Source organism: Gleimia hominis (assembly GCF_002871945.2).
In the GTDB taxonomy this organism is placed as follows: Bacteria; Actinomycetota; Actinomycetes; order Actinomycetales; family Actinomycetaceae; genus Gleimia; species Gleimia hominis_A.
The window spans coordinates 1,210,802-1,268,472 of the sequence record NZ_CP126963.1 but is presented as its reverse complement, the minus strand read 5'-3'; the positions used below and the strand labels follow the sequence as shown (position 1 = coordinate 1,268,472).

The window sequence follows — 57,671 nt, the reverse complement described above, 5'->3', positions numbered from 1 at the left end:
TGAAACGTACCTGGATGAGGGTGATCACCAGCAGGATGAGGAACAGGATTGACGCTACGGTTGCGCCGTAACCGGCGCGGGCGTTCACGAAGGTTTCTTGGTACACCTGGTACACCATGGTGGTTGTGCCTGTCCCTTGAGGTCCGCCGCGGGTCATCACGTTAATAATGTCGAACACCTGCATTGAGTTGAGAAGCACGGTGATTGACAGGAAGAAAGTGGTGGGCCGCAGTTGGGGCAGTAGTACTTTGGTGAAACGGCGCCAACCGGGGGTGCCGTCGATTTCCGCGGCTTCGTCGAGGTCTGTGCGCCGGCCTTGCAATGCGGCGAGGTAGATGACGAATGTGTACCCGAGGTTTTTCCAAATGTACGTGGTGGTGATCATCAGCAGGGCCCAGCCGGGCCGCTGGTAGAAGTCGGGGGCGGTGTAGCCCAGGCGCACCATGATGTCTGAAATCAGGCCGACTGCCGGGTCGAATACGAACTGGAATGCAATCCCGATTGCGGCTCCAGAAATGATGTAGGGGGCGAACACGACGGAGCGGACGAACCCGCGGCCACGCAGTTTCTGGTCGAGGATGAGCGCGAGGAAGAGGCCGAGTGCGAGCGATCCGAGCACGGCGGCGAGCGTGAAGATAACGGTGTTAGAAACGATTTGCCACGTGGTGGGGGAGCGGAACCATTCCACGTAGTTGTTGAAACCGATCCAGTCGAACGAATCTGAAGAGATGTTCCAGTTAGTGAACGACAGTCTGAAGTTGTCGATCAAAGGCCGGTAAGTGAAGATCGCGAGCAGCACTAAGTTGGGTGCTAAAAGTATGATCGCGAGCCACATTTCGGATCGGTCTGGCCGGTCCGATCGTGGGGGTTTACGAGTTTTAGTTTCCGAAGACGCCGATGCTGTTGGCGTGCCCGCAGGTGACTGCGTGGAAGTGTGTGTTGGTGTTGATGAAGTCTTTTCCATAGTTCTACTTGCTGTAACAAGAGGCCCTATCAAGTTCTACTGTGAAACTATAGGGCCGGTGTGTTAATGCAAGGTTAACGGATGGAAAGGAAGAAAGTCCTAGGTTTAGTGATTTAAGTTACCGTTTCTCAGCTTATTTTGCGCAATACTTTCCGCAAACCCGGTCGCAGCAGCCGGAATCGCCCTAGGAACCGCGGGCGTTCTAGCGGCCGCGGACAATTAGGTCTGCGCGCCCGATTGTTTCGCGCACGCGCGCGGCGTTCACCTGGTCTACGTGTTCTACCCAGTCGTGGGCTGCGGCACTGGTTTTCCCGGAAGCGATGTGGCGCGCGAGTAGACGTTCGCGGCGGACGTCGTCGTCGAGTTGCAGGTACCAGATTTCGTCGAAGATATCGCGCAGTTCCGCCCACGGGTCCGTGTCGAGCAGCAGGTAGTTCCCTTCGGATAGGACTACGCGGTGCTCGGGGGTGATCGCGGTGCCGGCGGCGATGGCGGCGCTTGCCGCGCGGTCGTAAACCGGGGCGTAAACCGGGAACTGCGTTTCGTGCCGCAGGCGCCGCAGCAGCGCCGCGTACCCGTGGGCGTCAAATGTTTCAGGTGCTCCCTTGCGCGCCCGCAACCCCAGCTGTTCTAAAACATTGTTGGAAAGGTGGAACCCATCCATCGGAACCCACCCCACCGCGGGCCCCAGCAGGGACTCAGCGAGCGTTGTTTTCCCCACGCCCGGTTCCCCCGTAATGCCCACGAGCACGCGTTCCGACGTCGCTGCCTCCAGGGTACGCAGCCGCCCGTGGAGGTCCTCAATGTTCAAAATCTGCATGTGTATTCCTACCCTGTTGCCGCTAGTTTTCGAGCGCGTCCTCAATCTCTTTTTCGCTGATCCCACCCAGGTGCTGCATCTGCACAGACCCGTCTTTTCCGATGAGCACATGGCTGGGAACAGACACTATGCCAAAAGACGCAGTGATCTTCCCATCCGGGTCGGGAATCTGCCGGTACGTCAGCCCTAACCGCTGCGCGTACGGCGCCACGATTGACTGGTCTTCGTTCAAGTAGATCGCAAGCATTTCCACGTCGTTGCGTTCCGCCAGTCGCTGCACCTCCGGGATTTCCGCACGGCAAGACGAACACCAGGTGGCGTTGAATACGATCCACGTGCGTTTGCCCGCCAGAGATTTCGAGTCGAACGTTTGCCCATCTAAGTCTTTCGCAGTGAACTGCGGTAGGTGCGTAACTTGTGTTTCTTCTTGCGCCTGAGGCGTAACTTGCGTGTCCTTATTGCGGCCGGTTTGCGTAAAGATCACGGCTGCCACAACCGCGACAATAATGATCGCGAGGACACCGAAGTTCACGGCCGTGGTCGGTTTCCCACTTTTAGGGGTGGGATTCTCCGCAGGGTTGTGCACCATGTGCCCTCCTCACGCGTATGAATGTAGGGAATCGAAGAAGTGGTTCCCGAAGTATGTAAACAATACTGCCACGAAACCCAGAATTAGGAGCACTGCCGAACGCGTGCCTTTCCATTTGAGCGTGACGCGGGCATGTAGGTACGCGCCGTAAATGAGCCAGGTGACGAACGAAGCGGTTTCTTTCGGATCCCACCCCCAGTAGCGGCCCCACGCGACGTTCGCCCAAATGGACCCCAGGATGATCATAATCGTCAACAGGGGGAACGTAAAGGCTGCGGCGCGGTAACCGACTTCGTCAAGCACTTCGGGGCGGGGAAGGCGTTTGAACGGTAGGTAGGGCAGCGCCAGGTAGACCACTGCCGCGCCGAACGACACGCACGCCGCCCCGTAGGCAACTACCGCGAACCCCACGTGGAACGTTAGCAGCAGGTTGTTTTTCAACGCGGGTACTAGCGGGCGGATTTCCGTGTCCAGCTGCGTAGCGTAAATCAACATGAGGGCGACTACGGGCAGAACGAACAGGGCGATCGTACGGACCTTGTAACGCCACATGAAGAACAGGAGCGCCAGGAGGATGCCCCAGCCGAACGCGACGGAGAACTCATGCTGGTTCGCGAACGGGCCGTGCCCAGTGTGGATCATCCGCAGCACCAGGTAGGCGGTGAGGAGCACGAATGCGACCGCGGTGAACGCAACGGCGTAGAAATAGTACTTGCGTTCTTTAGCACTGCCGGGGGCTTCACTGCTGACGTATTCGGCGGGGCCGTCCCCCACGCTCACGGTGGCACGGGAAGTTTGCGCGGCGGTTTGCTGCTGACGGGTAGTAACCACCAGGATCTGCGCCCCCAGGGCGAGGACCGTAAAGATAATGGCCACTACCAGCGCGTATTGTGCGATGAGCATTGAAATCATTGGTTTTCAGCCTTTCTTGCGGCAGCTTGGTCAATGTCGTGGACGAGTTGGCGGAACTGACGTTCGTAAACCGTGTCCAAAGTGTCAACGGATGCGAGGTGGATGACTGCTCCGTCGGCGCGGTCACTCACGCGCCCCCACAGGCGGCGGTGGCGCATCCCAAATGTCATGAGCATCCCAATAATGAGGAGTGCGGACCCCACCCACATCCAAGTTGTCCCCGGGTCTTCACGCACCAGGATTCCCGTGTACGTTTGTTCGCGGTCAAACGTTACGTCGTACCCTTCTAATTTCGCGGTTTTCCCCTGCGTAATTACTTCGTGTGCGAGCGGTTCGCCGGTGGATAGCCGGTACAGTTCCACCAGAGCAGTGCCGGGCGCGATTTCCGGTGACGGCCGGCCCGACGCCGCGGTCACGGGAATGATCTGCAGATCCTCTTTTTCAAGGTCGACCCGGCCAATCGCTTTCGTCTGCTCATCGTCGGAGTACTTGAGGGGAATGGCGCCAGCAAAGACCTCATGACCATCTTTTTTCACGTTAACCACGGCGGCGATACCGAAGGAAGACTGGTGAAAACGCACGCCGTCCACCACGAGGGGGGAGTTAACCCGCACGTCCTGCTGGCCCCGCACTCGGTCGCCTTCGGACACCACCAGGTGGCTGACGTAGTCGAGGGGGTGCCCATCCTTGTCGTAACTGTCTTTGAAGGAGGTGGCGGTGAGGGTGAGCCCCGTGTTCCCACCCACCGGCTTGGGGGTGTTGACGGGGGCTTCAATGGTTTCCTCAAAACCCGTGTTCCCCGAAACGGCGAACGCGAGGAGGATGATTACGAAACTGGCGTGCGCAATCGCGGTGCCGAATGGGCCGAAGCGGTTCTTGTCCGCGTACACGCGACGCTCCTTTGCGGGCAGCACCCGGAAGTGGCGTTTACGCATGGCCGAACGCATAATTTCTTCCGCGGTCGCCGGGTCTACACTGACGGGAATCTGCGCGCGGTACTGTGCGTGTTCAAAAAACCGGTCTGACACGTTTATGCGCGGACGCATGGACTTACGCCAAATCACGGGCATGCGATGCAGCGTGCAGGCAATAATTGACAGGCCTAGCAGGAACGTGACCGCAAGGAATAAGGGGGAGGTCCACAGGTTGTAAAACCCCAGGACGTCGAACAGTTTCGACCAGATCCCGTATTTTTGATCTGCCGTCTGCAGCCACTGCGCGTACCCCTCTGGGTCGTGCCGCTTCGACATCGGAGCTTGCATCAACATGGTGCCCACCAGCGCCAATGCCGCCATCGCGAGGATCACGACGATCCCAAGGACTTTGGAATAAAGCATGCGGTACACGCTCTTGAACACGTTGCGCACGCTCACGGTTGGTTCGGTGCGTGAAGGTTGCTCCACAGCTTCTTCCCTTCCTTCTATTGCGGTTATTTGTCTTCCGGTTTCTGTTTTACGTTTTCTGTCTTGCGTTTTTTGTCTTGCACGTGGCCTGTATTTTCGGGGAATCCTGTTTTGCTGCCCCGGCCGGTTAGCCCGAGTGCCTCGTCGGTAGGATCTGGCTGGTTACCTTGCGGGGTCGGTTTGTTTAAGCGTTGGTTTGGTTCAGTTTGCACCTACCCCAGAGTCGGAATGAATGCGGATAGTTTAGTGAAAAAGTCGAGGATAATGAGGATTCCGGTGACGATCAGTAATACCGCTGAGGTCAGTTGGATTCCCCGTTGGTGCCGGCGCATGAACGCGAGTTGATCACTCATCCACCCCACGCCGGTGGCGACGAGGATGAAGGGGATTCCAAGGCCCAGGCAGAAAACCACCATCAAAAGCGTGCCCTTCCACATGGATTCGCTGGAGGATGCGAGCATGATGATCGACCCCAGCACCGGGGAGATGCACGGCGTCCACCCCGCGCCGAACGCGAGCCCTAAGAGTGTGGAGCGGCGCAGTGTGGGAGCTTCGTCGGGGTCGAGGTTCACGGTGGCGCGGCGGGTTTGTGACAGCGCGGGAATGCGGATAAAACCGCCGATTATGGTGCCCATAATGACGACAAGGATGCCGGCGAGGATCCGGATTAGGTCTTTGTACTGGGCGATTAAACTGCCGGCTGCTCCCACAATGAGCCAAAACCCAATAAACACTGCGGAAAACGCGAGTGTGAACACCACCGCCTGCTTCAGGGCCGTGCGGGTTCGCTGCTGCTCAGTGCCCGCCACGTAGGCTGCGAAAACAGGTACGACTGGAAGGAAGCACGGGGAGGCGAACGCCAGTAATCCGGCGAGCAGGGCGATGGGGAGGGTGACGGGAGAGGTCATTGGTCTTTCGTTTCTGCTGGGGCAGATGGTTCCTTTTCTTGCTTCTTCTGTGCTTCTTGCTGCGCTTTTTCAAGCATAGGCAAGTGGTTTTGAATGGTCTTTGCTTTATCAGACTTGGGGTCTAGTTCAACTACTTTTTGCCACACTTCGCGGGCTCGATCGAGCTGCTGCGGAGTGGAAGACATGTAGAGGAACCCGAGGTTGTACAGCACCGTCGTGTTCTTCGGTTCCAGCTGCAGAGCGCGTTCTAAGTTGTCTTGTGCGGAGGACACATCTTTCGCATCTAGGTAGCTGATGCCCAACTGGTTCAAGATCTCGACGTTGTCTGGGTCAGCGGCTTTCTTGCGTTCCAACTCCTGGATGTTTTCAAACAGCTGCGCGGAATCTTGTTCCATTTGGCTCGTCATGTTCCCGTGGGCAGCTTCGAACGACTGCTTCCCATGCGTGGTTCCCAGCCAGTAAACACCCCCCACGACCGCAAGGATCAGTAGGGTTCCCACTGTTAAACGCGCACCTTTCGACAGGGGAGAGCGCGTCGGCATTCGCCTTGCGGGCCGTGAATGAGGCGTGGAAATCTGCGGCTGCGCATCTTCCTCGTCCTCACCCAGTTCCGCGAGCGCCGCCTCCTGATCTGCCCCACTGCCCGTAACGACGTACGCGGCCTCTTGCGGGTGCGTATCGTCCTTGGGGTTCGGGTCCGTGTTCTTACCCTTTGGGTCCTGAGGCTGTGGCACCGTTTGCGCTGCATCCTGCCCATCGGGAGCGTCCGATCCGGTCGCCTGCGCCAGTTCGGTCTGTTGCCCCGATTCGGTTGCGGTCTGTAGCGTTTGCAGCGCGGGGTCGGTTCCGGATTTGATGGCTTCGAGGTGCGCGTCCACCCAAGGCTGTAAATGCTCGGGGGCGGTGTTTAGGAAGTCGACGAGTTCGTGCGCGTAGTTCGGATGGCCGGAGCCGGGGTTGTGGTTACCTTCCCCGGCTCCGCGCTGTGCATAGTGCTTAGTGCCCACGCTGTTTGATTTCTTTCGTGTTGTTGTTCGTAATGTCGGACGGGCCCAACTGGTCTGGTTTCGCACCGTCTAGCACCAGCATGCCCTTGCGGGACGCATCCAGGGAATCTTGAATGATCCGGTGGATGTAGGCGGGGGCGTGGAACCCGTAGGAGTTTTCTGAGTACACGTAGTCGAGGTAGAAGCTCGCTTTGTTCTGGTATTCGCGGGCCTGCTCAATCTGCTCCTGTGTAGCGGTGCCATCCTTGATGGCGGCCTCCAGCTTGTGAACAAACTGGGTGAGGGAGTCGAACGCCTGGTCGCGCGAGTGGATGAACCGGTCTTGAATGTTCACCACGCGGTTCTTCATCTCTTCTTCTGTCGACTTGTGGCAAGTCATGCAAGAAGCATTGATGTTCAGCAGCGGGCTTTGCAACTGGTGGTTAGAAGTCTTCTTCGCCCCATTGCGTTCGTACGGCATGTGGCAGTCCGAACAGCTTACCCCATTGTCCGCGTGGATTGAGTTGGACCAAATGTCGAACTCGGGGTGTTGGGCCTTGAGGATCTTCGCGCCCGTCCCAGCGTGAACGAAGTCTACGTGTGGGTTCTCCTTGTAGTATTGCCAGATGTCGTCAATGTTCAAACCGTTATTCCACGGGAAGGTGAGGGTCTTTTCTTCTTTCCCTTTAAAGTAGTACTCCACGTGGCACTGGCCGCACACGAACGAGCGCATCTCTTGGCGGGTCGCGTCCCGGTTCGGATCGTAGTCTTTAACCCCTTCGCCAGCCTTGAGGGCCTTGATTCCGTTAATGAACGCCGGGCGGGTGACCCGCAGGTTCATGGTCTTAGGATCGTGGCAGTCCAAGCAGCTCACGGGGTGTTCAGCTAGTTTCGTCACTTCGTTGTAGGGCATCTTGTTCATTTTCGCGAAGCCCTTATTCACGTCCCCGTCACCAAGCTTGCGCATGATCGTTGGGGTAGAGGCGTGGCAGTTCAAGCACGCACCAGGCTGTTCAAATTCCGTGACGCGGCGAGTCAGACGCTGATCTTCCAGCATGTACTCGTGGCCGCGGGCGTGCCGGTAGTCAACTGCGAACGGGTAGCCATCCCACATCACTTTGAGCCGTGGATCTTCTTCGACCCGGGAGGACGACACGAACGTGCGGGGGTCCTTGTCAGTGGGTTTGTGCGCAACTTTTGTGGAACCACCGTACACGGTGGGCGTCATTTCTTTGGTTTTCAGAGTCTGTTCGTACTGGATGGGGAAGTTCTGGCCCCACACGGCGGGGTCCACGGTGTCTTCCGTTAACTCCACCACTTTAGTGAACTTGTCTGAACCTTCGTTCTTGCGCTCCAAAATATTGATGAGGAGCGCGGTGATGCTCATAGTTATGAGTGCGGTCACTACAATCGCCACGGATAATACAAGTATCCGTCGGTGCGGTAGCTTGTTGGTGTTGCTCATGGCATTCCTCATCTCTTATGGCCCACTTCGGCGTGGCAGTGGGTGCATTGGATTTGTTCTTTCCCGGCCGTCAGATGCATTTCGTCCGTTAGGTCTGCGTGGCAGTGCAGGCACGCGTCGTTAGTTATGCGCCGGCTAACTTCCCGCGCCTGAATGTGCTCGGGGTACCAGCCCGTGGTGAACTTCAGTGCGTGCCAGAACCCGTTTTCGGCTTTCACATAGTATTTGTGAACTAGATTGTCGTGAGGCGTGTGGCAATCACCGCATGTGGCGACGTTCGCGTGACTACCAGCAATCCACCCGTCGTATTCGTGATTCATAGCGTGACAGTTGTTGCACGCGTTGGGGTCGTTAGTTAAATACGAGTAGCCTTTGGCGTAAACAAACGTGAACAGACCAACGCCGATGAGGGAGCCGATCACAAATACAGCTAGAAATTGCACGATGAATGAAGGCGTTAGTAAACGCTTGAAGCGATTGGGCTCACCCATGAGTCCCGGACCTCCTCTTCATTGCGGCCGCCAGTGAAGGCGGGTGCGTAACCAGATAAATGCAGGTAACGGGCCGTTGCCTGATACCTCAAGAGTACTTTATGACACAGTGTCAAGGGGTGACTTAAGGCCTTCGGCAACCCGTTTTCACCAGCAAATACGGGAAAAAAGATCCCGCCTGCAACTCACGTGCGGTAGGCGGGGTCATGCTTTAATTACGCTAATTATTTTTGCGTATTTGCGAATCCTCTCGGCTGAGGGTTTGGAACACGGTGGGGAACACCTCGCAGCGGGCTGGTGTTCCCGTGGTGACCAACTCTGCTTTCACGGTGCGGCTGTGTCCGGCTGCGATCACCCCCGGATGCGTGACGTCCCCTCCTACGATCAGGTTCTTTTCGTTGTAACAAATCACGTTCGCCAGAGTTTTGGTGGCGTCCAATGCGCCCGCGTTTCGCACCTTGAACCTACCGGTCGTCTGAACCTCGTCGGTGTCTTCCGTGTCCAGGCGCGCGGCAATGTCCATAGACGGCGCGGGCTTGTCATCTGGTTCAACTGTGAACTGCACGTCCGCGCTACTGGCGTCAATGTCCTCCGGGAGTTTCATCAACACGGACATGATGACCGTTGCTTGATCCCAGAACCGCTGGGTCTGCACCGCCCGCGACAGTTCTTGCCCCTTCGCGTCGTAGAGTGCGAACCGCGCAGTCATCACGTCACCGGTATTGAATACTGGCTCGTCGATAACACTGAAAAGCCGCACCGAACGGCCGTTCACTCCCGCTCCGAACTGCAGGCCCGGCGTAGCATCCACACTCATGTCCGCCTGTCCCACGTGCGCGGCCCGAGCCCGCAGCGTGGTGGCGTAATGCGACTGCGTTGCCGGTTGAGACGGCTCACTGGTGGGCGTATTTGAATCACTTGGAACGGGTTTAGGTGACGCCGCGTTCGAACACGCACTAACCGAGACCGTAGACGATAATGCCAGCGCCAGTGCAGTAGAAAAAACCCGTCGTGAAAACATCCGCCCTCCCTGTCTGTCATATATTACCCGTTTGCACGCCCGTGGCGAACGTCGCCGCGCCTCACGCGAAACCCGGGCGCGTTTCGATAGTGTAACCATGTGGTATCTTTCTTTTCGTCGCGTTCAAAACCTGTTTCGAACCCCCCTCAGGAAGTCGAGGACAATCCGCCTGAGGGCGCGGCAAAGCACGCTGACATGCGCCATCACCTAGAGCAGTGGCGACGCAGCCTAGAACAGCAGTCACAGGTAAAAAGGAACAGCGCGAGCTACTTGAACCTCACGGGCGCACACCCGGGAGGGATGGCGCAACTATACAGTCTGCGCCCCACCCGCCTGTCGTCCCTCGTGCGAGAAAAAGAAGCGTACGAAAACGCAGTCAGAATCGTGCACGCGCAACGGGCGGACATCGCCCAATCAATGCGGATTCACGGCGGCGCGACCCTACACATGGGAATCGGATCCGTGCGGTGGAACGGGGCGGAAGATACCCAAACCAGCCCCCTGCTTCTCCACCCCGTGCTGCTGAGCGCAGACGAGGCGGGAGAACCACTCCTAACTTTGCACGGGGAGATTGAAGTGGCGCCAGCCGTGCTGCGCGCGGTTCGCGCTGTGGGCCGCAACATCGACACCGAGCAAGTGAGGGCCCTAACGCTGCAAGAACACGGCTTCACCCCCACGCCAGCTCTGGCGCAGCTACGCAACCAACTCGGCGCGTGCCTACCGGGGTTTGAAATGCGCGAGGAACTCGTGGTCGGCATGTTCCTGTCCGCCACCTACGCGCTCGAACAAGAACTAACAACTAAAGGGGATCAAATCAGCGCTTCCCCACTGGTGCAAGCACTGGCGGGTGACGCGCACGCGCGGGCGCAGATCCCCAGCACCCTGCCCGAATCGAACCCGAACGACCGCGACCCGTGGCACGAACTCGGGGTGGGTGACCAGCTGCCAGAAACCCTAGACCAAGTTGAAGCCGCTGCCGCGGGCGTGAACCTCATGCTAGAAACCGCGTCCACAACCGGAGCGAGCCCAGTCGTTGCCTCGATGCTTGCTGCGGGTGCTAAGGCAGGTAAACGCGTGATGTACGTAAGTGGTGACCAACCGCGTTCCACTGCGCTTATGCACGAACTAGACCAAGCGGGGCTCGACCACGCGTATGCTCGCTTGACCGCCACCTTAGAAGCAGACGAACACATGACCTCCGCGCTGGGAAAAATCATGTCCGGCAACGTGGCGCTCGCGGATGCGAACGCGATCGAATCCACCCGTGAGCAGCTTAAACAGGTGCGGGACCGGCTTTCCTCACACACCTACCACCTGCATAAACCATTCCCCCAGTGGGGAATCAGTGCCTACGACGCCCTGCAGGTGCTGACCGACCTTACGGGCGCCCGCCCCGGGCCACGCACAAAAGTACGATTTAACGCCCAGGTGCTAACTAAACTCGCCCAAGGGGGCGCGGAAACCGCTAAAGAAGCGTTGATTGACGCCACGCGCCAACGTATCTTCACCAACGGTGATTCAGACCCGTGGTTTGGGATCATCATCTCTTCGCCAGAACAGGTGAGGCCCGTAGTCGATAGCGTGGCGTACCTGTCGCGCGAACTCCTGCCGGACCTGCGGGTCAACATGTCCGCAGCCGCGGGGCAAACCGGTCTGCTGCCCGCCACCACGGTTGCGCAGTGGGAAGAGCAACTGGACATGCTAGATGGGGTCCGCGATTGCCTCGACGTGTTCCAACCCGCGATCTTCGAATCCTCAGTTGCAGACATGGTGATCGCAACGGCCTCAAGAAACTGGCGGCGCGAAAACGGGGTAGAGATGAAACGCTCACTGCGTAAACGCCTCACCAAACAAGCCAAAGACTTGCTGCGCCCCGGCCGCTACGTTGAAGACCTGCACGAAGAACTACGCAAAGTGCAAAAACAGCGCGACGTGTGGCGCCGATACTGCGAAGCTGGGGGATGGCCAAAACTGCCCACCGGCCTAACCCAAATGAATGAACACGCGCAAACGGTGCGGGGGCAACTGGAGAAACTCAGCCCTTACCTCGGCAGCGCGTACGGTGACCTAACGCAGATGGACATAAACGAACTCTCCCTGCTGCTCGACAGTCTGAACCGCGATCGCGCGGGAGCGAGCGCACTGCCGGAGAGGATCCGCACCCTCAAGACCTTGCACAACTTGGGGTTGGACGCGCTCGTGAAAGACCTGAGGGCCCGCAAAGTACCCGACTCGATGGTGGAAAAAGAACTGGACTTGGCTTGGTGGGCGTCTGCGCTCGGGGTGATGCTCGCCGCGGAATCTTCGCTCGGCGGGTTCGACCCGTCCAAACTAACGCAGTGGATTGAGCAGTTCCGAGCATTGGATGAAGCGCAGGTGAAGTCGCTCGCGGTAGAGACCTCCGACGCGATCCAAAAGCAGCGGGGCCGGGCGATGGCACGCTGGGCGAACCAGGACGCGCAGTTGCGTGAGGAGCTGGCAGCGGGGGCGCTGACTATGCCGGCGGTGGACCAGTTCCGCGAGCTAGAACTGGTGCGCGACCTGTTCCCAATTTTGATTACCACACCGGTGCTGGTGCCGCTCGTAACTGATTTGGACGAGCCGTTGGACCTGGTGGTGATCGACGCGGTAGAGAAACTTCCGGTAGCGGAACTGGTGCCGATTGTGGCGCGGGCTAAACAGCTGGTGGTTGTGGTGGCCGGCGGGGCGCAGTCTGAATCCGTTGAAGCGCTGCAACCACTGTTAGCGCGCACGCAAGTGTATCCGCGTCCGCAGCACGTGAACGAGCACGTGGCGAAACTACTGGGGGCCTACAGCGTGCCTAACGCGGGGGCAATGGTGCCGGTGCCACGCGCCGGGTCGGCCCTGTCGATCACGTTCGTGGATGGGCGGGGAATGCCGGCACCTGGCGCGACCGCCGTGGAGTCTTCGAAAGAAGAAGTGGATGCAGTGGTTGACCTGGTGGTGGAGCACGCGTTAATGCATCCAGAGGAGTCTTTGGCCGTCGCCACACTTTCTAGTGTGCATGCCGACCGGGTGCGCGCGGCGGTTATGGACACCGTACAGACTTCCCCGGCGTTAGCGACCTTCTTTGACCAGTCGAATCCGGAACCATTTTGCGTGATCACCCCGGAAGACGCCACGGGAGTGCGGCGCGACCGCGTGATTTTGTCGGTTGGGTTCGCCAAAACCCCTCACGGGCGCGTACTACACAATTTTGGGCGGATTTCTTCTTCTGAGGGACTGGAGTTGCTCGCCCGCGTTCTGATGGCCGCGGGGGAGAAACTGCACATCGTGTCCGCGGTACATCCGGAGGACTTTGACCGCGACCGGTTCGGCAGTGACGGACCGCGCATGCTGCTGGACCTGTTAAGTATGGCGCAGGGCACTCAGGTGCAGAACACGGATTGGCCAACCACGCAGGCGGCGCCCGATCAGTTGCTGATTGATCTGGCTGACCGGTTGTACAACGTGGGGGTCACGGTGATTCCAAACTTGGGTGTGGAAGGGAGCTTCCGGATTCCGCTTGCGCTTGGCCACCCGCAGTTACCAGGGGAGTTACTGGTGGCGGTACTGACCGACGACGCGCATTATGTGAACGAGCCTTCGCTGCGTCGCCGCGACCGGTTCTGGCCTGCACTGCTTGAGGAGTACGGGTGGTCTGTGCGCACCGAGTTAGCGATGGTGGTGTTCATTGACCCTCAAAAAGAGGCGGACACGATTTTGAACATGGTGATGGACGCGCTGGAACGCCGCGTGGGCACGGATGTGGATGCGGCGGCGGACGCGCCGGGTTCGAACGCCGAGTCAGACGCGTATTCGCAGGTGCCAGAACCCATTGTGGTTGATGATGACGATGAGGAACTGGTGGAACCGGGCATGGAAACGGCGGCCATGCGGCGGGTGCGCATGAAGGCGGATGCGCAGATCCACGGTGGGGAACACGTGTGGGAAGCACCGAATCGGGGTCGGGAGCAAGAACTGAAAGTGGCGCGCGGATTACCGTTAGCGGCCTACAGCGACGACCAGTTAGATGACGTGGCCCGTTGGGTGCGTTCCGATGGTAAGCGGCGCACAACCGCGCAAATGGTGGAGGAACTCACCTCCGCAATTGGGCTTACGCGGCGGGGCGCGCCAATCACTGCGGTGCTCACGAACGTGGTTATGCGCACGAACCCCGGTGGTAATAAAGGTGATTTGGAACAGGGGCAGGCGAGTGAGCCAGTGGGTAACGCACAGTCAGTTGAATCTGAACTGAACCCGCAGGTGCCGGCTTCCGAGTCGACCCCGACGGCGCCCGAAGACGCGCGGGCTGAGGAAGCAGCCGGAACTTCGAAAGGTTCTTCTGAAGCGCAAACACCTGTGGAGCCGCCGGAGGAACCCATGTTGGAGTTTGAGGCGCTTTCGGATTCAGAGTGGCTTAGCGCGCAGTCAGAAGACGCGTTGGATGAGGCCGTGGATAACGACGAGCTGCAGGGAACGGACCCGAGCGCAGATTCTGCGTGGGATTCAGATGACTAAAAGCGGTAAGAAACGCCGCCGCGTCGTGCAGTTATCTAAAGTTGATGAGCAGGCACTTGCGCAGGGACGGACTCCATCTTGGGAACAGATTCGGCCCACCCGCGTATCCCATGAGGTGCAGCGCGAGGCGGGGTTAACGCCGCGAGATAAGCAGATTCTCGCGGACGTTCCACCCCACTGGCAGGTGCACTAGTCGCGGGTGCGCGCGTCAGCCACCGGTTCGGCGCTGTGTTTTCCTCGGGCCCGCGGGTGCGTCTGGTTTGCGTGGACCGCGTTTTCTTTCAGCAGGTCCCGAATCTCGGTTAGCAAAGCAATGTCCGCATCCGGAGTTTCTTCCACAGGGTCTTCTTGCGCATCTTTACGGGCTTTCGCGTGTTCATTCCACTTGTTCATAGGCAGCACAATGAACAGGTAGAGGGCAAACGCGATAATCAGGAAGTTCACGAGCGCCGTCAAAATCGCGCCCGGCAGGACGACCGCGTCACCGATGTGGAACTCCAAAAAGTTATCGAAGTTTGGTTTACCAATTAATCCACCGATGAGGGGGTTGATGAACTTCTCCACCAGCGCGTTCACAATCGCGGAGAACGCTGCGCCGATAACCACGCCGACCGCCAGATCGATTGCATTCCCACGGGAAATGAACTCTTTGAAACCTTTAAACAACTTAACCTCCAGCGCATCCATCATTCTTGGAACTAACATTCGTCCGGGTGCTAGTTTACCTGCCGCCATGCGCCCCGCGGGGGCTGTGCGGCTGGGCGGCAATGTGCCTGCGGGACTGTATCAGTTGTCTTTTACTGCACCCCACTCGAATGGGGTTACGAAGTGCGTGAGGGGGATGTCGTGGGCTTCGCGTAAAAGCGTGTGTGCGGGCAAGAGCGCGTAAGAGGGCACGCACCCAATTAAAGGTACCTCGGGGTTTCGACTGATCAGCCCCAGCAGGGCACGGTCGTACCAGCCACCACCTTGTCCCAGGCGGGTGCCGGTACGGTCAACCGCGAGCGCGGGCAGCAACACGGCGTCCACTCGCGGGGCGCCGCCCAGACCTTCGGCCGACGCATTCGGCGTAACACATAACTCGGTACCCGCGTGTTCGAGTGCGGCATCAACGGGTTTAAAACCCACCGGCAGTTCCGCAATCTTCCGCCCTTGCGCTTGCCAAACCACGGGTTCGTAAAGGCTCACGTGGGCGGCGTGCCAGGCCTCAAGGGCAATAAAAAAAGTGGCCTCGTGCTTTAACGGCCGAAAAATAACTAACTGGCGAAGGCGCTCAACGCAGTGAGTCAAGCAGTCGAGCAGCATCTTCGACACGTCGCGCTGCTCGCCTAGGTGCGCTGCGTGCAGCCCCCGCATCTGGTTTCGCCACGCGCGTTTAGTGGGTTCCATGACCTCATTATCCCACGTGGATGAACTGCGAACTGGCGGGCACACAATGGTAAACTAACGTACTTGAAGCGTTAGTTTCACTGCGCGCAGTACTAAAGAATCCACGCTGCCCACAGGTGAAACCACAGCAACTAGATTTGCAGGGCAGCTATACGCGGTTACCCAGCAAAGTTGCACCATAGGTAGGGAACAGAAGAGGAACTGGAGCTGTAGATGCGCACCGTTGCCGGGTTTTACCGCGATTGTCAAGAAGCGGTGGGGCCGCAACCACCTTTGGAAGTGCTTTTAGCGGACGCGATCGGATGCGTCCTCGCAGAAGACGTGCAAGCCCCCTTCGATCTGCCGGTAGCGGACCTGGCGGGGTGTGACGGTTACGCGGTGCGCACCGGAGACCTCGAAGGAGCAAGCGCAGACAACCCCATCGAACTGAACGTCACCGCGGAACTGCACGCAGGTGATGTGGACCCGATGGCGACCATTAAAAACGGGGCGGTGCGCATCGCCTCAGGCGCCCCGATTCCAACGGGAGCGAACGCGGTTGTGGCCTTGGAACACACGGACCTTGGGGAAGCGAAGGTGCAGGTGACGCGCGAGGTAGTGGAAGCGGAGAATATTCGCCCCCGCGCGCAAGATGTACGGGCCGGGGACGTGGTGATCAAACGGGGCACGCGCGTGTCATCGCGGCAGATCGCACTGATCGCAGGGGTTGGGCGCAACCGGGTGCTGGTGCACCCCAGGCCGCGCGTAGTGATCATTTCTATTGGCGACGAAATCGTGGAACCGGGCCAGCCGGCGCGCCCGGGTTCTGTGTTTGACGCGAACGGACACGCGCTCGCCACAGCGGTTGCGGACGCGGGCGCGCAAACGTTCCGGGTGGCAGCGGTACCCGATGAGCGCGCTACGCTGCGGCAAACAATCGAAGACCAGTTGGTGCGTGCAGACCTGATTGTGACGACCGGGGGGATTTCGTACGGTTCCGGGGACACCGTCCGGGAGGTACTGGGGTTGCTCGGCACCGTCCGGTTCGACTCCGTGGCGGCGTGGCCCGGTCACGTGCTCGGCGTGGGGAAGGTGGGGGATGGCACCCCGATTTTCTGCTTGCCGGGCGACCCGGTTTCGGCCCAGGTGGGGTTTGAGGTGTATGTCCGCCCCGCGGTGCGGGCTATGCAGGGGTGGAGTCAGCTGAACCGCCCCACTGTGCACGCGCGAGTGGATAGTGGCTGGTATTCACCTAAAGGGCGGCGCGAGTTTGTGCGGGTCCGCCTGTCGGGCGAACCCCGCGGGGGCTATAGGGCAACGGTGCAGGGCACACCGACGGCCCTGCTGCTGTCGGCGTTGGCGAACTCGAATGCGCTCGCGGTTGTGCCGGAGGATGTGACTGATGTGCAGCCGGGCGACACGTTGGCGTGCATGATTTTGGATTGAGTATGCGCGGTTTGTTGCACTGGTTTTCGCACGGTTCGGCACGCGTGTGGGGAGTGCCGTACAACCAGTGCCTGTTGGTGTTTGAGGATCCGGTTGGGCGTGGGTACGTTAAGGGTCCGCTGGGGGTTGAGGCGATAGTTTTGCGCCCTGCGCTGGGTGATGATCATCGTCGGTTGGAGGATGTGCGTGCCCAAAACCGGCGTTTCTTGTCGCCGTGGGAGGCGAGTTTGCCACCAAAATCTACTGAGCAGTTGCCCACGCTTGCGCAGTATCAGGAGCGGTGCGACCGGGAGGTGCGTGAGGGCACTACGCTGCCGATGATGGTGGAGGTAGATGGGGAAGTTGCGGGTTTGGTGACGGCGTCCGACATGGTGCGGGGCGCGTTATGTTCCACTTCGCTGGGGTATTGGTTGGCAGAGAAGTATGCGGGACAGGGGATTGGCACGTTTGTTGTGGCCGCGTGTATTGATTTGTTAATTGGTGAGCTTGGGGTGCACCGGGTAGAGATCAATATTCGCCCCGAGAACGGACCTTCAATTGGTCTTGTGCGTCGTTTGGGTTTGCGGTATGAGGGCGTGCGTGAGCGCTACATGTGCATTGCTGGCCGGTGGCGTGATCACGCTTCTTTTGCGATTGATGAGCAGACGTTGCCTGAGGGGGGTTTGGTGGCTGCGCTGTATGGTTCGAGCCCGAGCGTCTAGAGGACACGCCGAGGGGGCACTAAAAAACGAATCACAAGCATGTAATTATAGGGGAGTGAGTTTTGTTGGGTGGCTGGTGGTGGTGTTCGCACTACTGCTGGGCGGTTACGCAATGCCTAACTTGATTCGTGCTCGTGAATACAAGGTGAATCTACCGGTTGAATCGCGTTTCTCTTCGGGGTTAACGGTGTTGGATTGGAATGTTCACCGAATGCAAGTGTGCGGGGAGGTGCGCCGTGAGCAACCACGGTTGTTGGCGTCATCCCCGGGCGGCCAGTGGCCTCGGGCTGGTCGCGAGCGTGATGGTTTCGGGGTGCAGAGTAGGGAAGTCGGTGTTATGAGCAGGCTGAGTGATACGTCTCGTGAGGTTCCTGCCACGTCGCGGCAGTTGGCGCGGTTGCGGTCCGCGCGTGCGGCACGGATTGCACGTGAGAACGCGGCTGGGCAGCGGCGTCTTTTTGCGGCGGGCTTTTCTTTGATGCTCCTGGTGGCGTTTGTGGTGGCTGCCGTATTTGGGTCGTTTTCGCCCGCATGGGTGGTTGTTCCCTCTTTGATGCTGGTCGGCGTGGTTGTGGAGGGACGGTGGGCATACCGCCGTTCCGCATCTGCCGCTTCTGAAGAGGATGCTGTGCTGCAGCGTTTGCGCTCTAACATTGAACGCGAACAGGGGCGGTGGGATTCTTTGCGTACGCGGATTGATAGGCGAGTTTCTGAAGCGTCTGAGCGCTCTGGTGAAGCGTCCGTGGCTGAGGAGGCGTCAGCTGATGCGGATGCTGCGGCCGATTCGCAAACCCCCACGGCTTCCCACGGTGACACTGGTGGTGAGCGTGCGGAGATGAATGATTTGCCTGAGGAGGTGGCTGAGCCTGAGGGGACGCCCGCCGGTGGGTGGGTGCCACGTCCCGTGCCAGCGCCGCTGTACCAGAAGACTCCGAAGGCACCGCGTAGGCAGTGGGAGATCGATGTCGTGTCTGAGGGGGATCAGGTTGTAGCGAAGGTACCTGCCCGGCCGGTTGCTGCAACACCGATGGGTGCGGATGCGGTTTCGTCTGATGAGGCTGCGCAGAACGCGCCGGTTGCGTTTGACCTCGAGGAGGTTTTACAGCAGCGCCGTGCCCAGTGATTTTGCGCTGCGATAAGCACGTTCTTGGGCGTGCGGGAAAACACACTGGGTGAATGTGCTTTTGATGTGGTGAGAGTGTAAGATTATTTATGCTTTAAGGGGCTATGGCGCAGTTGGTAGCGCGTCTCGTTCGCAATGAGAAGGTCGGGGGTTCGAATCCCCCTAGCTCCACAATTAGGACACTCATTTGTATACAAAGATTACGAGCATTTGTTACGGATGATATTGTCGTGGTGCGGCGCGTCAACGGAAAACAGTTTTTGTGTCCCTTCTCGCGACCGCTGGGAATTAGAAGTAACACGGCCAAGAGATTCAAAACACGGTTTTCTTCACAGCAAATGAGTAGAAGATTTCACACGCGGTACGGATTTAGCTATCCAGTTCATATTAACGACCTGCCGTATAAAAAGTGTCAAGATTTGATTGAATGGAAATGGACCTTGATGCTCAATAAGGATAAATACCAAAAATCTGTTGAACTTGGGCCTCGGACGCTATCGCTAAGTTTTCCCGACCCCATAGAGAGCCTTGATTGGATGACATACACGGTTCAATCGTGGTTAGAGACAGGGAAATCTGATGTCTAAGACTTTCCAAATCGAAGTTAATGATTTTGTTGTCGAGGTTGATGTACGTATACAAGACTTAGATCATGCTGATTTTTTTATGGTCACCTAGAAACGTCGTATCAACGGGCTCCTAATGCTGTGGTCGCTCTTCGGCATCACGATAAAAACGAGTCATTTTTTTACTCATTCCTAGCCAATGATGGAGCCGAAAAATATTGGATCTATGAGAATCTATCATCTGGTTTTACGAAGAAAGTTATGTTTCGCGACTGGGACCCATCGCCGTCTTATATCCCGCCTTTTGTTGATAGACAGTTCACTTCGTTGATTGCGGCTTATTCTGGAGCTGTGGTCGTAAAGGGCGACAGAAGTGTTCTGATTCTGGGCGAAAATTATGTAGGTAAGACCTCTTTGATGCGCTTCATGGTTGATAATTTGGGATGGTCCCTACTGACGGATAGTTTGGTCATGATAAATCGAGAAATGGGAACGTGTGTTCCATACCACGCTCCAATCGGATTGCGAGGCGAGGAAAGAATCAAGAGTGAACGAATTGTACTTTCCAAGAACCTTGATACTCGGTACACATGGTCCACAGAAACAGGTCCTGTCTTGCTGGTTAAACCGGAAGATATCTTGAGAAGCGTATCCAAAGTGCCTACTAGAATAACCGAGTCTGTGGTCTTAATAAAAACCCCAAAATTGGACGGGGAGCCGTATGCTCACCTTAATATCCCATGGTACGGCGGACCAACAGAGTTTTATCCTAATCCTTTGGCTGCCCAGGTGTTTTCCACCGCAAATCTCACAATAGAACGGATTGCTGAGGTGATAGACCATGAGTAAACTCTTGCTTTCTGCATCGGACCTTTTTAAGACTTATAACAGGAGCAGCCCGTATGCGTTAGAGAACTTTGATGGTGATTTTTCTGAAGGTGAGCTGGTTGCGGTAATAGGCCCAAACGGTGCAGGTAAGTCGACATTGTTTGACATTCTAGGTGGTTTAATCAAGCCAACTAAGGGCGTGCTCAAAACGTACGTTGATAACACTCAAATTGGGTGGTGTCCACAGCGTGAGATCATCGATTGGTCTTTAACTGTTCGTCAAAATATTGCTATGGGTTTTCAGTTGAGAACTGCTACTTTTCGGTTGACTGATCAAGTTGAACAAGTGGCTTCTCTGCTGGGACTGAAGGGATATCTAGACCGGACTGCAGAGACCCTATCGGGCGGTGAGCTTCGCAGAACACAGATCGCTCGAGCCATTATCGGCAACCCTAAGTTAATGATTTTGGATGAGCCGACTACGGGGCTGGATCCGTCTGCGATAGATGCGGTGTTCGAATACTTGAAATCGCAAACTTCGCAGGGTATGACAGCGTTGGTGAGCACCCATGAGACGTCAAAGTTCGCAAACTATTGCACCAGAGTAATTGCGCTTAACCATGGGCGAGTAATTAAAGATAGCGAAGCGGTCAGGTTTATGGAATATGCACCGAATAGTAATGATCTCTGGGACGCGTTTAAAGCCTGCGTAGAGGATAGAGGTTAAGTAATGGTTAGATCAGTTATCCTGACGAAATACCACCTTGCTTCATTATGGAATTGGCGTAGCGTTTACTTGAGTAGGCTCGTAGAGCCTGTGGCATATTTCGTGTTCTTAGTAGCTGGTATTTCTGGCATGGTTTCGAATGTGCTGTTTGCAGACTATGCTTTGTACGCATTAACAGGGATTTTTTGTTTACTAGCGTTTAGGACATTCACCTTTACTGTGTCCGACGTCTCAAATGACAGAAAATGGGGCGTGTATGCGATATTCAATATGCAGGGAGGGAGCCCAAAGGCGTATCTCCTGACGATAATTACTGTGAGCGAATTAGTGTTTTCGGTGCAAGTGGCAATTCTAATGCTGGCCTGGGGCGTGACAGACAGCGTGAATGTCTCAGGAAACTCATTCATAATGACGCTGAGGAGCGTGGGGATCGCATTTTTCATTGTCGGAGGGTGGTCCGGAATAGGAGCAGCCATAGGCGCACTGGTTGATAGCTATTCGACGAGGGACATGATATCCACGCTGACATCCTTACCGATTGTCCTTTCCGCACCTTTGTTTTACACATTGGACTCTGCGCCTGAGTATTTGGTTTATATAGCGCAGATTAATCCGCTTACATACCACGTTCAGTGGGTGCGCGATGCAGACACTAATACCCTTATATTTGCAATTGTCTGGGCGCTTGTGTGCTTTTTGATTGGAACTTTTGCTTTGCAAAGAGCCGATCGAGTTAGCACAGAAAGATAACGAAAATTATTCGGGCAGTTGTGCATGTAGTCGAATTGCTGTTCAAGAATACGTCTATAAATATTCTACGAGATACTGGCTACTGAGTTACTCAGGTCAATGCGGCAGTGTGTCGGTTGTTTTGGAGGAAACGGTTGTGCCACCTGCGGCAGGATTGGTAGTTGCTGAGGTGAACCTGCAGTAAGCCCATATTCTGCTTTCGTAATTAGGGATAAGTAAAGCGCGTGGATTAGTTTACAAGGGACATTGATGGTGAGTTATGCCGTAGGGTTGAAGAGTTGTAACTAACTGTTAACTGACGTTGCCAAAGTTGCGGAATCGAGCCTACTATTGAAAGCGCGCGTAGCGGTGGCTGTTTACGTTCAGGTCGTTATTTGCGTCATTATGATGGTATTCTATTCGCGGTTGCACTGTTCCAAGACAAAGTTTCGCCCGTGATGCGCTAGGTCATTTTCTCCCAGAAAGAATTGCTCGAAACAAATGTTTGATCTCTGCGCGTATCGTGTTTACAGCAAACGATGGCTCTAGGCTGTTTGTACATCTGAGAGCTTTTGTCCGGTAGCCAGACGGAAATATTTCATCAGGGGCGTCCAGCCAATCAACGTCGTAACCTGCTGAAGTGGTGGTTACCCGGAAGTGGTAATTGAATCTGATGCTGTGATGTCTTTGCCCCGGAGTGCGTTCTAGCGGGTAGTGCGTTTGCACGGGGAAGCACTCCGGCTCTTCGTGTTTGGGCACAGGTGGGTGTAACTGTCGTGAGGTAAATGATGCGTTTGGTGTTTGAGTGGATCATGAGAAGGCGCCTGTGTCGAGGCTGAATTATTCCGTGGTCGGGTTCTTGGTATTAATGGCGCCATTGTGTAGTTGTCGCTAGCAGACCTCGACAATCAGTGTGGCAAGCAAGGAGTCAATTACCGCATGGTCTTAACAGGTACCAATTACGAATTGGCGCGCTTGTGCTGGGGGATGGGTGAGATGGGGGGTTAACACAGCGGGCATTCTTGTGTTAAATTAGGCAAGGCTTACCTGAATATATGTGAAATGGAATCGACCTTAGAATCCACGCGTTTATTCAGGTAACTCGCTTATGTAGGCACGTCTTGAACGGACTTTCGTGCACTTAGGCATTTCAATAACTGAAAGGAAACAGTAAACGTGTCAACCAGACGGAGTTTAACGCGGAAAAGCTCTTCCATTATCGCGTTAGCAGCCCTTGTGACCAGCATGGGAGTGTTGCCCGCATACGCGGTAAACACAGCTGCATCTAATGGCGGAGCAGTTGTGACGACAAGCAGTGCGCAGGAGCGTGCAGCCTCAGATAAGAAGACCGTAACGGGCGACCTCAACTGGGCTGTGCGTGACAGTTTCCTGAAATACATTCAGGGCCCCATTGCCCGCGGCAAGGTTGAGGTTTCCGACGGTGCCTCCGCGCTTAAAGGCAGCGACGGTAAGATTAATAACTTCAACTTCAAAGTTGAAGATGGGCAAGAACTTGATATTACGAAGCCGGCTGGCGAAATCAGATTCCACGGTACAGTCCAGATGACTGGGCACGGTGGGATCCTAGAAATGACCATCGCGAACCCAACCATCAAACTAACTGGCGGCGATAAAGCAACTGGCGGCACGCAAAGTGGTGTGCTTTCCGCTGAGGTGAAATCCCGCAAGTTCGTAGACACAACCACCAAGGGGGAAATGGTTGACTACAAACGCGTAGACATCGCGAGCATCCCTCAAATTGACGTTAACACTGAAGGTAATCAGATTACGCTCAAGAGTAAACCGGCTACGCTACTAGAATCTGGGGTTGCAGCCTTCGGGGGGTTCTACGAAGCCGGTAAAGACATGGCGGAAATCGCCGTGACCCTGCAGCAAAATAAGGAAGCTGAAGAAACGCCGGAACCAGAAAACCCGGGTGCAAACAATCCTGGGAAAGACGATCCTGAGGAGCCGAAACCAACTGAGGAGCCAGGGGCAAACAACAACTCCGAGGAAAAGCCCGGCAACAATACCACCGAAAAACCCGGTAACACTTCCACTGAGAAACCTAAGCAGGATAAGCCATCTCCTTCCACGCCGAACAAGAAACCAGCTAAGCAAAACACCTCCAAAGGATCCGAGAAAAAAGAATGCAAGGTTGATGGGAATCGAGTGCGGGTAACGGCTGGGAGCATGAGTTGGCCACTGCGTTCCTCCTTCACGTCTTACATTCGTGGTTCTATCGCTAAAGGTGGTTGGGACCTAAGCAACGGCGCTACCTGGTCTGGTTCCGCATTCGGATTCCAAACGGGCGGCGGCCTGTATGACAAAGCCAAAAAGCAAGGCACCCTCCACTTTAAAGGCACCGTGCACTTTACGGGCCACAAAGGTATCTTGAACACCACGATCTCAAATCCATCGGTACAGATTAACGGCAACAGCGGTGCCATCTACCTCAACATCAGTTCAGCGGGAATGGACGGCAAAGTTGTGAACTACGGGCGGATCCACTTCGCAAACGTAGCACTTTCGAACGTTACAGCAAGTGGGAATCAGTTGAGCGTGTCAGCTTCCTCAGTGAACCTGACGGCAAAGGGAGCTGCTGGATTCGCCGGCTTCTACGAAGTGGGAGAGAAGATGGATAATTTCTCACTTACCGTATCGACCACGCCCGCTTCCGCGTGTGACCCCGAAACTGGAGAGCTCATTGAATACGACGCGTACGGCAACCGCGTAGCTGACGGCCAGCAGGCAGGTGGGTTGGCTGCAACGGGTGCGGACAACATGAGCCTCGTGTACACGAGCATCCTCCTAGCGGTAATTGGAGCAGGCGCACTAGCGCTACGCTACCGCCGCGCCTAACCCAAGCACCTGGTTAATACCTGCTAGGTAACCCTGCAGGTACCAACCAGGTATCAAAAAACCGGAACGCAAGCCAGATTCCAAACTGACCACCGACCACACGGAACTGGCTGCGACACCGACAGGGGGCGGAGGGGAACCTCCGCCCCCAACAGATTGGAAGCATAATGCTAAAAACGAAGAGTCAGATCCGCACCGTCGGCCTGATTGCCGCATTCCTCACCTTCGCACTCATTATCCTCACCGCGTGCGGGAGCGCAGACACCAAACCAGAGAAAACAGCCCCCACACAGTCAGCAAGTGCCTCTGCAGAAACCCCAGACCTACCCGACCCACGCACAATCAAAGGTCTCACAACCGTACCTGAACTCAAGGACCCCGAAGTCATAGACGGAAAGTATGAACAAAAACTTCCCGCAACCGTAAAGGACTTTGAAGGTAAAGAAGTGACTGTCGAAGACACTAGCCGGATCCTCGCGCTAGATCTTTACGGTACCTTATCGCGCACCATCATCGCCCTCGGGTACGGCAAAAACATAGTGGGGAAAACTGTTAGCTCCACCGAAGAGCAACTCAAAGACCTGCCCACGGTAACCGAAAACGGACACCAACTAAACGTAGAAGCAATCCTCGCTCTCAAACCCACACTCATTCTCGTCGACCGCTCCGTAGGGCCCCCAGAAGCGATAGACCAGCTGCGCGCCACAAATGGTGTGTCCGTAGTGCTCATGGATGGTGATCGTAGTTTCGAAAAAACCGGTGAACTCACCAAACACGTGGCGCAAGCACTTGGGGTAGATGAAGCCGGTGACGCCCTCGCAAAACGTACGGACGAGGAGATCAAAGCTGCAGAAGAAAAAATTAAAACCTGGGTGCCAGAAAAACCCCTCGGAGGTGCATTTCTCTACGTGCGGGGTAAACAAGGTATCTTCTTCATCCTCGGATCAATGTCGTCCAGCCTGCTCAAGTCGGTCGGTTTACAAGACCTAGCTGGCGAAAATGGGATCCGCGACCTAGTTCCAGCGAACGCGGAATCGCTTGCGAAACTAAACCCCGAAGTGATCCTCGCGATGACGGGCGGCATAGAATCAGCCGGAGGGATGGAAAGCTTCATGGCCCGCCCCGGCGTTGCCCAAACAGCCGCGGGTAAAAACCAACGCGTAGTCGCAATTCCAGATGGCATCGCCCTCTCATACGGCCCGCAATCCGGGGAAGTGCTACTGAACATCGCGAAAGCAATCTACGGGGTCAAATAAGCCGCATGAACCAAGTTGCGCGCCGAACAAGACGACGCTTCATCACCTTCATCGTACTGGTCGTTGCCCTGATCGCGATCACGCTATTGAACGTCGCGGTAGGGCAATACCCAGTGCCCCTCAAAGAAGTGCTCCACGCAATCACAAACGCGCTTAACATCACCCACGCGCCCCTGGACCCAGTAGTGGAATCCACCCTGTGGAGCATCCGTTTCCCCCGCGTAGCGCTAGGAATAATCGTCGGAGCAGCACTCGCGGTAGCGGGCACCGTGATGCAAGCACTGTTCTCTAACCCCCTGGCCGAACCCGGAGTTGTAGGTGTGTCTTCCGGCGCGTCCGTGGGAGCTGCAGTGGCGATCGTGTTCGCCCCCACCGCCCTGGGTGGCTACTCCGTGCCGATTGCAGCTTTCATAACCGGGCTGCTGGCCTCATTCTTCGTCTACACGCTGTCCCGCGGTAGTGGGGGCACGCGCGTGATCACCCTGGTCCTAACGGGTATCGCCGTCACCGCCGTATGCGGCGCACTTACCGCGATCGCCACTTTCATCGCGCCCACAACCACGCGTGACCAAATTGTGTTCTGGCAAATGGGATCCCTAAACGGTGCATCTTGGACCCAAGTGGGCACCGTGGTGGTTGCCTGCACCATAGGCATAGTCTGGGCCCTATCACTAGCGCAACCACTGGACTCACTAGCACTAGGCGAAGCTGCCGCCGGCCACGTGGGCACCAACGTGCGTTCCCTGCGATTGCAAGCCATAATCGTTACTGCACTGCTCACAGCGTCCGCGGTTGCGTACGTGGGGGTGGTAAGTTTCGTCGGGCTGGTTGTCCCTCACGTGCTGCGGCTAGTCTTGGGGCCAATCAACCGGGTGCTCCTGCCCGCATCAATCCTCGGTGGGGCGCTCCTCATTTCCCTGTCCGACCTGGCGGCCCGCAACCTCATTTCGTTCGCAGACCTACCCATCGGCGTGTTCACCGCCCTCGTAGGCGGCCCCACGTTCTTCATTCTTTTGCGCACGAACCTCAAGGTGAAAGGCCTGTAGAAGTGGAAACGGTTGGCAACGTGGGAAGGCCTGTAGACATGGAAACAGCTGGTGACATGGAAACAGTTGCAAACATGGAAGCAGTTAGTAATGTGAAAATCGTGGAAGCGAACAGGGTGTCGTTTTCGTACGGATCTAACCGGGTGCTAGATAGCGTGGATTTTTATGCGCATGAGGGTGAACTCATCGGGTTGCTGGGCCCCAATGGGACGGGCAAAACGACGCTGCTGAAAACCCTGTGCGGGGACTTGCCGGTGCAACGTGGGCGGGTGCTGCTACGGGGCCGGGAAGTGAGCGACTATGCGCCGAAAGAACTGGCGCGCACCCGGGCTGTGATGCCGCAAACCAGCGCGTTCCCATTCGCCTTCCTAGTGCAAGACATCGTGCAGATGGGCTGCACGCCGTGGGCTGGAACCAAAGAAGAGGTGCGGGCGGTAGTGCAAGACGCGCTTAGAACGGCGGGCGTGGAACACCTCAAAGACCGGGAAGTGACACAACTGTCGGGTGGGGAAACCGCGCGCGTCACGTTCGCCCGCGTGCTCGCGCAGCGAGCCAAACTGATTTTCTTGGACGAACCCACCGCCGCGCTGGACGTAGCGCATCAGGAGCGACTAATGGCGAACTGCTGCGACCTGGTAGAAGAGGGGCGGACCGTGATCGCGGTTATGCACGACATTCAGCTTGCCGCGGCATACTGCACCAAAATAGCCCTCATGAAAAACGGGAAAATCGTGGCGTTCGGGAACCCCGAAACCGTGCTCACCGCACGCGCCTTAGAAGAAGCATACGGTTGGCCGATCCGCGTGGAGCAACTACCGGGCGGCGAACTCGTGTTCTTACCAAAAAAGCAGCGGCTACCAAAAAAGGAGCGTCCACGTACCGGTTCGCTACACTATGGTTCGTGACTGAAAGATTCCCCGGTATCCACCGCCGTACCCGCCCAGAAGTGCTGGCCCCGGCCGGTAATTTAGCGACTTTAAAAACCGCGTTCGACTTCGGAGCGGACGCCGTTTACTTCGGTGGCAGACAGTTCGGCATGCGCAGTGCCCCTAAGAATTTCACGCTTGAGGACGTGGCTGAAGCCGTGCAATACGCTCACGCGCGGGGTGGGCGCGTGTTCGTAACCTGCAATATTCTGCCCAGTTCCGCAGAAGTCGCGTCCATGAACGAGTACATGGGGCAGCTGGGCGACATCGGGGTGGATGCGTTAATCGTAACGGACATTGGGGTGCTCATGGCGGCCCGGGAAGTCGCTCCGAACACGCAGATTCACATCTCCACCCAGGCGGGCGTCACTAACTACCAGGCGGCGAACGCTCTGGCGCAACTAGGTGCCAGCCGCGTGGTTCTGGCGCGGGAGCTGAGCTTGGACGCGATCCGGGAACTGCGGGCACACACCCCACCGGATTTAGAAGTGGAAGCGTTCGTTCACGGCTCTATGTGCATGGCGTTTTCTGGCCGCTGCTTGATCTCCCAGCACACCACGGGGCGGGACGCCAACCACGGGGACTGCGCCCAGTCTTGCCGATACAAGTACCACGTGGTGGAAGAACGCAAACCCGGGGAGTTCATCCCCGTGGAGATCACAGACCAGGGGACGTTCCTGTTTAACTCCAATGACATGAACACCATTGAGCACGTGGATGACATTTTGGATGCCGGGGTCACGTCCCTCAAGATTGAAGGCCGCGCGAAAAGTGCCTATTACGTTGCGGCAATGACGAACGCATACAAAACCGCAGTGAACGAATATATGTGGCAACGCGGGTTCGAAACCGAGGGCGGAGAGCAACTGCAGCCCTTTCACGACCAAGTGCACAAACCACAAACAGGAGCGCGCCCAGCGACTCCGGTTAAGTTCTCCCAATGGCTCGCCCAGGAACCCAACAAAGTGACGCACCGGACCTATTCGACGGGGTTTTACTATCCGGACAACCCGGCGAGTGAAGACGTGAAACGGGGAGGTTACATTAATACGTGGTTGCTGGCCGGAATCGTCACCAAGTTTGACGCGCAGGCCCAACGTCTTTACCTACACGCAAAGAACAAACTAGTTCCGGGTAAAGAGATTGAAATCCTTTTCCCGGGCACAGCTCCGGTGGTTATGCGCGTGCCTTCCTCAGGCCTACAAGATGCCGAGGGGAACGCAGTGAGTGAAATCAACCATCCCGCGCACGTTTTCTCTATGCCCTACAGGGGTAAGCAATCCATCCCGGAAGGGGCGATGGTGCGGGTGCGGGCTAACCTCTACCACGGAGGGTGACATACCTCAGGTGCCCAACTGACGAAAACTATACAAATGGGGGATTACTGTCTCAATAGATGACGCAAAATCTAAATTCAGATTGGAGTTGCAATACTAGAGGCGTGCACTCATTAGTTTTACAATCAGATTTTGGATTAGACGACGGAGCTGTAGCAGCGATGTACGGCGTTGCTATAGACACAAAACCAGATTTACGGATCTTTGACCTCACGCATAACATTCCCCCGTACGACATTTGGGAAGGGTCTTACCGGCTCGCTCAAGCCATAGATTATTGGCCAGAAGGCACCGTATTCGTGTCTGTGGTTGACCCGGGAGTGGGGTCGGATCGCCTCTCCGTCGTGGCGCGCACCAAAACAGGTCACTACGTAGTGACTCCAGACAACGGTACCCTCACGCACGTGGACGCCATCTTTGGGGTAGAGCAACTACGCGAAATCGATGAGCACAGTAACCGCCGCAAAGGCTCCGAAGCCTCGTACACGTTCCACGGGCGCGACATATACGCTTACACCGGAGCCCGCCTAGCTGCCGGCATCATCAACTACGAGCAGGTGGGGCGGGAGTTAAACGTCGAGGACATGGTGCGGTTACCGTGGGACAAACCCTACCGCGACGGCGACACGGTTTACGGTAATATCGACGCGCTCGACGTGCGCTACGGGTCTTTGTGGACGTCGATTCCCCGCACCTTGTTCAACGAAATCAACCCCGAGTTCGGCGAACGGTTCCAACTGCGCGTAATGCACCAAGGCCGGGTTATGCACTCGAACCAAATGATCTACGCCCCCAGCTTCGCAGCCGTAGAAGTAGGGGAGTCGCTAATCTACGTCAACTCCCTAGACCGCATGGCCGCAGCTATCAACCGCGGTTCGTACGCGCGGGCGTTCAATATCGACACCGGTAGCGCCTGGCACGTTTCCCTCACACACGTTAAATAACAGCGAGTTATTTCCCAGATAAGACACCCCAGATGAAACCTCGAAAGGAAACCGATGAATAAGGTATCGCCCATCACCCAGGTGGTTGCAATCGGGATTGGAGCGGCCATCTTCTTCGTACTCGGCCGGTTCCTCATAATCCCCGCCCCAATTCCCAACACGTCCATCAACATTCAATACGCAGTGCTGGCACTGTTCGCCACGCTCTACGGCCCCGTTTCTGGCCTCGCAATCGGCGCTATCGGGCACGTGCTAATAGACGCCACCGGCTACGGAATCTGGGCGTCGTGGGAGATCGCGTCAGTAGTATTCGGCTTGATTGTAGGTGCCGCGATGCTGCACAACAAAGTGCGGGAGGGAGAGCTTGGGAAGAAAACCCTGGTGAGGTTCAACGTGTCGGTAGTGATCGCACACGCTCTCGCGTGGATCCTGGTTGCCCCACTTGGAGACATCCTCATCTACTCGGAACCAGCCAGTAAAGTATTCACCCAAGGCGCGCTCGCGTTCGTGTCAAACTCCATCACCACCTGCGTGATAGGTTCACTAATCCTCATCGTGTACGCCCGCACCCGCACCAAGAGCGGATCGCTCAAACTAGAGGATTAACCACGGGGCTGCGCGAAAGTTAACGAGCTAGAGGAATAAATGGCGACCAAGCGAGCACACGAACCAATAATCGAGCTCGAAAACTATTCATTCACCTACCGCGAACAGTCAACACCGACCCTCAACGACATAAACCTGCGGGTTAACGCGGGCGAAAAAATCGCGATCGTCGGCCCATCTGGATGCGGTAAATCCACACTGCTACACGCCCTCAACGGGCTAATCCCACACCACTACAAAGGTAAACACACGGGCCAGATCCAAGTGGCGGGCATGGACCCGAACCGGGCAAGTCTGGTGCAGGTAGCAACCCACGTGGGTACCGTACTGCAAGACAGCTCAAACCAGTTCGTGTCCTTGACGGTCGCGGAAGATATCGCGTTCTCACTGGAGAACCAGGCGGTGCCTCACGCGGACATGCCCCCGCGCGTACAGCACGCCGCGCGGACAGTGGACATGGAACCGTACCTGGACGCGTCCCCTCAGGATTTATCTGGCGGGCAAAAACAACGCGTCGCCATGGCCGGTGTGCTCGTGGATGACGTGGACATCCTCCTGTTCGATGAACCACTCGCGATGCTGGACCCAGCGTCTGGGCGGCAAACCATTGAACTGATCGACCGCCTACACAACCAAGGTGGACGCACCATAGTTATTGTGGAGCACCGCATTGAAGACGTGCTGCACCGCGATGTGGACCGCCTGATCCTCATGGACAATGGGCAGATCGTGGCGGACACTACTCCCGACCAACTGGTGGCATCCGGTTTACTCGAAGAACATGGGATTCGCCCGCCCTTGCACGTGACTGCGCTGCGGTACGCGGGGGTGGACGTGGACGCCGCTGCCCACCCCGCGAACGTGCGCCGCATGAACCTCACTAAAACGCAAAAACAAGCGGTGCGACAGTGGGTAAACGATGGCAACCAAACTCGCTGTGAAACTGCTGCGACGCAAACTCCGGCGCTGCGCTTGAAGCAGGTGCACGCTACTTACGAACGCAGTGGGGAGCAGGCTGACGTAGTAGCTTTGGAAGACGTTTCCGTCGACATTCCCCACGGGGCGATGGTGGGGATTGTGGGTTCAAACGGGGCGGGTAAATCCACGCTCGCCCGCGTCGTGTGCGGATTCATTCCCCTCGCCGGGGGGACCGTTTCGATTAATGGTGAGGACGCGTCCAACTGGTCGCTTACAAAACGCGGGCAACACGTGGGCTTCGTCTTGCAAGAACCCGGGCAGATGCTGTCGTGCCCCATGATTCGCGACGAAGTGCAACTGGGATTAAAAGCCCGAGGGATCACCGGTAGTGACGCGCACCGGCGAGTCGAAAACGCCCTCAAGACGTGTGGTTTGTGGCCGTACCGGTCCTGGCCAATCTCGGCGCTGAGCCACGGGCAGAAAAAACGCGTCACCATCGCCGCGATTCTCGCGATGGAACCCTCCGTGCTGATCCTTGACGAACCCACCGCCGGACAAGACTTCGCGCACTACACCGAGTTTATGGACTTCCTCGCTCGCGTGAACCAGCAGGGAACCACGGTTATCCTCATTACCCACGACATGCACCTCGCGGTGGAGTACACCGACCGGGTACTCGTGGTGAGTGACGGCGCGATCATTGCCGACGACCACCCCTCAAAAGTATTAACCGACGAAAACATCACCAAGCGAGCGGACCTGGTGACTACGGGCCTGTACGAACTAGCGAAAACCTGCGCGGTTGCGGATCCATCGCAACTGGTGCGGCGATTCATCGAAGTGGACCGGCAGAAACGGGGGGTGCACGCGTGAGCACACCAATCCTGGGATACGTGAACCGGCCGGGGCTGCTGCACCGCTTAGCCGGGACATCCAAACTAGTTTTCGTGGCGGCCCTGGTGGTGGCTGCGATGATCACTTTCGACGTTCGCCTGCTCGCCACCCTAGCCGCTATCAACTTAGTGGCGTGGGCGCTGTCGCGCATAAAACTAGCGGACCTAAAGCTGGTGCTTGGCATTATCACTGGGTTCATGCTGCTGAACATCGTGCTGATCTACGTGTTCGCCCCAGAGTATGGGGTGGAACTGTTCGGCACGCGCCACGCGATTTGGGATGGGCCCGGACGGTGGTCGCTCACGTGGGAGCAGATCTTTTACGAAGCAGCGGTAGCCCTGAAGTACTTCGCGGTGCTGCCCAGCGTGCTGCTGTTCATCACCACCACCCGGCCACCCGAGTTCGCGTCGTCCTTGAACTCCGTTGGCGTGCCGTACCGGTTTGCATACGCCGTGTCCTTATCGATGCGCTATATTCCCGACGTGCAAAGAGACTTCAACACCATTTCTAAAGCACAGCAGGCCCGCGGCATGGACACGTCCTCTGACGCGCCTTTGAGGAAGCGCGTGCGCAACCTCGTGTCAATCCTCATGCCTCTACTGCTCAGTTCCCTAGACCGCATTGAATCCGTTGCGTCCGCGATGGAACTGCGCGGATTCGGCCGGGAAAAGCGCCGTACCTGGTATGCCCGCAGGCAACTGCGATTCCCCGATTGGCTGCTAATCGGCTTCTCCGCGCTGCTGCTGGCCGGCACGATCGCCCTGTGGTTCGTAAACCACGGGCGGTTCTGGAACCCATTCATTTAGTAGCCAAAGCCCGCCCGGCCGGAGCTTATTCGACTGTGCTGAGCGCGCTGAGCGTGAAACTGAACTCCGTTGCGACGGGCCGCAGGGCGTACTGCGGGCGCGTATCCGGGCCGCAAGAACGCGTGCCAATCCCATGCTGGGCCGCGTCGATCCACAAGTATGTCCGCTCCGACTGGGGGAGCTGGTCCCAGTGCGTACACTCATCGAGCGTGCGCGCAGAGTGCGGCGACACGGAAAACGACATGTCTTGCGCCCTAACCGCTAGCCCCGCATTCTGGCTGGTTGAAGCAACCGCCTCACCACCCGCAGTGGTATCGGCCGCGTTCGCTCCTCGTGAGCGGGTTAACTTCAGCCACGTAAATGGCCCCCTATTGCCCGCTTCTTGAGGTCTGACGTGTCGCTCCACCATCTGGCTCACCGGCGCGGTGAATACGCCCTGCCAGTTTGCGTGCGCAAGGTCGGGGTAGTTAACGCCCGGCCCGGCGCCCTGCCACCGCACCTGCCAGTCGGTGTCCGGCAGCCAGGTGTAAACGCCCAGCCGGCTGATCGCTGCGGGCCACGGGCCAACGGGGTTGAACCGGTAGGTGACGCGCACGCCGTTTTGCGCCGGCTCGTAACGGACCATGGCGTAGGCCCCAAAGTCGGTTGCTGGGGGAGCCCAGTATTCGCGCACCACCACTGCGTCGTCTTCCTTTGTGAGCTCCAGGAACTTGCGGGTTATCTGGTGCAGCCGCGCTGCCTGCCAGCGGTCTGCGTTAGACGGGCCCGCCTGGTTCAACCCGCCGCCCAACTGGCCCGGTTCACGCAATCCCCAGTAGTCACTGGGCCCATGTCCCCGGTCGTTATCCGTTGGTGCCCGCCAAACAGCCAGGCTCAACCCGGGTAGTTCCACGTTTCCTACCCGCTTGAGGAGGCCGCGTTCATCTACACTAAACCCGCCCGGCGACGTCGCAGCCGGCTCGGTATCAACGGGGGAGGGCCGGCTTGAGGATTGCGTGAACGTGACCGTGCGGTCTCCGTCGCTGTCGCAATACCCCACTGGCGCGGGCCGGTAACCGGCCACTGGCTCCACCTGCGGCCCCGCGTACGTGCCTAGCCCCGGCAGGCGCGTATCCATTATGGCAACGCGCAACCGAGCGCCCTCAGGCAAATCTAGTTCTTGCACGAAATCTAAGGGGACGGTTTGCCCTACCGCAACCTCCGGCAAAGGCACCTTCCCTGTTTGCTGCGGTGTGCCCGGCAGCGTATTCCAACGAATGTACAGTTCGGAAAGGGAACGGCGGCACCAGTTGTTACGCACCTGCCAGCGCCCATCAGTTTCTTCTAGGGTAAATGGCGCATACAGGTTCGCCCAGTTCAGCGCCCCAGAATCGGGAATCGTCTCTAAATCAACCAGGCCGTCGCACACAAAGTTGCCGTCGTGAACCGCCTCGTCAAAGTCCCCGCCGTAACACCATTTACCGTCGGCAAGTAGCGTGTGGTCGCGCCACTCCCACACGAACCCACCGGCGAACCGGGGGCGGTTAAAGAACTTGCGGTAGTCGATTGCCCCGCCCGGCCCGGTGCCCATGGCATGCAAGTATTCGCACAAAAGTACTGGGCTGGCGTGCACGCGCTGCACATCCGTATCCGTTATGCGTGCCGCCGGGTGGTTCGGCACCGCAATGGGGGCACCGTGGGAGATGTCCAAAGCCGCCTCCACCTCTTCCACAGTCGCGTACATACGCGAATAAAAGTCCGAGTACCGCAGCCCGTAGTCACCTTCATAATGGATGAGGCAGTGCGGATCCCGGTGGCGTAACCACTGACTCATTGCCCGCAGGTTCTGGCCGGTACCGGATTCGTTACCCAGGGACCAGCAGAATATTGAGGGGTGGTTCTTATCGCGCTCAAACGTGCGTTCGATTCGGTTTAGGAACGCGGCGCGCCACTGCGGGTCATCTGAGGGGTTTTGCCGCCACGACCCGTCGGAGCCTTCAAACCCGTGGGTTTCCACGTCGCATTCGAGCATCACCCAAAAACCCAGTTCGTCACACAGGTCTAAAAACCGTGGGTGCGGCGGGTAGTGGGAAGTGCGGATAGCGTTAATTCCCAGCGCTTTCATAGCTTGCAGGTCGCGGCGGGCAAAGGCTTCGTCGAACACCCGCCCGGCGGTGGAACGCACTTCGTGGCGGTTCACCCCCACGAGTTTCAACGGGTGACCGTTTGCTTTCAACACCCCATGGTCGATGTTCACGCGGCGGAACCCGACCGGTAGCTCGCAGGTTTGCGTACCGACCGTAACGAAGCAAGGGTAGAGCACCGGCTGGTCCGCTTCCCATGGCTGCACTGCGCCAATGCTGACCCAGTTGGAATCCAACCACTTGCCGTCGCGCCGCCACGACACCGCGAGTGCCGTGTCGTTCACGCGCGCAGCAGCGTCGTTCGCGTCCGTGCGCACGCGCAGGCGGATACGCCCCTGACCGTCGGTGTAATCGGTGTTTACCCACACGTCCTCAATGGCATCTACGTACTGCACCGACACGTCCCGGAAGATTCCCGGTAGCCACCACTGGTCTTGATCCTCCAGGTAAGAACCGCGGGAAAACTGCTGTACCCGCACTTGCAGAAGATTAGTACCGGGCTTGATCAGGTCGGAAATGTCGAACTCAACCGCGAGCCGCGAACCGGTGGAAAACCCTAAGTAGGTACCGTTCAGCCACGCGTGCAGCATGGATTCAACCCCGTCGAAACGCAACCGCACCTGCCGCGTTCCACCCTGGTCTTCTGGGAGGACGCGGTGTTCTTCATCTGTTTGCGCGGCGTCGCCCGGTAAAGAACCGGTGGGGGTGAACGTCGTCCAGTAATCTGCCGTTGGATTCTCGTCGGGCGGTAGGGGCGGCAGCACGGGGAACGGGAAGTTCACGTTCGTGTACTGCGGCGTGCCAAAAGTGCCGGGTGGCAGCACCCAGTGCCCCGGCACCGGCATTGGGCGGGCGTCCGCGGCCTGCTCAGGCGCGGGCACGCTCACTTTTGAATCCGCCGCGAAGTTAGTTGGCGTGGGATCCGTTTTGTGAAGCTTAAAGTTCCACACCCCGTTGAGGGATTGGCTCGCGTGTGCGGGCGGATACGACCGCGGTGGGCACACCCGCCCACCCTGCGGGGCGAAGAGGGCGTCGTCAAACCGTTGATCTGCAGCGTTGCATTCAAAAGTACTCACCTGATCACTTTAACATTGACGCAATTAGGACCTCGAGAGCATCAAAAAACGCAGCGAAAGATGACATAATCAACTCAGGTTAATGCTTGGCAAGCGCCGAACCGGGCGATGACGGCTGCGAAGAAAGCGCCTTGTTAAGCAACGTTCCGGAACCGTTTTTGAACGCGTCCACGCGCAGAGACTTGTGCGTGGGTAACCCCAGGCGGTTCGTACAACCCAAATAATGTCAGTTACAAAGAGGTAAACAGAATGCGTAAAACGCGACTACTGGCCATACTGGGGGCATCATCATTGCTCCTAGCCGCTTGTGGATCCGGCTCAGGTGGCGGCTCTGACTCCGGAGCATCCGACAACAAGAAACCTTGGGAAGGGGACGCTTCCGAGGTTGCGGTAGCTACCTGGTGGGAAGCCGGTTCCGAGAAGTTAGGGCTTGAGGCCCTGACGAAGGTGTTCGAAGAGCAGAACCCTAAAACCAAGTTCGTGAACGCAGCCATCGCCGGTGGCGGTGGGAGCCAAGCGAAACAAAAGCTCGCGGCGGACCTCGCGGCAGGTAGTCCCCCAGACACGTTCCAAGCCCACGCGGGTGCGGAACTGTCGGACTACATTGATGCGGATCAGATTGAGGACCTAACGGGGCTTTACGACGAGCTGGGCCTCAAAGACGCGTTCCCAGAAACCCTTATTGACCAGCTCAAGGTTGATGGGAAGCTGTACTCAGTTCCATCTAACGTGCACCGCGCGAACGTGGTGTGGGCAAACCCGAAGGTCTTGGAAGAAGCTGGTGTGGACGCGAAGACCCCACCGAAGGATATTGACGCGTGGATTGCCGACATGGAGAAAATCAAAGCCGCTGGCAAAACCCCAATCACCGTGGGGATGGCATGGACCCAAACGGAGCTGCTAGAAACAATCCTTATCGCAGACCTCGGGCCGGAAGAATACAACGGCTTGTTTGATGGTAAAACCAAGTGGGATTCAGACGGGGTAAAGAAGGCTCTGGCGCACTTTGAGAAGATCATATCTTTTACCGACAAGTCTTTGATTTCTGAGGACTGGGAGCCGGCCATGCAACCGGTGGTAGACGGTAAGGCGGCGTACCACGTGATGGGTGACTGGGCGGTGGCCTCGTTCGACACGCAGAAGAAGAAAGCTGGTGAAGACTACGTTTACTTCCCCGTGCCCGGCACTGATGGGGTGTTTGACTTCCTCGCGGACTCCTTCACGCTTCCCAAGGGTGCGAAACACCCCGGTGGGACTAAAGCGTGGTTAACCACGATTTCCTCAAAGGACGGGCAGATCGCGTTCAGCACCGTTAAAGGTTCCATTCCGGCGCGCGCAGACCTGACGGATGAGGAGAAAGGTAAGTTCTCTGAGTACCAGCAAAACGCGATGGAATCGTTTGGTAAAGACACGATCGTGTCGTCCATCGCACACGGCGCAGCCCTGCCCGTTAAGGTCTCTAACGACATTAACGACGCGGTCTCCAAGTTCGTCGAAGGCGGATCGGATTTGGATGCGTTCCAGCAGGCGCTCGTGAAAGCCACAGATTCCGTAGGTAAATAACGAACCGGGTTTTCGCTTACGAACCGGGTCGAGTTAGCGAGTCGGATTCGCGCTAGCGAACCAGGTTCAGGTTAACGAACCGGAATCAAGTTGAGGTGGGGTGGGGCCGGTGCGGCACTCACCCCACCCGCAACAAATGGCACCGCCCGAACTCAGTATTCACGAGCGGGTCTGCAAACTAGGCCCACTTATTAGCCCGATAAAACGGGTGACTCAAGGAAAAACGTATGACACATACAGCTAAGACCAAGGCAACCAAGACGCGTCCGCGCGCTCGCCACCGCATCACATTTTCGCAGTGGATCCGCAAGTTTGGCCCACCCATCCTGCTGATCCTCCCGTCGATACTGCTGGTGGGTTTCTTCGTCTACGGGTTGATTGGACACAACTTCTACATGTCCATGATCGATGCGCACACCGTAGCGCAGTCCACGGGAGCGAAAGCCAGTTCTTTCATCGGTTTTGAAAACTACAAAGAGCTGTTCGCAGATGCGGACTTCCGCCACTCCCTGAAGAACCTCGTGCTGTTAACCGTCGCGTTCCTGGCGGGCACGCTGATTCTCGGTTTCCTGTGGGCGTGGATCTTAGAAAAACCGATTAAAGGCGAGGGCATTTTCCGCTCCATCTTCTTGTTCCCCATGGCTGTGTCCTTCATCGCTTCTGGCGTGGTGTGGAAGTGGTTACTGAACTCCGGGCAGGGCGAGCAGGCCTCAGGGCTTAACCGCCTGTTCCAAATACTGGGGCTTGATTTCTTACAAAACCAGTGGACCGCGAACATTTCCTTTGGGATTCTAGCGATCGCAATCCCCGCGATCTGGCAGCTATCGGGTTACGTAATGGCCTTATTCCTAGCTGGATTTAGGGGCATTCCAGATGATTTGCGTGAGGCCGCGCGCGTGGACGGTGCGTCCGAGTGGCAGATTTACAAGCAGATCATTTTCCCGCAACTGGCGCCCGTGGCGCTTTCGGCAGTGATCATTATCGGACACATGTCGCTAAAATCATTCGACCTGATCATGTCCATAACCGACCAGCGCACGTTCTCAACCAAAGTGCCGGCAATCGACATGTTTAACTACATGACGGACGGTGACTACTCCATGTCTGCCGCCGTTGGTGCGGTGCTGCTGATCCTGGTGGCGCTCGCGATTATTCCCTACCTGATTCACGATGCAAGGAGTGACCGGTGAGCACTGTAACTCTAAAACAGGGCCCTACGGTAAAAGCAGCCGGTGAGAACCACCGGGTAAACGTGGGGAAGGCCTTTCGCTACCTGGCCCTCATCGTGTCTTTAGCACTCGTGCTGATCCCCGTGTATGTCCTGTTCGTCACCTCGTTCAAAGGGGCAGGGGATGCGGACCCATCGCGCACGTGGATGCTGCCGCAACAGTGGAATTTTGGTAACTGGGCGAAAGCCTGGCACGCTCTAGCGCCCGCGCTTGCGCGCACATTCGCACTGGTGATTCCCTCATCAATTATTTCCGCAATGCTGGGATCCATGAACGGATTCGTGCTTTCGCGCTGGCGGTTCCCTGGCGCAAACGTGGTGTTTACTCTGATCCTGTTCGGCATGTTCGTGCCCTACCAGGCGCTCATGATCCCGCTGCTGAAAATGCTTTTGGCGATGGAGGTGCCGCAGGGGATTCCCGCCCTGATTCTGTGCCACGTGGTCTACGGCATTCCAATCACCACGCTGATTTTCCGTAACTACTACGAGTCCGTGCCCAGCGAACTGATTGAGGCTGCGCGGGTAGACGGTGCGGGCATGCTGCGTACCTACTGGTCGGTTGTATTGCCTATTTCCCTGCCTTCGTTTGTGGTGGTGTTGATCTGGCAGTTCACTGCCGCGTGGAACGACTTCCTGTTCGCCTTGTTCTTCGGTGGGGGAACGCAACGCGGCCCAGTGACGCTTGCGCTCAACAACCTCGCTAACGGGGCGATAATGACGGAGTACGGGGCGTCAATGGCGGGTGCGTTAATCGTGTCGCTCCCCACGCTGATCGTCTACATCGCGCTGGGCAAATACTTCGTCGGTGGGCTAATGAGCGGCTCTGTGAAAGGTTAAGTCGCGGGCTACTCGGTTATGGTTCGGCCGACGGCTGACCGGTGGGGCACTGGTGTCTGTGTAGTGGTGCACCGGGGTGTTGGGGAGGGGGTGGTTGCCGGCCCAGCGGCGGCTTGCTGACACATTGACACTTAACTCGGGCTCGAGTTAGGCTACCCTTAGTTATCGTGCCGTTTGTTGTACACAGGTAAGGGGATCATGGGCGTAATATCCATGGTTAAAGCTCAGAACCGAGCTGCCAAACAGAGCAAAAAGCTCCTCATAACCGAGGGGGCCCGCCGGGCTAACAGGTTGGTCATCGCGCTAACTTGGGTCAGTACCGCCGCCACCTGCGTGGTTCTGGTCTGCGTGGGGAAAGGCGTGGATGCGCTGCACAGCGCTACCGCGATAACGGGTTTCACATGGGGGTTCGCGGGCCTGGCGGTTGCCTGCATCGGAGTTGCAAATATTTGTAAACAGATTGTGCTGCACCGGAGCCAAACCGTTGAGGAGGCGCGAGTGCAGGCACGCATCCAAACGGCCACTTTTGCGCACGCGCGCGGTGGGTGCGACCAGCAGGCGGGTCGAGTGGTTAGTTTAGCCACCCAGTCAGCAGAAAAACTCATGGCTTACCGCCAGGGGTTCCTACCGGAAATCATCGCTTCCTTCACCGCGCCAGTACTAGTGTTAGTCGCCATGGGGGTAGCTGTTTCCCCACTATCGGGAATCGTAATGGCCGTGTTCGTGCCCCTCGTCCCGCTCGCAGTAGTTGGGTTCGAAAAGTTCTTCTCTAAAACTTCGCACCGCTCCCGCCGGGCCCGCGGCACATTAGCAGCCGAGTATTTAGATGCCATTGCCGGGCTCGTTACCCTCAGGCTACTGGGGGCGGCAGAGCGCGTAGCAAAGTATCTAAAACGCGTTGGGGAGAACAATCGTCGGTCTACCATGCGGTTGCTGCGGGGGAACCAGGTTCTGATTTTCGTGGTCGATATCGCTTTTTCCCTGTCAATCGTCACGATGGCAACCATGCTGGCGGCGGTGCAGCTAACCCACGGGACCATCAGTTTGGGGCAAGGCGTAACCATGCTCGGGCTTGCGATGCTGCTGCTGGAACCCATCGACCACGTCGGCGCGTTCTTTTACATCGGCATGGCCGGCATGGCAGCGCAAAAAGCGATTGGACGATACCTGTACGAGCGGCAAAACCTGTACGAGCGGCAAGCTGCAGATAAAGCAATTTCAGACAAAAACGCGGACGACGACCGGGACGCAAACATGGTGCGTGGTGCTGGCCGCTTTCACAACCCAGGCGACCCAAGCGCAGATGCGGCGGCTCCTGCGGTTGTGCTCGACCACGTTTCTTACACGTACCCGGGTCGAGACAGCGGAGTTAGTGATGTAAGTGTCACTATCGAAACGGGGCAGCGGGTCGCGTTCGTGGGGCCGTCCGGCGGTGGGAAAACCACTGTGCTGCGTTTGATTGCAAACGAAGTCACGCCACAATCCGGTCGCGTGGCAGTGCAGCACGCAACCGCGTCCGCCAACGGTGCTAACAGCGGAATTCGCGCGGCATACGTAGATCAAGTCACCTGGCTTTTCACTGGCACCATCGGCTACAACCTAAAGCTCGCTAACCCTCAGGCAACAACAAACCAGATGCTGAGCGCTCTGGAAACCGTGGGGCTCACAGGCGAACTCGCGGCGCGCACGGAGGCGGATACGGTCCTGGATATTCGCCTGGGTGAAGGTGGGCTAGGGCTGTCCTCAGGGCAAGCGCAACGCCTATCACTCGCGCGCGCAATCGTGTCCGAATGCCCACTAATACTGCTGGATGAACCCACCTCCCAAGTGGATTTGGAATCGGAACGCAAACTCTTAGAAGCGATCCAGGCGCTAACCGGTGAGTACACGATCATCATGGCGACGCACCGGCCTCAAACCCTAGAAATCATGGATTGCATCTACCAAGTTGAAAATGGGCGGGTCGAAAAAAGCCGCGTCGCAGCAAGCCGAGGAGCTGGAAAATGAGCCAAACGCAACCCGCGTCCCGCCGCCAGATCGCACGCTGGCTCCTGGCGGTAACTCGCCCCGTACTATCACCCCTTTGGGGGTCTACGCTAGCGCGTTTTTTTGACCAAGTTTGCGCACTCGCCCTATTCGCTCTCCCGGTGCACGCGGTGTTCACCCTCGCGAAAAACCCGGGTGGTAGCAGCACCTACTTGTGGAAACTGGGCGGCATAATGGTGGCGCTCTCGGTGGCGAAAGCGTTGCTGCGGTACCTGGAGCAGTTCCTCGGGCACTACGTGGCTTTCAAAGCACTAGAACTGCTGCGCGCGGACGCGTTCGAACGGCTCTACCCGCAGGCACCAGCCATCATGTACGCCTCCCATTCCGGGCAGCTGCTGAGCCGACTCACGCGCGACATTGACCACATCGAAGTGTTTTTTGCCCACACAATTGCGCCCACAATCACCGCGGTTTTGATTCCACTGCTGATCGTCATTGTTAGTGCTTTGGTGAATCCACTGGTCGTAACCGTTCTTGTTGTCGTCATCCTGGTGGTAGCAGCGCTAGTGGTACCGATGCTAGGCAACAAACGAAGCTACGAACTCACCGGCAAGATGCTGCGCACCCGCGCGCACGCCACCACCTTCCTCACGGATTCCATCAACGGGGCCCGCGAAGTGGCCGGTTACGGACGCGAAGCAGCGCGCGAGCAAGAACTGCAAGCAATTACCGCGCGCATGCTGCCACTCATGACGCGCGCGGGAGCGTGGGAAGGCATCCGTAAAGCCCTCAGTTTATGCCTGAGGTTCGGGGCGCCTGTGCTGCTACTAGCGGTGGGCTCCGGATACGTACTCACCGGGCAAATGCCGCTAGAGAACCTACTGGTGCTTACGTTTGCGGTGCTGCGAGCCTGGGGAGTGATCGATGACGTGTCTGCACTGTCCGTGGAACTCAACTCGGCACTCGCGAGCGCCAGCCGCGTTTTTGCCCTCCGGTCGCGCACCATGGAGCTAGAAGACGGGGAAGACGAACTGCCCACCGGGCCACTTGACCTACGCTTCGACGATGTCACTTTCGCCTACCCTCAGGCGCAAACCGGTTCAGATGCAACGAAAACCGGTATGGAAGCCGCGACGATTCGCGAGGTTAGCTTGCGGGCAAGTGCGCGGGAGTGGACCGCGATAATTGGGGCAACTGGGTCAGGTAAGTCTACGTTGGCCCGCTTAGCGCTGCGGTATTTTGATCCGCAAGCGGGGCAGATCCGCTTGGGTGGGGTCGATGTGCGGGATGTGCCGGTGGATGATCTGCGTGGCACGATTGCGTTAGTAACGTCTGATATTCGACTTTTCAACCACTCTATTGCCTACAACTTGCGGTTAGCGAATCCGCATGCGTCTGACGAGGAGTTGTGGCAGGCGCTTTCGGATGCCTGTATTGCCGATGAGGTCCGGGCTCTGCCTAACGGTTTAGAAACCTCGGTGGGTGAGCGCGGCCAGTCTCTGTCCGGTGGGCAGCGGCAACGCGTGTCGCTGGCGCAGGCGTTGTTGCGCAATTCCAAGGTCTTGTTCCTCGATGAGTTCACCGCTCACCTGGACCCCGCGTTGGCTGCGCGCGTGCGGCGGAAACTGCTGGAACGCCACCCGGGGGTCACGATCGTTGAGATCACTCACCAGCTCGACCACCTCACCCGCGTGGATCAGGTGGTGGTGTTGGACCGCGGCCGGGTCGTCGCGCACGGCAGTCCTCAGGCAGTGTTAAAGAACCTGGATGAACAGGCGGGGGATTCAGCGTTTGCGGTACAGGCTCTTGCGAGCAAAATCCGGTTCTGACGTCACCAGTACCCCGAGGTTTCGGAAGATCCCCTCATCCACACTGCCTAAAATGGTCGTGGTGTGCACGTCGCAGCCCCGCAGCGCGTGAATCTGATCGAGTGCTTTGCGGGCATTCTCGTCCCGCGCGGCAGAGGTAGAGAGGGCGATTAGTACCTCATCGGTGTGCAAACGCGGGTTGCGTGAGCCCAGGTGCGTAACTTTAAGAGTCTGGATAGGTTCGATCGCTTCGGGGGACAGCAGGCGTACTTCGTCGTCAATGCCCGCTAAATACTTCAGTGCGTTCAGCAGCATTGCCGCCGAGCAGCCCAGCAGCGCGGAGGTTTTACCCGTAATAATCGCTCCGTCTTTCAGTTCAATGGCCGAAGCGGGCCCGTCGGTTTGCTGTGCGCGAGTCAGGGCGGGTTCAACGACTTTGCGGTATTGCTTCTGCACCCCCATTTTCGCCATGGTGGTGCGGATGCGCGTGGACTCAACCGGGTCGCGTCCGTTCACCTTTTCCGCCACCAGTGCTTTGTAGTAGCGGCGTACCGCCTCTTGTTTTGCGGCGTCACGGCACACCGCGTCGTCACTGATGCACATGCCGACCATGTTCACGCCCATGTCCGTTGGGGAGGCGTAGGGGCATTTTCCGTTTAAGCGTTCCAGTAGGGCGGCGAGCAATGGGAATACTTCCACATCCCGGTTGTAGTTAACTGCCTGTTTGCCGTAGGCACTTAAGTGGAAGGGGTCTATTAGGTTGACGTCGTTCAGGTCAGCAGTTGCGGTTTCGTACGCCAGGTTCACCGGGTGGTCCAGTGGCAGGTTCCAGATGGGGAAAGTTTCAAATTTTGCGTATGAGGACGTGATTCCGCGGATGTGGTCGTGGTAAATCTGCGATAGGCAGGTCGCGAGCTTACCTGACCCAGGCCCCGGGGCGGTCACCACCACTAGGTTGCGTTCTGTTTGCACGTACTCGTTTTGCCCAAACCCTTGCTCGGATACGATCAGGTCGGTATCCGCCGGGTAGCCGGGAATTGTCCGGTGGATTTTTACCGTTAACCCCAGGTTTTCTAGGCGGTGTTTGAACTCTTGGGCCTTTTGCGAACGTTCACTCATCCGGGTGATCACCACCGTTTTTGCGAGGAACCCGCGTTCGCGGAACGCGTCAATGAGCCTGAGCACGTCATCCTCGTAAGAAATCCCGAAGTCCGCACGCACCTTCTCGCGCTCTAGGTCGTGTGCATTAACTGCGACCAGGATTTCCACTTCATCTTTGATTCGTTCCAGCATGACGATCTTATTGTCGGGCGTGAAACCGGGCAGCACCCGCGACGCGTGCAGGTCATCGAACAGCTTGCCCCCCATTTCCAAATACAGTTTGCCCCCGAGGTCGTGGCGTCGCTGCTCAATATGCTCAGACTGCAAAGCGATGTAACGCTCGCGGTCAAACCCGGTCTGACTAACTGTCATGCCTAACTCCCGTGACTGCTCTGGAATGAATCGTGCACGCCGTGCCAATAGGTGTGTGCGCTTCTAAGTGAAACCGTACCTGATGCCTGCGCGCACTTAGTGTATTGCTTGCGCGCCTCAAGTTTATAACGCTTAGTTGCGGCTTATAACGCTTAGTTGTGGCATTCACTTCCGGCTTCGACCTGCTCTTGAGGCTCGAAACCCCTCTAAAATGCCCGCATAAAAGCCGCGGAATAAAACCTGTAAAGGCTGTGGGGTAAACCCTGCTAAACCTGTGGAGCAAACCCTGCTAAACCTGTGGAGCAACTGCGCTAATCCCTCTCAAACAACCCCGAAAAATCAATGTGTTACGACTCACTCAACCCGAGCTTGACGTGGTTAGACGTCATCAGTAAAGTTTATATCTGTCGCCGCGAGCGAGGCGCGAAACGGAGAGTTTCAAACCGACTCGCTGGTGGGGTTGTTTGTGAACTTGATAGTGTGTTTTCTTGGCTTTTTTTGCTTTTTGTTTTTGTTTTTTCTTTTGTTTTTTGGTTGGGGTTGGCTGCTGCTGGCTGGCTTTTTTGGTTGGTTGGTGGTGGTTTGCTTTCTGAATGTTTTTGTTTTTGTTTGGAGAGTTTGATCCTGGCTCAGGACGAACGCTGGCGGCGTGCTTTACACATGCAAGTCGAACGGGATCCATCTTGATTCTTTTTGTTTCTTGGTGGTGAGAGTGGCGAACGGGTGAGTAACACGTGAGTAACCTGCCCTTTTCTTTTGGATAACCGCATGAAAGTGTGGCTAATACGGGATATTCTGCTTCCTTCGCATGGGGGTGGTGGGAAAGGCTTCAATGTTTTTGTTGTTGTGGATTGGGATGGGCTCGCGGCTTATCAGCTTGTTGGTGGGGTGATGGCTTACCAAGGCTTTGACGGGTAGCCGGCCTGAGAGGGTGGGCGGTCACATTGGGACTGAGATACGGCCCAGACTCCTACGGGAGGCAGCAGTGGGGGATTTTGCACAATGGACGCAAGTCTGATGCAGTGACGCCGCGTGAGGGATGACGGCCTTCGGGTTGTAAACCTTTTTCGCTGGGTTGAAAGGCCGCTTTTGTGGTGGTTGATTGATACTGGTAAAGAAGTACCGGCTAACTACGTGCCAGCAGCCGCGGTAATACGTAGGGTACTAGCGTTGTCCGGTTTTATTGGGCGTAAAGGGCTTGTAGGTGGTTTGTCGCGTCTGTCGTGAAATCCCATGGCTTAACTGTGGGCTTGCGGTGGGTACGGGCAGGCTTGAGTGCGGTAGGGGAGACTGGAATTCCTGGTGTAGCGGTGGAATGCGCAGATATCAGGAGGAACACCGGTGGCGAAGGCGGGTCTCTGGGCCGTTACTGACGCTGAGGAGCGAAAGCGTGGGGAGCGAACAGGATTAGATACCCTGGTAGTCCATGCTGTAAACGTTGGGCACTAGGTGTGGGGGGCCGTTTTGGTTTTCTGCGCCGTAGCTAACGCATTAAGTGCCCCGCCTGGGGAGTACGGCCGCAAGGCTAAAACTCAAAGGAATTGACGGGGACCCGCACAAGCGGCGGAGCATGCGGATTAATTCGATGCAACGCGAAGAACCTTACCAAGGCTTGACATGCACCGGGCGGGGTTTTAATCGACTCTTCTTTTTGCTGGTGTGCAGGTGGTGCATGGTTGTCGTCAGCTCGTGTCGTGAGATGTTGGGTTAAGTCCCGCAACGAGCGCAACCCTTGTCTAGTGTTGCCAGCAACATTTTTTATGGTTGGGGACTCTCTAGGGACTGCCGGGGTTAACTCGGAGGAAGGTGGGGATGACGTCAAATCATCATGCCCCTTATGTCTTGGGCTTCACGCATGCTACAATGGATGGTACAGAGGGTTGCGATACTGTGAGGTGGAGCTAATCTCTTAAAGTTGTTCTAAGTTCGGATAGTAGTCTGCAATTCGACTGCTTGAAGGTGGAGTCGCTAGTAATCGCAGATCAGCATTGCTGCGGTGAATACGTTCTCGGGTCTTGTACACACCGCCCGTCACGTCACGAAAGTTGGTAACGCCCGAAGCCCGTGGCCTTATGGGGAGCGGTCGAAGGTGGGATTGGCGATTGGGACGAAGTCGTAACAAGGTAGGCGTACCGGAAGGTGCGGCTGGATCACCTCCTTTCTAAGGATTTTTGCTTTTTGCTTGCTGGCTTGGTTTGTTCCTGCTGTGTTTGGGTGGGGGCTGGGTTGGTGAGTTTCCTTGGTTTTGGATTTTTTTGAGGGATTAAACAGGGGCTTTGAGTGTTTTTACTGCTTGGTGGGTGTGAGTGTTTTGCTTGCTCTGCTGGGTTGGGCTGGGATTTGCTTGCTGGTGCTGCGCGTGTTTTTGTGTGTGGTGTTGGTGGGGCATGCTATCGGGTTTAGGGTCAATTCCTTTTGTGGCCTTTGGCTTCATGTTTCTTGCTGCTGGTTTTTGCTGGTGGTGGGGGGTGTGGTGGTTGGGTTGTTGGTGAACTGTATAGTGGTTGCGAGCATCTTTTTTGTTTGTTTGTTTGTATTGTGTTTTGTTGTTGTTTTTTGTTTGTGTTCTTGTTTGTTTTTTGGGTTTGGTTTGTTTTTTGTTTTGGGGCGTTCGGTGGATGCCTTGGTGCTTGGAGCTGATGAAGGACGTGGTGGTCTGCGATATGCCTTGGGGAGTTGACGAGCGAGCTGTGATCCAGGGGTTTCCGAATGGGGTAACCTGACTGGGCTTTGGCCTGGTTACCAGCCTTTGAATGTATAGGGGGTTGGGGGGAACGTGGGGAAGTGAAACATCTTAGTACCTGCTGGAAGAGATATTCTGTGAGTAGTGGTGAGCGAAAGTGGATGATGGCTAAACTGTGTGCGTGTCAAGGCGGCAGCTGTTGCGCATGTGGGGTTGTGGGATATGTTTTTTGGTTCTTCTGCCGGGGGGCCGGGTAGTGATAAATGCAAGTGGGGAGCTGAATAGTTTGGGATGGCTGACCGTAGTGCGTGATAGTCGTGTAGGTGGTTCCTGTTTGCCTGCCTTGAGTGTGTCCCGAGTAGCAGTGGGCTCGTGGAATCTGCTGTGAATCTGCCCAGACCACTGGGTAAGCCTGAATACTACCAAGTGTCCGATAGTGGATAGTACCGTGAGGGAATGGTGAAAAGTACCCCGGGAGGGGAGTGAAATAGTGCCTGAAACCGTGCGCTTTTAATCCGTCAGAGCCAGTCGACCATGTTTTTTTGTGGTTGTGGTGATGGCGTGCCTATTGAAGAATGAGCCTGCGAGTTAGTGGTGCGTGGCTTGGTTAACCCTTTGTGGGGTAGTCGTAGCGAAAGCGAGTCTTAAATGTTTTTGGGCGTTTGTGGTTGCGTGCTCTAGACCCGAAGCGGGGTGATCTACCCATGGCCAGGTTGAAGCGATTGTAGTAGGTCGTGGAGGACCGTACCCACCTAGGTTGAAAACTGGGGGGATGAGTTGTGGGTAGGGGTGAAAGGCTAATCAAACTCCGTGATAGCTGGTTCTCCCCGAAATGCATTTTGGTGCAGCGTTGCGTGGGCCGGGTGGTGGTAGAGCTACTGGTTGGTTGAGGGGCCGTTTGGTTACTGACGTCAGCTAAACTCCGAATGCCGTCTTGGTTTTTGCGTGGCAGTGAGACTGTGGGGGATAAGCTTCATAGTCGAGAGGGAAACAGCCCAGATCATCGGTTAAGGCCCCTAAGGGTGTGCTGAGTGGGAAAGGATGTGCAGTTGCATTGACAATCAGGAGGTTGGCTTAGAAGCAGCTATCCTTGAAAGAGTGCGTAATAGCTCACTGGTCGAGTGATTGTGCGCCGACAATTTAGCGGGGCTTAAGCACGCCGCCGAAGCCGTGGCAGCATAATGGTTTTTTGTTGTGTTGGGTAGGGGAGCGTCCTGCGTGTGGTGAAGCTGGCACGTGAGTGTTGGTGGAGTGCGTGGGAGTGAGAATGCAGGCATGAGTAGCGTTTGACGGGTGGGAATCCCGTCCGCCGATTGACTAAGGGTTCCAGGGCTAGGTTTATCCGCCCTGGGTTAGTCGGGTCCTAAGGCGAGGCCGACAGGCGTAGTTGATGGATGACCAGTTGATATTCTGGTACCGGTGTTGTTTCGATCGTGCTGACAAAGTTGTGCTAACCATCATCCACAATGCGACCGTGCTCTTTCGGGAGTGTGGTTGCGGGTGGGTTTTGGGGTCCCTTCTTGGGTAGGCAAGCGCGTTAACAGGGGTGACGCATTGAGGTAGCCTGCGCTGGCCGGTGGTTGTGCCAGTCTAAGGTTGTGGCCTGCTGTCTTGGTAAATCCGGGTGGCTGCACTTATTGTGCGAAGGTGAGGGCTGATGGGCCTGCGCGCGTTGGCGTGTGGGTGTGGGTGATCCTGTGGTGTCTAGAAAAGCCTCGGCGTTAGAAGCAATACTGCCCGTACCCATAACCGACTCTGGTGGTCAGGTAGAGTATACCGAGGCGGCGAGTTAATCATGGTTAAGGAACTCGGCAAAATGCCCCCGTAACTTTGGGATAAGGGGGGCCAAACCCGGACATGGCTTTTTCAGGGTTGTGGTTTGGGTTTGGTCGCAGTGATTTGGCAGAAGCGACTGTTTATCAAAAACATAGGTGTGTGCGAAGCCGTAAGGCGATGTATACGCACTGACGCCTGCCCGGTGCTGGAAGGTTAAGCGGAAGGCTTAGCCACTCTTTTGGGTGGCGAGGGTTTGAAGTTAAGCCCCAGTAAACGGCGGTGGTAACTATAACCATCCTAAGGTAGCGAAATTCCTTGTCGGGTAAGTTCCGACCTGCACGAATGGCGTAACGACTTCTGCGCTGTCTCGACCATGAACTCGGTGAAATTGCAGTACGAGTAAAGATGCTCGTTTCGCGCAGCAGGACGGAGAGACCCCGGGACCTTTACTATAGCTTGGTATTGGTGGTTGGGTGTGTTTGTGTAGGATAGGTGGGAGACTTTGAAGCGCTCATGCTAGTGGGTGTGGAGTCGTTGTTGAAATACCACTCTGATACTTCTGATTGTCTAACTTTCGCCCGTGATCCGGGTGGGGGACAGTGCCTGGTGGGTAGTTTAACTGGGGCGGTTGCCTCCTAAATGGTAACGGAGGCGCTCAATGGTCTTCTCAGCCTGGTTGGTAATCAGGTGTTGAGTGTAAGTGTAGAAGAAGGCTTGACTGTGACACTGACGGGTGGAGCAGGTACGAAAGTAGGAACTAGTGATCCGGCAGTTGCTTGTGGAAGCGCTGTCGCTCAACGGATAAAAGGTACCCCGGGGATAACAGGCTGATCTTGCCCAAGAGTTCATATCGACGGCATGGTTTGGCACCTCGATGTCGGCTCGTCGCATCCTGGGGCTGGAGTTGGTCCCAAGGGTTGGGCTGTTCGCCCATTAAAGCGGTACGCGAGCTGGGTTCAGAACGTCGTGAGACAGTTCGGTCCCTATCCGCTGCGCGCGTTTGGAAACTTGTGAAGGCCTGTCCCTAGTACGAGAGGACCGGGACGGACGAACCTCTGGTGTGCCAGTTGTACTGCCAGGTGCATGGCTGGTTGGCTACGTTCGGTATTTTTGGATAACCGCTGAAAGCATCTAAGCGGGAAGCCGGCTTCGAGATAAGGTTTCCCACCCACGCTTGTGGGGTGAGACTCCCAGTAGATGACTGGGTTGATAGGCCAGGTGTGTAAGCCTTGTGAGGGGTTTAGCTTACTGGTACTAATAGTCGAACAGGAAAAACAAGCTCATAACAGACCCAAGGAACAACGGGGACGCGAGTGCAGGAAACAACCCCCCACCGCGCGACGACACTAGTTAGTGACGTAGTGTTAACTGGAGGGGAGCACAATAAAGAGAACGAGCAAACATTAAGGTTTTGCACGCATACCACTATACGGTTCACCACCAACCCACCAACCAACCAAAACACATGGGGGGGGTTGACACGCATAGTTTTGTGTGGTGGTCATAGCCTAGGGGAAACGCCCAGTAACCATTCCGAACCTGGAAGCTAAGCCCTAGCACGCTGATGGTACTGCAACCGGGGGGTTGTGGGAGAGTAAGACACCGCCACACACAAAACACCAAAAAAAGGGGGGCCAACACACTAACGTGTGTTGGCCCCCCAAAACACGTATCCAAACCACACTGTTTTACTTACGCGCTTACTTACTGTCTCACTTGTTTATTCACACGTTTACTCACTCACTTACACTCTGTCTTACTTACTGACTGACTTGCTCATACGCCTGTGAGTAAGAGCGGCAAGAACACACAACCACACCAAACAGATCAATTGGTCTGCAGCGTCGCTATTTTTGAGCATGCGTATCCCAGTTTGTGTCTCGGTTTTAAAGCAGGCTCCGGCATATTGGCGCTTGCTACGTGCGTTCGCTCATTTTTTGGCTAACGAGTTCGTATGTCGGGCAGGTTGCCGGTCCATGCTGTTCAGTAGAGAGCGCTGCAGCACAGTTCGCCCATATGAGAGCCTCCTGCATGCTCGCGCCTTGTAGCAGTTTAGCGGCCAGTACCCCGCAGTGCGTATCCCCGGCGCCATTGGTATCTACAGGGGACACGGGAACGGGGCTAATATGTTGCAATACGTTCTCCGTTTGGTCGCAGAAAAAAGATCCTTGGTGCCCCGCACGCAAAACTACAGGGGCGTGCAATGAGTCTGCTAGAGCTTTCGCTCGGACAGCGAGGTTGCGATCTCGTGGCAGAGCGAGGCGTCCAGCAAGAATCCGCGACTCGCGTTCATTCACGCTCCACAGCGGGTGTGCCTGCGTTAAAGAGTGCAAGACCTCCAAAGGTATTTTGTCTACTACCGGTGATGTGTCGAAAACATACAAAGGGGGATCCGCTTGATGGCGCTCTAAGAGTCGTAAAATGGCAGCAGTACTCTTTTCGGATACAAACGAGTACCCGGAAATGTACACGATGTCCGAGGGGCCGATAGGTAGGTTGTCGTACGCGTTTTCTGTCGGCATGGTTTCCGCGCCTGCCGTAGAGACGAAAGTGCGTTCCCCATCATCCTCCGTTAATGCTACGCAAAAGCCCGTATCGACGTTCTTTAAGCGCGGACCCAGGCATGACACACCAATCTTACTGAGAGATGACAACACCTCCGTCGCGTGTAACCCGGTGCCTATAGGCCCGCAATAGTAGACGGGAGCGTTCATCTGGCGGGCAGCGAATAGAACATTGAAACCACCGCCAGCATGGCTTGCGAAACCTCGTGCAAAAATATCCTCACCCTTCCCAGGCAAATGGTCAATCTGCATAGTAAGGTCAACAAGAACCTGTCCACAATGAAATAGGGCTGGTGAATCTAACATCTCAATTATTCCCCTTCGCCCTTGGTCGTAGTTTGGCCTAAGCGGCTCACCAGAATTCGCTCATCCATCGGGCGAAGAAGAGCGTATAGAACAGTGGCGACTAGAAGACAAGCTAGCCAAGCTAAACCGTTTCGCCCCAACCAAGTATCAGCGAAAGGTCCGGCAAACCAGGTTACATCTGCGCTCACTTGCGCCCGATAGAACAGGTACCCGAAAACTGTGCCAGCCAACCACGCGCAGCTTGCTCCCGGGGCGAACCCACCTAGAAAATAGAAAAGTCCGGAACGTGAAGTGTCTAGCAAACTGTCTTCGCGGTAGGTCTTCCGTTTACTAAGATCCCACAGGAAAATCCCAGTCCAGGCACTGAGCGGTACTGCTAAAAGTGAAATAAACGTAATGAAAGGGCCGTAAAAAGTATCGGACCCCAAGAGGAACCACGCCGCTCCGATGGTTATGACAATAACGTCTACGATTACAGCGTAATACCGGGGAATCCGTACGCCCAACGTGATTAGAGTTAGCCCTGCAGAATAGACCGAGAGGTTATTGGACATAACAAGCCCTGCGAAAGCAGCGATTAGATACGCGACCGCAACCCATGTCGGCAGAGCTTCTCTTACAACGGAAATTGGGTCAGCAGCTTGAGTAAGCGTCGCGTTACTAGCGCCCAGTACTGAACCGATACCGATTACTATAATTAAGGGAATTCCCGCGCCAAAAGCTGCAGACGCAATGAGGCTACTAGAGGAGACCTTAGGGTGCTGGTAGCGAGCCATATCCGCCCCCGAGTTCACCCACCCTAGTCCAGTTCCGCCGGCTATGATCCCAACTCCTATAAGCACCGCGCTTAAAGAGCCTCCGGGCTTGTTTAACACCATCTGCCAGTCCACAGTTGACGCCAAATAGAAAACCACGATCAGCGTTAGCAATCCGAATACCCAGGTAGAGTACTTTTGAACTTTCAAGATCAAATGGTGGCCAAATCCAGAGACAAGAACTGTAAGCAAAACAAAAATAAGGATTGAAATAACTACCACCGGGGTGCGATGATGCACAATAGTTTTTTCGCTTACTATTGCCACAAGCGACATTAACGCCAAAGCACCAGTCACGGTGTTAACTGTCTCCCAACCCAGCCGACTTAGCATAGCTACCAGTGTCGGTACGCGGTTTCCGCTAGTTCCGAAAATGGATCGTGAAAGTGTTAACGAGGGGGCTCCACCGATTCGTCCAGCGACTGACACCGCGCCTACTAAGGCAAATGATCCTACCGCCCCAACAACTGTAGCGAAGACCGCTTGCCACAGATTCAACCCCAGTGCTACTAAAGACGCTCCAAGAGGAATGCCAAGAATCGAAATGTTCGCGGCAAACCAAACCCAAAAGAGATCCTTCGGATTTCCATTTCTATCTGCGAGGGGAACTGGTTCAATACCTCTTTCCTCGACACTCGAGAAGAAACTCTTGATACTCATTTTTTCACCTCAAATAATAACCGCCGCTTACGGGGATGCGGCTTCTACTTAATCTTGTGGCTCGTCTGCTTCCTCGCCGGTATCCACTAGATAAAACTAATTTTTGTAATCGGTTAGTTCTAAACGCTCATGCGTGGTTCATCCTAAGCTCTACCAAAGATTGTGCTAAATCCAAAAAGTTGATACCCGATACGTTTTCTACCAAAGAAACCTCATCGTGTGGAAATACTGTACTTCCACACGTCGCACCTATAATAGCTCCGACTATTGCGCCGATGGTGTCGGTATCCCCACCAATATTTGTTGCGGCAATTAGTGCCTGATACGGGTTTTCTCGGTAGTAGTGAAGCAGCGCAAACGCAGCCGGGATTGACTCATTGGCTTCCACTGACGTACCGATTTCTTTTTGTACAGAAGTGATAAAACTCGACTCGCTCCCATTGTGGAGCTGGGAAACTTCTAGGGCGTACTCAATCCGACTGGCGACAAGTGCTTGCGGGTTCCATACTCCACCAAGTTCACGGTCTGTTATTTGTCCCAAGGAGTACTGGATTGCGTCTGTTATGGAATAACCCTCAATCCCGGCACTGACTGATAAGGCAACTACAGTTGCTGCTTGAATTCCATTTACCGTGCGATGAGTTAAACGGCAAGAGTCAAAAACAAGGTCAAACAAGCGCGGTGACTCTAGGGCGCAAGCGACACCAATCGGAGCTACACGCATCGCAGCTCCATTCGTGGTGCCGGTTGTTCCCAAGTTCTCCATGGGAACGCCATCTCTTAACTGTTGCAAAGCCAGCTTGGTTGAGGGACCCAACAAGTCCAGTGAACCATTTGTCTCCATCTTCGCTTCCCAGTCAAGTAGCCGGCGGGCCAATTTGGGCGGATCAATTCTTCCCTTATCTTCAATCAGTAGCTCAGCTAAGAGAACTGCTTGTTCTGTGTCGTCGGTCACCGATCCGGCCTGCATTAAAGGCGCGATGGGCTGGTCTTCACCTGAAGACCGCAAACCTGAAACTGGCCCTCCATAGGAATCGCGGATTTGGTTGGGGCTCATAGATTGCGTAGGCATCCCGAGTGCATCACCTAACGCTAACCCTGCAAGTGTGGCATATGCACGCTGTAGTTTATCCACGTTGTTTCCCTTTCGTGAATGCAGAATGAACAGAAAAATATTGGGGGTGTAGATAAGAGATAACGTATTCAGCAGGGTGACCATTGGCGTCATAAGTTATCCGCTTGGTCTCTACTTGCGTTTCGAGACCAACGCTCTTACGGTTAAACGACCGTCCGCTTGTATTATCAAGCGGGTATCCGTGGTAAGAGACGAATATACCGACCCCGGGTTTGTTCGGTATCACATTGTCTTCTTCCAAAATGGCTAATGCCCCGCGAGTTGTTCCGCCCGCAAAACTAAAAGTGGCAGCAAGCACCGCTTCTGGCGCTAGATGCTCGCCTTGCGCGTAGTTGCCACCGCGGATTACCTGCCCCAAAGTATCCGCTCGCACCTGTGCGAGAAATGTTGACTTCAAGGCTGAATTCTTTATCATATCTTAAATATAGCTGAGGGCAGTGGACCTATCTACTACCTGTATAGCACTATTGTTCTTCTTGGTCGATGCTACAGGTACTTGTCGGTCGGTTCACGATAAGGCGCGCAGCTTTACAGTTCGCCCCAGACTAAAGTCTGCGCATAGTTGCGGGTATGGCTTGGGCAAAAACGCGCCAGTTATTATTCTCGAAGCCGTGCCTAAAATACTTGACCTACGCATGCGCGTGGCCCATACACTGGAGTATGGAACAATTCTTAGAGGTCAGGCCCAACGAAAGTATTTGTTTTGAGCGCATTGGTAACCCCGATGGCGCGCTCATAATAAACTTGGAGGGGCATAGTGCTCAGCGGATCGCGGTGCCCACAGGTTACCTAACTGGATTGACAGAAGCTGGGTACGACGTAGTTTCATTTGACAACCGGGACGTCGGCCGATCATTGCGCGCAACCAGTCGGTACACGCTTTTCGACATGGTGGAAGACACGCACGCCCTCATAAAGCATTTTGGGAAACCAGCGGTACTTACGGGCCGGTCAATGGGTGGAATGATCTCCCAACTACTCGCAATAAAATACCCAGAAGAAGTGCTTGGACTCGGCCTGTTCTACACGCGCGCAAAACACACTCCAGCTACTGAAATGTCGATTAACCCGCAAGCACCATTCGAAAACGAGGAAAGTTACGTGCAATACCGCGAAAAGAGTATGCCGCGTCTTGCGGGCAGTAAATACCCATACCCGGAAGGTCACATTGAGAAACTAGCCCGACAAATGTGGGAACGCGGCGTGTCATTCGTCGGCAACGAACGCCAAAGTGCAGCAATGGCTGCTACCGAGCCGTGGGCGGAGGAAACCAAAGGAATCAAAGTGCCCACCATCATAGTGCATGGGGACGAAGATGGGGTGATCGACGTGGAAGAAGCGCACCTGCTGCACGAACTGATTCCAGATAGCAAGCTCGAAATCGTACAAGGTATGGGCCATCAACAACCCGCTCAACTAAATGACTTTTTCATTGAGGCAACCGCGTCTGTTGCCCCCAAAGTGCGCTAGGCAGTTCGCTACACCCATGAGGGTAGCCACATGCGTAAATGCCAAGCGTCATAAGAAATGGTTTGGCCTGTCCAAATAGGCATAAAGAACAGGGCCGCAGCCACTACCAGGGTGAAAACAAGCGCAACCACAAGCAATGCAAGCACGGGGGAACGTGGGAACACGAGTGCGGCGACTTCCCGAACTGCCCAAGTTAACGTCAACGCGACGAACGGGGCAAGCACTACTGTGTAAAAGTTGAATGTGGTGCGATCTAGATATAGGAACCACGGTAAATAGGTAGCCGCGTAACCAGTTAGCAGAACGCCTTCAACAAAGACGTTTTTGCGCGTCCAAACCCGGTGCACGAACAAGACCAAGAGCAGCCCCAAGGCAGCTGCTCCCAGCCACCACAGTAGAGGATTCCCCAGTGCCAGCACCGCCTGCACGCATTCGGAGGAACCACAGTTACCCCCTGGTTTTTGGTAGGCAAACGAGGTTGGGCGCAGCTGCAGTAACCACTGCGGTGCCGACGACATGTAACTGTGGTGCGAACCTAGGCCGCGGTGGAACTCATACATTTGCAAGTGGTACTGCCACCAGTCAGATAACGTTCCCAACACGCCGCTGTGTACGCGCCCCCACGCACGCGGATGCGTAAACCAGGACCACCACGAGAGCACGTAAACAACCGCAGCCGTGGGTACTAACGTGACGAATGCGGGCAATCCCTCACCGATAACAGCAGTGAAAAACGGGTGGGGCTCACGTTTGCGGCGCCGGCCGAACTCAAATAACACCACAAAAACCCCCAGGGCCGCCAGCACGTACAAGCCAGACCACTTAACAGAAATGGCGAGCCCCGCGAACACTCCCGCCGCGAACATCCACGGACGCCGACCCGCAGACGGGCCGAGCCAAGCCACGCCACCCCTAGGCGAGCGCGGCGACGCTGCGTTGCGTTTCGGCACACCTAACCAAGCCCCCGCACCAGCGGGCGGTGCTAACCAAGGCGCGCTCCCAGCC

41 protein-coding genes, 1 tRNA gene and 3 rRNA genes (2 of these 45 running past the window's edge) are annotated in these 57,671 nt (G+C 56.3%); 26 read left to right on the top strand and 19 right to left on the bottom strand.

Going from position 1 to position 57,671, the window contains the following annotated elements:
* The 10 genes from CJ187_RS05600 to CJ187_RS05555 all read right to left on the bottom strand — a co-directional run.
* On the bottom strand, positions 1-964 hold the 5' portion of the coding sequence (locus tag CJ187_RS05600; RefSeq protein ID WP_102216656.1) for a carbohydrate ABC transporter permease. The gene continues 23 nt to the left of window position 1, outside the view; 964 of the gene's 987 nt are visible here — the first part of the coding sequence; the start codon lies at positions 962-964; its stop codon lies beyond the left edge, outside the window.
* 202 nt (positions 965-1,166) lie between these two features.
* A complete protein-coding gene (locus CJ187_RS05595) occupies positions 1,167-1,784 on the bottom strand; it encodes a nucleoside/nucleotide kinase family protein (protein WP_199171092.1) in 618 nt (205 codons plus the stop codon).
* Positions 1,785-1,806: 22 nt separating this feature from the next.
* Positions 1,807-2,373, bottom strand: coding sequence for a TlpA family protein disulfide reductase (locus tag CJ187_RS05590; protein ID WP_102216655.1), 567 nt, complete (start codon positions 2,371-2,373; stop codon positions 1,807-1,809).
* 9 nt (positions 2,374-2,382) lie between these two features.
* The gene (gene ccsB, locus CJ187_RS05585; protein WP_102216654.1) at positions 2,383-3,285 is read right to left on the bottom strand and encodes a c-type cytochrome biogenesis protein CcsB; all 903 of its coding nucleotides are present in this window, start codon (positions 3,283-3,285) and stop codon (positions 2,383-2,385) included.
* Positions 3,282-4,688, bottom strand: a complete 1,407-nt coding sequence (locus CJ187_RS05580; RefSeq protein ID WP_199171091.1) for a cytochrome c biogenesis protein ResB — start codon at positions 4,686-4,688, stop codon at positions 3,282-3,284. Before CJ187_RS05580 ends, ccsB begins: the two co-directional genes overlap by 4 nt.
* Positions 4,689-4,900: 212 nt before the next feature.
* Positions 4,901-5,596 carry a cytochrome c biogenesis CcdA family protein gene (locus CJ187_RS05575; RefSeq protein WP_102216652.1) on the bottom strand — a complete coding sequence of 232 codons (696 nt, stop codon included), beginning with the start codon at positions 5,594-5,596 and terminating at the stop codon, positions 4,901-4,903.
* Complete coding sequence (locus CJ187_RS05570; RefSeq protein ID WP_102216651.1) at positions 5,593-6,603, bottom strand: tetratricopeptide repeat protein; 1,011 nt, start codon at positions 6,601-6,603, stop codon at positions 5,593-5,595. Before CJ187_RS05570 ends, CJ187_RS05575 begins: the two co-directional genes overlap by 4 nt.
* Entirely contained in the window at positions 6,593-8,047 is a 1,455-nt protein-coding gene (locus CJ187_RS05565) for an ammonia-forming cytochrome c nitrite reductase subunit c552 (protein WP_199171090.1), read from the bottom strand. The genes CJ187_RS05570 and CJ187_RS05565 overlap by 11 nt, the downstream gene beginning before the upstream one ends.
* 8 nt (positions 8,048-8,055) lie before the next feature.
* A complete protein-coding gene (gene nrfH / locus CJ187_RS05560) occupies positions 8,056-8,538 on the bottom strand; it encodes a cytochrome c nitrite reductase small subunit (protein ID WP_102216650.1) in 483 nt (160 codons plus the stop codon).
* A gap of 220 nt (positions 8,539-8,758) precedes the next feature.
* Positions 8,759-9,559: a hypothetical protein gene (locus CJ187_RS05555; protein ID WP_102216649.1), complete on the bottom strand. Its 801-nt coding sequence runs from the start codon at positions 9,557-9,559 to the stop codon at positions 8,759-8,761.
* Between the two features lie 99 nt (positions 9,560-9,658).
* Here CJ187_RS05555 and CJ187_RS05550 point away from each other — a divergent pair, with 99 nt between their 5' ends.
* Complete coding sequence (locus tag CJ187_RS05550) at positions 9,659-14,080, top strand: prevent-host-death family protein (RefSeq protein WP_146003096.1); 4,422 nt, start codon at positions 9,659-9,661, stop codon at positions 14,078-14,080.
* The gene (locus CJ187_RS05545) at positions 14,073-14,273 is read left to right on the top strand and encodes a hypothetical protein (protein WP_102216647.1); all 201 of its coding nucleotides are present in this window, start codon (positions 14,073-14,075) and stop codon (positions 14,271-14,273) included. Before CJ187_RS05550 ends, CJ187_RS05545 begins: the two co-directional genes overlap by 8 nt.
* Here the strand turns inward: CJ187_RS05545 and mscL are convergent.
* Positions 14,270-14,785 (bottom strand): large conductance mechanosensitive channel protein MscL, encoded by a 516-nt coding sequence (gene mscL / locus CJ187_RS05540; protein ID WP_350223575.1) that lies wholly within the window; start codon positions 14,783-14,785, stop codon positions 14,270-14,272. The two genes, CJ187_RS05545 and mscL, sit on opposite strands and share 4 nt — an antisense overlap.
* 81 nt (positions 14,786-14,866) lie before the next feature.
* A complete protein-coding gene (locus CJ187_RS05535) occupies positions 14,867-15,469 on the bottom strand; it encodes a 5-formyltetrahydrofolate cyclo-ligase (protein WP_102216646.1) in 603 nt (200 codons plus the stop codon).
* A 213-nt stretch (positions 15,470-15,682) separates the two neighbouring features.
* On the opposite strand from CJ187_RS05535, the gene CJ187_RS05530 reads away from it, so the two are divergent.
* The 15 genes from CJ187_RS05530 (at position 15,683) to CJ187_RS05460 (ending at position 33,163) form a co-directional block, all read left to right on the top strand.
* Entirely contained in the window at positions 15,683-16,894 is a 1,212-nt protein-coding gene (locus tag CJ187_RS05530; RefSeq protein WP_102216645.1) for a molybdopterin molybdotransferase MoeA, read from the top strand.
* Between the two features lie 2 nt (positions 16,895-16,896).
* Positions 16,897-17,595 carry a GNAT family N-acetyltransferase gene (locus tag CJ187_RS05525; protein WP_102216644.1) on the top strand — a complete coding sequence of 233 codons (699 nt, stop codon included), beginning with the start codon at positions 16,897-16,899 and terminating at the stop codon, positions 17,593-17,595.
* Between the two features lie 55 nt (positions 17,596-17,650).
* Complete coding sequence (locus tag CJ187_RS05520) at positions 17,651-18,718, top strand: hypothetical protein (RefSeq protein WP_102216643.1); 1,068 nt, start codon at positions 17,651-17,653, stop codon at positions 18,716-18,718.
* A gap of 98 nt (positions 18,719-18,816) precedes the next feature.
* A tRNA-Ala gene (locus CJ187_RS05515) sits at positions 18,817-18,889 on the top strand.
* A gap of 1,236 nt (positions 18,890-20,125) precedes the next feature.
* A complete protein-coding gene (locus CJ187_RS05510) occupies positions 20,126-20,839 on the top strand; it encodes a metal ABC transporter ATP-binding protein (protein ID WP_102216641.1) in 714 nt (237 codons plus the stop codon).
* 3 nt (positions 20,840-20,842) lie between these two features.
* On the top strand, positions 20,843-21,589 hold the full coding sequence (locus CJ187_RS05505; protein ID WP_102216640.1) for an ABC transporter permease: 747 nt from the start codon (positions 20,843-20,845) through the stop codon (positions 21,587-21,589).
* A 1,281-nt stretch (positions 21,590-22,870) separates the two neighbouring features.
* Entirely contained in the window at positions 22,871-24,430 is a 1,560-nt protein-coding gene (locus CJ187_RS05500; RefSeq protein ID WP_158237737.1) for an HtaA domain-containing protein, read from the top strand.
* A 167-nt stretch (positions 24,431-24,597) separates the two neighbouring features.
* The gene (locus CJ187_RS05495) at positions 24,598-25,686 is read left to right on the top strand and encodes a heme/hemin ABC transporter substrate-binding protein (RefSeq protein WP_102216638.1); all 1,089 of its coding nucleotides are present in this window, start codon (positions 24,598-24,600) and stop codon (positions 25,684-25,686) included.
* A 5-nt stretch (positions 25,687-25,691) separates the two neighbouring features.
* Positions 25,692-26,732, top strand: a complete 1,041-nt coding sequence (locus tag CJ187_RS05490; RefSeq protein WP_102216637.1) for a FecCD family ABC transporter permease — start codon at positions 25,692-25,694, stop codon at positions 26,730-26,732.
* A gap of 38 nt (positions 26,733-26,770) precedes the next feature.
* On the top strand, positions 26,771-27,637 hold the full coding sequence (locus CJ187_RS05485) for a heme ABC transporter ATP-binding protein (protein ID WP_284667124.1): 867 nt from the start codon (positions 26,771-26,773) through the stop codon (positions 27,635-27,637).
* Positions 27,634-28,995, top strand: coding sequence for a peptidase U32 family protein (locus tag CJ187_RS05480; RefSeq protein ID WP_102216636.1), 1,362 nt, complete (start codon positions 27,634-27,636; stop codon positions 28,993-28,995). The genes CJ187_RS05485 and CJ187_RS05480 overlap by 4 nt, the downstream gene beginning before the upstream one ends.
* Before the next feature lie 104 nt (positions 28,996-29,099).
* Positions 29,100-29,939, top strand: a complete 840-nt coding sequence (locus CJ187_RS05475) for an SAM hydrolase/SAM-dependent halogenase family protein (protein ID WP_102216635.1) — start codon at positions 29,100-29,102, stop codon at positions 29,937-29,939.
* A gap of 54 nt (positions 29,940-29,993) precedes the next feature.
* On the top strand, positions 29,994-30,545 hold the full coding sequence (locus CJ187_RS05470; RefSeq protein WP_102216634.1) for an ECF-type riboflavin transporter substrate-binding protein: 552 nt from the start codon (positions 29,994-29,996) through the stop codon (positions 30,543-30,545).
* 39 nt (positions 30,546-30,584) lie between these two features.
* A complete protein-coding gene (locus CJ187_RS05465; RefSeq protein WP_102216633.1) occupies positions 30,585-32,336 on the top strand; it encodes an ABC transporter ATP-binding protein in 1,752 nt (583 codons plus the stop codon).
* On the top strand, positions 32,333-33,163 hold the full coding sequence (locus tag CJ187_RS05460; RefSeq protein ID WP_102216632.1) for an energy-coupling factor transporter transmembrane component T family protein: 831 nt from the start codon (positions 32,333-32,335) through the stop codon (positions 33,161-33,163). Before CJ187_RS05465 ends, CJ187_RS05460 begins: the two co-directional genes overlap by 4 nt.
* Before the next feature lie 25 nt (positions 33,164-33,188).
* Here CJ187_RS05460 and CJ187_RS05455 read toward each other — a convergent pair whose 3' ends face one another.
* Positions 33,189-36,362, bottom strand: coding sequence for a glycoside hydrolase family 2 TIM barrel-domain containing protein (locus CJ187_RS05455; protein ID WP_102216631.1), 3,174 nt, complete (start codon positions 36,360-36,362; stop codon positions 33,189-33,191).
* Positions 36,363-36,611: 249 nt separating this feature from the next.
* On the opposite strand from CJ187_RS05455, the gene CJ187_RS05450 reads away from it, so the two are divergent.
* The 5 genes from CJ187_RS05450 (at position 36,612) to CJ187_RS05430 (ending at position 43,805) form a co-directional block, all read left to right on the top strand.
* Complete coding sequence (locus CJ187_RS05450) at positions 36,612-37,925, top strand: ABC transporter substrate-binding protein (protein WP_102216630.1); 1,314 nt, start codon at positions 36,612-36,614, stop codon at positions 37,923-37,925.
* A gap of 227 nt (positions 37,926-38,152) precedes the next feature.
* Positions 38,153-39,115 (top strand): carbohydrate ABC transporter permease, encoded by a 963-nt coding sequence (locus CJ187_RS05445; protein WP_102216629.1) that lies wholly within the window; start codon positions 38,153-38,155, stop codon positions 39,113-39,115.
* A 62-nt stretch (positions 39,116-39,177) separates the two neighbouring features.
* On the top strand, positions 39,178-39,990 hold the full coding sequence (locus CJ187_RS05440; RefSeq protein ID WP_233187391.1) for a carbohydrate ABC transporter permease: 813 nt from the start codon (positions 39,178-39,180) through the stop codon (positions 39,988-39,990).
* 198 nt (positions 39,991-40,188) lie between these two features.
* Positions 40,189-41,997 carry an ATP-binding cassette domain-containing protein gene (locus tag CJ187_RS05435; RefSeq protein WP_102216627.1) on the top strand — a complete coding sequence of 603 codons (1,809 nt, stop codon included), beginning with the start codon at positions 40,189-40,191 and terminating at the stop codon, positions 41,995-41,997.
* Positions 41,994-43,805, top strand: a complete 1,812-nt coding sequence (locus CJ187_RS05430) for an ABC transporter ATP-binding protein (protein WP_102216626.1) — start codon at positions 41,994-41,996, stop codon at positions 43,803-43,805. The genes CJ187_RS05435 and CJ187_RS05430 overlap by 4 nt, the downstream gene beginning before the upstream one ends.
* Here CJ187_RS05430 and CJ187_RS05425 read toward each other — a convergent pair.
* Positions 43,761-45,257: a DUF1846 domain-containing protein gene (locus CJ187_RS05425; protein WP_102216625.1), complete on the bottom strand. Its 1,497-nt coding sequence runs from the start codon at positions 45,255-45,257 to the stop codon at positions 43,761-43,763. The two genes, CJ187_RS05430 and CJ187_RS05425, sit on opposite strands and share 45 nt — an antisense overlap.
* A gap of 606 nt (positions 45,258-45,863) precedes the next feature.
* Between CJ187_RS05425 and CJ187_RS05420 the strand changes: the two genes are divergently transcribed.
* From CJ187_RS05420 to rrf, 3 genes are all read left to right on the top strand, one after another.
* A 16S ribosomal RNA gene (locus CJ187_RS05420) occupies positions 45,864-47,418 on the top strand.
* A 430-nt stretch (positions 47,419-47,848) separates the two neighbouring features.
* A 23S ribosomal RNA gene (locus CJ187_RS05415) occupies positions 47,849-50,995 on the top strand.
* A 214-nt stretch (positions 50,996-51,209) separates the two neighbouring features.
* Positions 51,210-51,327, top strand: a 5S ribosomal RNA gene (rrf, locus tag CJ187_RS05410).
* Together the 16S, 23S and 5S rRNA genes form the textbook arrangement of a ribosomal RNA operon.
* Before the next feature lie 305 nt (positions 51,328-51,632).
* On the opposite strand, the gene CJ187_RS05405 is transcribed toward rrf, so the two are convergent.
* From CJ187_RS05405 to CJ187_RS05390, 4 genes are all read right to left on the bottom strand, one after another.
* Positions 51,633-52,532, bottom strand: a complete 900-nt coding sequence (locus CJ187_RS05405; protein WP_233187415.1) for a PfkB family carbohydrate kinase — start codon at positions 52,530-52,532, stop codon at positions 51,633-51,635.
* Between the two features lie 59 nt (positions 52,533-52,591).
* Positions 52,592-54,061 (bottom strand): purine-cytosine permease family protein, encoded by a 1,470-nt coding sequence (locus CJ187_RS05400; RefSeq protein ID WP_102217177.1) that lies wholly within the window; start codon positions 54,059-54,061, stop codon positions 52,592-52,594.
* A gap of 127 nt (positions 54,062-54,188) precedes the next feature.
* Positions 54,189-55,196: an ADP-ribosylglycohydrolase family protein gene (locus CJ187_RS05395; protein ID WP_199171129.1), complete on the bottom strand. Its 1,008-nt coding sequence runs from the start codon at positions 55,194-55,196 to the stop codon at positions 54,189-54,191.
* Positions 55,189-55,593, bottom strand: coding sequence for a GntR family transcriptional regulator (locus tag CJ187_RS05390; RefSeq protein ID WP_158237764.1), 405 nt, complete (start codon positions 55,591-55,593; stop codon positions 55,189-55,191). Before CJ187_RS05390 ends, CJ187_RS05395 begins: the two co-directional genes overlap by 8 nt.
* 263 nt (positions 55,594-55,856) lie before the next feature.
* Between CJ187_RS05390 and CJ187_RS05385 the strand changes: the two genes are divergently transcribed.
* Positions 55,857-56,666, top strand: coding sequence for an alpha/beta fold hydrolase (locus tag CJ187_RS05385; protein ID WP_158237763.1), 810 nt, complete (start codon positions 55,857-55,859; stop codon positions 56,664-56,666).
* Between the two features lie 8 nt (positions 56,667-56,674).
* Here CJ187_RS05385 and CJ187_RS05380 read toward each other — a convergent pair whose 3' ends face one another.
* On the bottom strand, positions 56,675-57,671 hold the 3' portion of the coding sequence (locus CJ187_RS05380) for a dolichyl-phosphate-mannose--protein mannosyltransferase (protein WP_102217173.1). The gene runs 740 nt beyond the window's last position; the window shows 997 of its 1,737 coding nt (coding positions 741-1,737); the start codon falls outside the window, past its right edge — the gene reads right to left on this strand; the stop codon is at positions 56,675-56,677.

Coding starts and splice junctions, on each gene's coding strand:
- CJ187_RS05595 (WP_199171092.1), bottom strand. CDS start 1,784: ATGCAGATTTTGAACATTGAGGACCTCCACGGGCGGCTGCGTACCCTG.
- CJ187_RS05590 (WP_102216655.1), bottom strand. CDS start 2,373: ATGGTGCACAACCCTGCGGAGAATCCCACCCCTAAAAGTGGGAAACCG.
- ccsB (WP_102216654.1), bottom strand. CDS start 3,285: ATGATTTCAATGCTCATCGCACAATACGCGCTGGTAGTGGCCATTATC.
- CJ187_RS05575 (WP_102216652.1), bottom strand. CDS start 5,596: ATGACCTCTCCCGTCACCCTCCCCATCGCCCTGCTCGCCGGATTACTG.
- CJ187_RS05565 (WP_199171090.1), bottom strand. CDS start 8,047: ATGAGCAACACCAACAAGCTACCGCACCGACGGATACTTGTATTATCC.
- nrfH (WP_102216650.1), bottom strand. CDS start 8,538: ATGGGTGAGCCCAATCGCTTCAAGCGTTTACTAACGCCTTCATTCATC.
- CJ187_RS05555 (WP_102216649.1), bottom strand. CDS start 9,559: ATGTTTTCACGACGGGTTTTTTCTACTGCACTGGCGCTGGCATTATCG.
- CJ187_RS05545 (WP_102216647.1), top strand. CDS start 14,073: ATGACTAAAAGCGGTAAGAAACGCCGCCGCGTCGTGCAGTTATCTAAA.
- mscL (WP_350223575.1), bottom strand. CDS start 14,785: ATGTTAGTTCCAAGAATGATGGATGCGCTGGAGGTTAAGTTGTTTAAA.
- CJ187_RS05535 (WP_102216646.1), bottom strand. CDS start 15,469: ATGGAACCCACTAAACGCGCGTGGCGAAACCAGATGCGGGGGCTGCAC.
- CJ187_RS05530 (WP_102216645.1), top strand. CDS start 15,683: ATGCGCACCGTTGCCGGGTTTTACCGCGATTGTCAAGAAGCGGTGGGG.
- CJ187_RS05525 (WP_102216644.1), top strand. CDS start 16,897: ATGCGCGGTTTGTTGCACTGGTTTTCGCACGGTTCGGCACGCGTGTGG.
- CJ187_RS05510 (WP_102216641.1), top strand. CDS start 20,126: ATGAGTAAACTCTTGCTTTCTGCATCGGACCTTTTTAAGACTTATAAC.
- CJ187_RS05505 (WP_102216640.1), top strand. CDS start 20,843: ATGGTTAGATCAGTTATCCTGACGAAATACCACCTTGCTTCATTATGG.
- CJ187_RS05495 (WP_102216638.1), top strand. CDS start 24,598: ATGCTAAAAACGAAGAGTCAGATCCGCACCGTCGGCCTGATTGCCGCA.
- CJ187_RS05490 (WP_102216637.1), top strand. CDS start 25,692: ATGAACCAAGTTGCGCGCCGAACAAGACGACGCTTCATCACCTTCATC.
- CJ187_RS05485 (WP_284667124.1), top strand. CDS start 26,771: ATGGAAACAGCTGGTGACATGGAAACAGTTGCAAACATGGAAGCAGTT.
- CJ187_RS05470 (WP_102216634.1), top strand. CDS start 29,994: ATGAATAAGGTATCGCCCATCACCCAGGTGGTTGCAATCGGGATTGGA.
- CJ187_RS05465 (WP_102216633.1), top strand. CDS start 30,585: ATGGCGACCAAGCGAGCACACGAACCAATAATCGAGCTCGAAAACTAT.
- CJ187_RS05450 (WP_102216630.1), top strand. CDS start 36,612: ATGCGTAAAACGCGACTACTGGCCATACTGGGGGCATCATCATTGCTC.
- CJ187_RS05445 (WP_102216629.1), top strand. CDS start 38,153: ATGACACATACAGCTAAGACCAAGGCAACCAAGACGCGTCCGCGCGCT.
- CJ187_RS05435 (WP_102216627.1), top strand. CDS start 40,189: ATGGGCGTAATATCCATGGTTAAAGCTCAGAACCGAGCTGCCAAACAG.
- CJ187_RS05430 (WP_102216626.1), top strand. CDS start 41,994: ATGAGCCAAACGCAACCCGCGTCCCGCCGCCAGATCGCACGCTGGCTC.
- CJ187_RS05425 (WP_102216625.1), bottom strand. CDS start 45,257: ATGACAGTTAGTCAGACCGGGTTTGACCGCGAGCGTTACATCGCTTTG.
- CJ187_RS05405 (WP_233187415.1), bottom strand. CDS start 52,532: ATGCAGATTGACCATTTGCCTGGGAAGGGTGAGGATATTTTTGCACGA.
- CJ187_RS05400 (WP_102217177.1), bottom strand. CDS start 54,061: ATGAGTATCAAGAGTTTCTTCTCGAGTGTCGAGGAAAGAGGTATTGAA.
- CJ187_RS05385 (WP_158237763.1), top strand. CDS start 55,857: ATGGAACAATTCTTAGAGGTCAGGCCCAACGAAAGTATTTGTTTTGAG.